The sequence below is a fragment of the Photobacterium aquae genome (assembly GCF_001029445.1).
Classification (GTDB): domain Bacteria; phylum Pseudomonadota; class Gammaproteobacteria; order Enterobacterales; family Vibrionaceae; genus Photobacterium; species Photobacterium aquae.
Genome location: NZ_LDOT01000011.1, coordinates 114,710 through 172,380 on the forward strand (window position 1 = coordinate 114,710; position 57,671 = coordinate 172,380).

The window sequence follows — 57,671 nt, forward strand, 5'->3', positions numbered from 1 at the left end:
CATGGTATTTGAAGTAGCGGGCGCAGCACCGGTAGCCGTCGCAGCGCCAGTAGCAGCACCTGCTCCAGCAGCAGCTCCGGTTGCAGCACCTGCGGCTCCAGCGGCAGCAGCCCCTGCTTCAACTGGTGACTTCCAGGAAAACAACGAATACGCACATGCGTCTCCTGTTGTTCGCCGTCTTGCTCGCGAGTTCGGCGTTAACCTGTCTAAGGTTAAGGGTACTGGCCGTAAGAACCGTATCCTGAAAGAAGACGTTCAGAACTTCGTTAAAGAAGCACTTAAGCGCCTTGAGTCTGGTGCTGCGGCATCTGGCAAAGGTGACGGTGCAGCTCTTGGCCTGCTACCTTGGCCAAAAGTGGACTTCAGCAAGTTCGGCGAAACTGAAGTTCAGCCACTGTCTCGTATCAAGAAGATCTCTGGTGCCAACCTACACCGTAACTGGGTAATGATCCCGCACGTTACTCAGTGGGACAACGCAGACATCACTGAGCTAGAAGCATTCCGCAAAGAGCAGAACGCGATCGAAGCGAAGAAAGACACCGGCATGAAGATCACTCCGCTAGTGTTCATCATGAAGGCTGTTGCCAAGTCTCTTGAAGCGTTCCCTGCGTTCAACTCTTCTCTATCAGAAGACGGTGAGAGCCTGATCCTGAAGAAATACGTAAACGTAGGTATCGCGGTTGATACGCCAAACGGCCTAGTTGTTCCTGTCTTCAAAGACGTGAACAAGAAAGGCATCTACGAGCTATCTGCTGAGCTGGCAGAAGTATCGAAGAAAGCCCGTGCTGGCAAGCTGACTGCTGCTGACATGCAGGGTGGCTGTTTCACTATCTCAAGCCTAGGTGGTATCGGCGGTACGGCGTTCACTCCAATCGTGAATGCTCCTGAAGTTGGTATCCTGGGTGTATCTAAGTCTGAAATGAAGCCTGTGTGGAACGGCAAAGAGTTCGCACCACGCCTGCAGCTTCCACTGTCTCTGTCATACGACCACCGTGTGATTGACGGTGCGGAAGGTGCACGCTTCATTACGTACCTGAACGAGTGTCTGTCTGATATTCGCCGTCTGGTACTTTAAGGTTTCCTTGCCCGCTTCCATGCCTACTCGGCATGGAAGTGTTGGGTAGCTCACAGGCTATGTCAATTTGCTTTTCAGTTTGTTAACACCTCTGTAAACTTGTTAGCCGGCTGATAGATAAAGTAGATGACGAGATACATCGCCTGTTAGGGATAAAAGACTTACAACGAGGTCATGATGAGTAAAGAAATTAAAGCCCAGGTAGTGGTGTTGGGTTCAGGCCCTGCTGGTTACTCGGCAGCATTCCGTTGTGCAGACTTGGGTCTGGACACTGTGCTGATCGAAAAATACAACACCCTAGGTGGTGTATGTCTAAACGTTGGCTGTATTCCTTCTAAAGCACTGCTTCACGTTGCGAAAGTTATCGAAGAAGCAAAAGCAATGGCCGAGCACGGCGTAGTATTCGGCGAGCCTCAGACAGACATCAACAAGATCCGTCTGTGGAAAGACAAAGTTATCACCCAGCTGACTGGCGGTCTTGGCGGTATGGCCAAGATGCGTAAAGTTAACGTGGTTAACGGTTACGGTAAATTCACCGGCCCTAATACTATCGTTGTGGAAGGTGCTGACGGCCAGACTACCGTAAACTTCGACAATGCGATCGTTGCTGCCGGTTCTCGTCCAATCGAGCTGCCGTTCATTCCGCACGAAGATCCACGTATTTGGGATTCAACGGACGCACTTGAGCTGCGTGAAGTTCCAGAGAAGCTGCTGGTTATGGGCGGCGGTATCATCGGCCTTGAAATGGGTACGGTATACCACTCACTGGGTTCTCAGATCGATGTGGTGGAAATGTTCGATCAGGTGATCCCTGCTGCTGATAAAGACATCATCAAGGTCTTCACCAAGCGTATCGAGAAGAAATTCAACCTGATGCTTGAAACCAAAGTTACTGCGGTTGAAGCGAAGGAAGACGGCATCTACGTATCGATGGAAGGCAAGAAAGCACCAGCCGAGCCAGTTCGTTACGATGCAGTGCTTGTGGCTATCGGCCGTGTACCAAACGGTAAGCTGATCGACGCAGAGAAAGCGGGCATCGAAGTTGACGAGCGCGGTTTCATCAACGTAGACAAGCAGATGCGTACTAACGTTGCCCACATCCATGCTATCGGTGATATCGTTGGTCAGCCAATGCTCGCTCACAAAGGCGTGCATGAAGGCCACGTAGCGGCAGAGGTTATCTCTGGCAAGAAGCACTACTTCGATCCTAAGGTTATCCCTTCAATCGCTTACACTGAGCCAGAAGTGGCATGGGTTGGTAAGACCGAGAAAGAAGCGAAGGCGGAAGGCATCAACTACGAAGTTGCGACTTTCCCTTGGGCTGCATCTGGCCGTGCAATCGCATCTGACTGTGCTGACGGTATGACGAAGATGATCTTCGACAAAGACACACACCGCGTGATCGGTGGTGCAATCGTTGGTACTAACGGTGGTGAGCTACTGGGTGAAATCGGTCTAGCGATCGAGATGGGCTGTGATGCAGAGGATATCGCTCTGACTATCCACGCCCACCCAACACTGCACGAATCAGTGGGTCTTGCCGCTGAAGTCTTCGAAGGTTCAATCACTGACCTGCCGAACGCAAAAGCGGTTAAGCGTAAGAAGTAATTCTTACCTTACGAAGATAATGAAAAAGCGCCCTCGGGCGCTTTTTTTGTGCCAGGTATTCAGCTTGGCTAGTATTGGGAGTCCTCCACGATTCTTTCCCCATAAATGCCATTTTGCGGTACGGGTTTGTAGCTTGAGTTGGCGCTGCGCATAATCCGCAAGCCTTCTGCGCCGGCCTGCCGCGCCGAGATAATGTCGCCGTCGGAATCCCCGTAGTACATCTTGATATTGTGATCCTTGATGTGTTTGGTTTTGGTGTACTCGGTTTTGCTCGAGCCGGCAAAAATCACCTTGTGCATGTTCTCTATACCGAAGGTGTCTTTGAGGTACTGAGTCGATATTTCGCATGCGGAAGGGGAGCGACCTGTAATGAAGTAAATATCGTCACCACGTTTTTGGTGCATGCTGATCAGCTTCTGGCCGATGGTCTTCGGTAGGCTGAATTTTTCCCATTCACAGTTCATTTTGTCCCAGAACTGTTGTTTCTTCAGATAGCTGTAACCGTTTGGAGAGTACTCTTGCTGGCCCCGGTAGAAGCCCGGCGAGCTGAAGAGTACCGTATCATCGATGTCAAAGCCGACGGCCATAGGGGGCTTGCCCTCTAGGCTATTCTCGATATCTTCCACTGAGACCCAATGGAGCTGGGCGGGCTCGCCCTGCTGCATGATTTCAATCGTACTGTAACCTTGTTCTGTTCCCGGCTCTTTGGGATCGGCAAAAGTGGATCCTGAGGCGAAAGCACAGGCAAGCAGAGAGGTGATGGCAATGGTGCTGAGTTTCATAGTGTGGGCTTCTAGGTTGCTCAAATTGAGCCGTCAAAATACCCCTCTGTGGTCAGCTAAAATCCGGGGGGGCTCACAAAATACCTGTAGGGTAGCATAATGTTATTTTGCGTTTTTTGGCTATTGCAGATTGAAAGAGGGTAGGGTAAAGCGAGGGGATATCGAGTGGCAGATCTCCCCTTTAGATAAAAGGGGAGATCGATGGGGAGATCCTAAGCTTTACAGCTTGAATGTCCCGACCATGCTATCAAGACGCTGGGACAGAGCGCGGAGGTTTTGGCTTGATTGTGCCAATTCACCCGCGGTATCCGTTGTGCGATGGGTGGTGTCATTAATCTCCTCGATGTTACCGTGGATATTATTGACGACCGTGGATTGTTCCTCGGTAGCCGTGGCAACCTGGGTATTCATGTCTGCAATCAGGGTGATGCGTTCGGCAATCGAGTCCAGAGCGGCAGAGGCTTCGTCTGCAGCCGAGACACCTTCCGCGCTTAGCTGGCGGCTTTGAACCATCGCGTTGACTGCATTGCCAGCCTCTTCCTGAAGGCGGTTGATCATCGACTGGATTTCATCCGTTGAATCGGCGGTGCGACTGGCTAGGCTGCGTACCTCGTCGGCCACCACTGCAAATCCGCGCCCTTGCTCGCCGGCGCGGGCAGCCTCGATGGCGGCATTGAGCGCAAGAAGGTTGGTTTGATCTGATATCCCCCGGATCACGTCAAGGATGCTGCCGATCGCCTGGGTATTGTTGGCCAGAGACTCGATAACTTCGCTGACTTGGATGACATCGCGTGACAGTTGGTTGATGGCATCGCGGGCCTGGCCGACAACGGCGTGGCCGGTTTGGGTCTCCGCCTCGGCATTTTGGGTTGCCTCGGCAGCTTGAGCGGCGTTGCAGGCAATTTCGTTGACCGTCGCCCCCATCTGGTTGATAGCGGTCACGACCTGAAGGGTACGGTCACGCTGGCTATGGCTGTTATCTAGGGTGAATTCCGCTTGCTGTGCAACGGCTTCGGCGGCCTCTCGCAGGCTGTTGCCTGTTTCGGCCACGTCACGGACAGAAGCATGGATTTTACTGATAAAGCTATTGAACCCGTTCGATAGTTGGGCAATCTCATCATTGCCGTCGACATCGATACGGTGGCGAAGGTCGCCTTCGCCTTCGCCGAGATCTTTGAATACATCAGCCAAGCGGGTGATAGGTCGAGTAATGTTGCTGCCTAGCCAGATAGCCAGCAGGGCGAACAAGGCGGCGATACCGGCTGTCCACAGCATGATCTGCTCGCGGGCGCTATCAAGGGCGGTAAAGGCCTCTTCCAATGGCACTTGAGCTACGACAAACCAGTCCATTGATGGGATATAGCTGCTTGCCAAGAGGAGTTTCTGGCCGTTGTGCTCGATTTGAGTAATGTTGATATTGTCCTTGATCAGCAATTTGCCGGCTTGCTGGCTGCCGTAGAGCCCCGAAAGCGATTGTTTATCGATAATGCTGTCATTACGGTGGAGCTTGATGTTGCCACTGGCATCGGTCAGATAGACGAAACCGGTCTGTTCGATTTTGAATTGGTTGATGAATGAAACCATTTCATCAAGGGATTTCGACAGTCCTGCCATTCCTTTGCCGTTGAGCTGCTGATAGTTGATAAACAGCTTTACGTCACCATTGCTTTCTTTGAATACGCTGAGCGAGCGTGCTTGCCCGCCTTGGGTAAACCCGAAGAACCAGCTGTCCTGTTGGCGGTTTAGGCGGCGTAGAAAGCCATTTTGGTTCCAGTAATCACCGGTAGTACGGTCTGCAACAGACGCATCAAACAAGCCGTATTGGTTTTTGATATCATTGAGTTGCTGGACGATTTTAGCTTCGTCTGCTTGGCTGCGACCATCATGGTAGAGGTCGGTGATAAAGCGGCTGGTGGCGAGTTGCTGAGCGGCTCCTTGTATGATGGAGACTTCTTTGTCGATATTGTTGCGGATTTGCATCAGTGTCGCAGGTAGCTCAGACTCCAGTAGGCGGGTTTCGACCACATGGCGGGCCTGCTTTTGGCTAATAATGCCAACGAGTAACGTTGAGGCAAGGACGGCAATGATGATAGCCAAGATCAGCTTCTGCTTGATGGTGAACTGGTTGAGCTTCATAGTCATTTACTTTTGGTGTTGTTTGAGCGAATAACTCGCTCGTGAGTTTTGTCGCCACTGTATGATTTTGAAAAGTTTGAGGCAACGCATAGCGTGTATGTATATCTGCAATATCGATTCATATCTTTAGTGATTTTCATCTTATTTTTTCTTGCGATAGGTGTATTTCCGGTAAAGGTCGAGGCCCATGAGATACAGCGACCGAAGATCGGGGTCGTATTGGGCGGCGGCGGGGCCAAGGGTGCAGCCCATGTCGGGGTGCTCAAGGCCCTTGAAGAGCTTCATATCCCTGTGGATTATATCGCCGGAACCAGCATGGGTGCCTATGTCGGCGGATTATATGCAACGGGGATGAGTGCCGACGAAATTGAATCGTTGCTGACGAGCGTGGACTGGGAGCGAGGCTATCAGGATCGGGTTGAGCGCAGCGATCGTCGGGTACGGGAAAAGCAGCAGGAGGATCGCTTCCAGATCAAAAGTGAAATCGGCTTTGATTGGTGGGAGCTCAAAGCGCCGCGGGGGATTGTCCAGGGGCAGACGATGGGCGAGATCCTACGGACAACATCGGGCAACTTGCCGGTATTCGATAGTTTCGATGACTTGGTGATTCCGTTTCGGGCGGTGGCGACAGATATTGAGACTCTCAAGCCCGTGGTGTTGGACCGTGGCGATTTAGCCGAGGCGATGCAGGCCAGCATGTCGATTCCGGGGCTGTTGCCGCCGATGAACCTGCAGGGGCGGCTGCTGGTTGATGGTGGGATCACCAACAATCTGCCGGTGGATGTCGTACGCGCCATGGGGGCCGATATTGTTATCGCGGTTGATATCAGCAACGACTTCAAATCGCGAGATGAGCTCAGCAACTATTTCGCGGTAATGGATCAGCTGACGGATTTCATGGTGCGTGACAATTCAAAGCGGCAGATCGCCTTGCTGAAGGGCGGTGACCTGTTGATCCGGCCTGCTATTCAGGGGATTAACACGGCCGATTTTGCCAAGATGCCGGAGGCCTTTGAACGGGGCTATCAAGCGACGATGTCAGAGGCGTTGACGCTTGCGCCGATGGGGCAGGCGGTATGGTTTCAAGATTATGTCGATCACAAGCAGTTGCGCCGACGTGACCTGAGTTACCTCGATCAGCTCCATATTGATGAATTGATATTGGTGAACAACAGCAGCTTTGCCGATTCGGTGCTGCTGGATCGGCTTCAGTTGGAAGCGGGCGATACTATCACCTCGGAGCAGCTGGCCGAGAGTGTGCGCAACCTCTATGCGTTGGATCGGTTCGAGCGGGTTGATTACCGAATAGAGGAAAACCCCGCGGGCAACAATGCCATTTTGTTGGATGTCAGGGAGAAAAGCTGGGGGCCGAATTTTATCGATTTGCGTTTTGCCCTTGAGGATGATTTCGAAAACAGTACCGATTACTCGATAGGGGTGGCTTTCAATGTTACCGGGTTGAACCAAGCAGGTGCAGAGTGGCGGAGTGAGCTGGAATACGGTACCGATAAGCGTATCGCCACCGAGCTGTACCTGCCGTTTATCAACGAACCGAATTTGTTCACCCTGTTTTCGGCCGAATACAAAATTGCGGACAAGAATATTATTTTTTCCGGCGATGAACCCTCGCTGGATGATATCGGCTTTTTTATTCCCGCGACCTACACCGACTATATCCTCGATAGCTCCGTAGGGTGGCAGCCCGAACTGTGGCAGGAGTTCAGACTTGGGGCTCGCTATATTTACGGTGATACCGAATATGTTGGGGTGCCCGGCGTTAGTGCGGGGAAGCGAGAAAGCAAGGCGGTCTATGTTAGCTACCAGCTCGATACCCTTGATGATTTTATGCTGCCCAAATGGGGAAACTCGGTGGATGTGTCGATGGCGTTGTCCGACGAGAACTATGATGACGGCAATGTTTCCAATCGTGATATGGCCTTTGAGCTCGATGTTAACTGGCGTGGTGCGTATACCTTTGGCAACCACACCTTCATGGGGAAGGCGGAGTATGGGCAGATTGACTATACCCTGTCGGCGTTGGTGGATCCCAAGGAGATAGGGGGGTTTCTAAACCTTTCCGGGATCCCTAAAAATGGCCTGACTGGCAACAATAAGCTCTTTGGGGCTGCGATATATCGCTACCACCTCGCCGAGCAGGATTTTGGTTTGTTCAAGTCATCGGTCTTTCTTGGGGGATCCGTGGAGTATGGCGGGGTATACAACGACCCAGAACTCGGGTTCAGTGACAGGCCCCTATATACGGCGGGCAGTGTTTTCACGGGCATTACCACCCCGTTGGGGCCCTTGATTGTGGCGTATGGTCAGACGGAGCAAAACAATAATTCGTTCTATCTGTTCTTTGGCGGTGCGCTGTAAATTTATTCAAAATCTGTGAATGTTGTAAAAAACGAGTGGATTTTAACTTTACGTTAAAACTGGTATGCTGAATAAACGGTTTTGGTCTCCCTAGGCTAATGTTGAGGCGTTTCCCGCCGGGTAACCGTTTAGTGTGTGGCAGGATAAGCCTCATTGCAGCATGTCGGGTGATCAATCACTTCCAAGGATGTTTGGCGTCTTGGCCAAACCTAGAATGAGGAATATGTCGTGCTTGAAGCCTACCGTAAACACGTCGAAGAACGTGCAGCTGAAGGAATTGTTCCAAAGCCTCTCGATGCCGAGCAGGCAGCTTCTCTGGTTGAGTTATTGAAGAACCCGCCAGCAGGAGAGGAATCCTTCTTGCTTGATCTGCTTGAAAATCGTATCCCGCCGGGGGTTGACGAAGCGGCGTATGTAAAAGCCGGCTTTTTGGCTGCACTGTCAACCGGCGAGGCGGTTTCGCCTATCGTTACTCCGGTCAAGGCGGCTGAGTTGCTGGGAACGATGCAAGGCGGTTACAACATCGAGCCGTTGATCTCCCTACTCGATGATGCCGAGTTGGCGCCGGTGGCGGTCAAGGCCCTGTCCCACACCTTGCTGATGTTCGATGCCTTCTATGATGTGGAGGAAAAGGCCAAGGCTGGCAATGCCTACGCCCAGGCTGTGCTGCAATCTTGGGCTGACGCCGAATGGTTCCTGTCTAAGCCTGAACTCGCCGAGAAAATCACCCTGACAGTGTTTAAGGTCACCGGTGAGACCAATACCGATGATCTTTCGCCAGCGCCTGATGCTTGGTCACGTCCGGATATCCCGTTGCATGCACTGGCGATGCTCAAGAACGTCCGTGATGGCATCGAGCCCGATCAGCCCGGCAGTATTGGCCCGATTAAGCAAATAGAGGCGCTCCAGCAAAAAGGCCACCAACTCGTGTACGTCGGCGATGTGGTCGGAACCGGTTCGTCGCGTAAATCGGCGACCAACTCGGTGCTGTGGTTTATGGGCGATGATATCCCCTGCGTGCCTAACAAGCGTGCGGGAGGCTATGTACTGGGCGGCAAAATTGCCCCGATATTCTTCAATACCATGGAAGATGCCGGTGCCTTGCCGATCGAAGTTGATGTTACCGCACTCAATATGGGTGATGTGATTGATGTCTACCCTTACAAGGGCGAGGTGCGTCGCCATGAATCAGACGAACTGGTATCGACTTTTGGTCTGAAGACCGATGTGCTGATTGACGAAGTGCGTGCTGGTGGCCGTATTCCATTGATCATCGGCCGTGGCCTGACTGATCGTGCGCGCCAGTCTTTGGGCCTGCCGTCTTCTGATGTGTTCCGCCGTCCGGTGGCCGTCGAGGACTCAGGCAAGGGCTATACGCTGGCCCAGAAGATGGTCGGTAAAGCCTGTGGTGTGGAAGGCATCCGCCCTGGTACCTATTGTGAGCCTAAGATGACCACGGTGGGCTCGCAGGATACCACCGGTCCGATGACCCGCGACGAATTGAAAGATTTAGCCTGTCTAGGTTTTTCTGCTGAGCTGACCATGCAGTCGTTCTGCCATACGTCGGCTTACCCAAAACCGATCGATGTGAATACGCACCATACGCTGCCTGATTTTATTATGAATCGAGGCGGGGTATCTTTGCGTCCGGGTGACGGTGTTATTCACTCATGGCTCAACCGCATGTTGCTGCCGGATACCGTCGGTACTGGCGGTGACTCCCATACTCGCTTCCCTCTGGGGATTTCTTTCCCTGCCGGTTCCGGCCTGGTGGCTTTTGCGGCGGCAACTGGGGTGATGCCTCTTGATATGCCCGAGTCGATTCTGGTGCGCTTTAAAGGCGAGATGCAAGAAGGGATCACCTTGCGCGATCTGGTTCATGCCATCCCTTACTACGCGATTCAGCAAGGGCTGTTGACGGTAGAGAAAGCCGGAAAGATCAACGAATTCTCTGGCCGCGTGTTGGAAATTGAAGGGGTTGAGCACTTAACGGTCGAGCAGGCGTTCGAACTGTCAGATGCCTCGGCAGAGCGAAGCGCTGCTGGCTGTACGGTGAAATTGTCGCAGGCATCGATAGCCGAGTACCTCGAATCGAACATCGTTATGCTTAAGTGGATGATAGCCGAGGGCTATGGTGACCGCCGTACCATTGAGCGTCGTATCAGTGCGATGGAAGCATGGCTTGCCAACCCTGAATTGATGACGGCAGACAGTGATGCGGAATACGCCCATGTGATCGAAATCGATCTGGCTGATATCAAAGAGCCCATTCTCTGTGCGCCGAACGATCCTGATGATGCCCGGTTGTTGTCCGAGGTCCAGGGTACCCAAATTGACGAGGTATTTATCGGTTCGTGTATGACCAATATTGGTCACTTCCGTGCAGCCGGCAAGTTGCTCGAGAAATTCGGCGGCCAGCTGGATACCCGTTTATGGGTGGCTCCACCGACCAAGATGGACAAGGATCAGCTAACCGAAGAAGGTTACTACGGCATTTTTGGCCGAGCTGGGGTACGGATTGAAACACCGGGATGTTCGCTCTGTATGGGTAACCAGGCTCGGGTGGCCGACAAGGCAACAGTGATGTCGACCTCGACCCGTAACTTCCCTAACCGTTTGGGGACTGGCGCGAACGTGTACTTGTCGTCGGCCGAACTGGCGGCGGTAGGGGCAATTCTCGGGCGGATCCCGACGCTCGAGGAGTACCTTGAATATGCTAAGCAGATCGATGCCACGGCGGCGGATACCTACCGTTACCTTAATTTCCACCGAATGGAGCAGTACACCAAGGTAGCCGATGAGGTGATTGTGCAGCAGCCTGCCTGATCCCCCAGATTTAGGGTTATTTGCCAAATAAAAACGCCTCCTCGGAGGCGTTTTCTTTTTTAGGCGGTTTGCAGGGCCGGTTTGGTTTTGCTGCGTTTGGCCAGCCAGTAGTGCGAGGCGCTGAGTCGGCCTCCACCTTGAATCAGTAAGGTGAGGTAGAGCATGGCATAGAGGAACATTGGCTCGGCGCTGGTCCAGCCTGTCGTGGTGCTGGTGGTATAGGTGGCCACTGTCATGGTAAGCAGCAGGATCAGGGCGAACAGGCGGGTTAGCATACCTGCCAAAATGGCCAGTGAAGCCATGATTTCGATGAGTATAACGATGACAAGGCTGGCGCTCGTGCCGATACCGAGCGGGTCGGCAAAGGTCGGGGCCAGATCACCGAACTGGAAAATTTTGCCGATGCCGTGGGCCAGCATCGCACCGCCGGTTGCCAGGCGTAGTAACAGAAGCAGGATATCATCGAGACGGTGGGCATTGTTGCGGCCCGAGAGAAAAGCGAGAAATCTATCCATAAGCCATATCCTTCTGAATGGGAAGAGTGGAGTGTGTTCCCATTAGACTACGGTTGTGGTTAGCCTGTGCTGAATATCGGCAATGGGAATACGGTTTTGTGATGGCGGTAACAGCGGTGGGGGCAGATGCAAAAGGCAGGTTGGGCACCTGCCTTTTTTGACTTGATGGGGACGGTAATTAGCGTCGGCCGACAGTGACCATGGCGGCGATATTGCGGGCGGTCATCTGGAGGTTGAAAGCGGCCTCGTCTAATGCTTCGGGCAACGTCATCGCGCGGGGCACGACACTGAAGACAGCATCGATACCGTGGTCGTAAACGGCATCGCAGTCGGCAGCCAGACAGCCGGCAATACCGATCACCGGCAAGTGGAATTTCTTCGCGGTACGGGCAACCCCAATCGGGGTCTTGCCGTGAATAGTCTGGCTATCAATACGGCCTTCACCGGTGATCACCAGATCGGCATCAGCAACGATATCGGTTAGGTTGACCGCATCCATCACGATCTCGATCCCCGGGCGCAGGCTGGCATTTAGCAGGCCAAGCAGGGCCGCGCCCATTCCACCAGCCGCACCGGCACCGGCCATCTCTTTCACATCGCGCCCGAGCTGGGCTTTGATGATCGCAGCATAGTGGGCGAGGTTGGCGTCAAGCTGCGCGACCATCTCCGGCGTTGCCCCTTTTTGCGGGCCGAACACCTGCGAGGCTCCTTTCGGGCCGCATAGCGGGTTGTCGACGTCGCAAGCCACTTCCAGTCTGACCGTGGCAAGGCGCGGGTCGAGCCCCGCCATATCGATGCTGGCAATCCGGCTTAGAGCCTCACCGCCGAAACCGACCACTTCGCCATTTGTATCAAGCAGGCGGATCCCAAGGGCTTGGGCCATACCGATCCCGCCGTCATTGGTTGCGCTGCCGCCGATCCCTACGATGATATGCTCGACCCCCTTGTCCAGTGCGGCCTTGATTAGCTCGCCGGTGCCGAAGGTGGTGGTCTTGAGCGGGTTGCGTTGCGCCGGGCTGACAAGGTGCAGGCCTGAGGCCGCGGCCATCTCGATCACCGCCGTACGACCGTCACCCAGCAGGCCGTAGAAGCCGTCAACCTGCTCGCCAAGCGGGCCGGTGACCGGGTGGTTGATAATCGTGCCACCGGTGGCATCCACCAGCGACTGGACGGTGCCCTCGCCGCCGTCGGCCATCGGGAGCTTGTGGTAGTCGGCATCGGGCAATACTTCGCGGAAGCCAGCTTCGATTGCCGTGGCAACTTCCATCGCCGTTAAACTTTCTTTGTATGAATCAGGAGCAATAACAATTTTCATGGCTGGGATTCCTTAAACGAACAGACCGAAAACACCGAAGATAAGGGTTGAAACAATGGCGATCATAAGGCCGACTGCTGACTCGTAAGGGATCAGCTTGAGGCGCTCTTGCATGTCCATGTGGACGGCACCGCCGGTGGCATGGAAGAAGCTGCCGTGCGGCATGTGGTCGAGCACCGTCGCACCGGCATGGATCATCGCCGCGCCGGCAAGAGCTGGTACACCCAACTCGAGAATCGTATGGCTGAAGACACTTGCAGCCACGGCCGTGCCAGCGGTTGTCGAGGCAGTGGCCAGTGACATCAGTGCACCGGAGATTGGTGCCAGCAGGTAAGACGGCAGGCCGGAGGCGGTCAGCACATCGATCAGGCCGCTCTTGAGGCCGGAGTTGGCAATGATGCCGGCAAGGGTACCTGTACCGAGCAGCATGACGGCAACCGGAGCCATGCGGGTTAGGCCGGAGACGGCAAAGTGGTTGCTGTCACGGAAGCGTCCCATTACGACGGCACCGATCAGGCCGCCAAGGGGCAGGGCGATCAGCGGGTCGACATTGAGTCCTGCGATTGGGCGCAGGGCCAGCAGGGCAATCGCGACCAGCGGGGCGACGATGGCGGCACCAAATGTCGGCAGGCGGCTGTGGTCTACGGTAACGACTTCGTGCTGCTGGACCTTGCTGCCGCGGTTGACCAGTTTCTTGGCGATGAAGTAGGCGAAGACCATACCGCATAGCCCAGGGATCACGCCTGCTGCCATCACGGAGGTCAGCGGGACGTTGAAGGCATCGGCTGCGGCAATGGCATTCGGGTTCGGCGACATCACGTTGCCCGCCTTGCCGCCGCCGACCATGGCCAGCAGGATCGCCATCTTGGAGAGGTCGGCACGATGGGCAATGGCCAGCGCGATAGGCGCGACGGTGATCACCGCCACATCGACGAATACGCCGACAGCGGTCAGGATCATGGTGGCGACGGCCAGTGCCAGCAGGGCACGGGTCTCGCCGACTTTCTTGACGATGGTTTCGGCAATGGTTGTCGCCGCGCCGGACTCAATCAGCACCCCGGCCAGAACGCCGGCAGCGAGGATACGCAGCACGGCTGTGACGATGCCCTGAGCGCCGCCGATCATCAGGTTGACGGTATCGGTCAGCGAGACGCCGCCGACAATACCGCCGACAAGGGCGCCAATGATCATGCCGTAGGCAGGCGGGACTTTTTTCAAAATGAGGCTAATGGCCACAATCAGGGCGGCAAGGGCGCCGAGGGTTGAGACTTCTACCATTGCTGTATTCCATGTCAGAGAAAGCGAGAATGCGTTGTTGCGCTGGACTTTACGCGGCAGGGCAGTTTTTAGCTTTAGGCGAGGTGACGAAAATGCATCACCTCAGACGTGTTTATTTGTGCGGATGCACAAATTGAGTTTTTTTGATCAGCCGCAGATGGCGAGGTAGAGACGTGTTTTATCACTTATGTTGTTGAAACTTAATAGGGTTTCTTGCTCTATTCGCTCAAGGCGATAGCGCAGGGTATTGCGGTGGATGTGGAGGGCTTCGCAGGTTTGAGCCAAATCACAATTCTGGGCAAAAAATACTTCAAGGGTCCGTAGCAGTGTTCCGCGGGGGTCATTGGCCCGGAGCAAATGCAGGGGCTGCATCAGCTGCTCGTAGCGCCAGCGGTCCTGTTTGAGGCTGCTAAGCAGGACCGGCAGGATGTGGTCTTGGTAGAACAGAACCGTCTCGCCGGAGCGATCCGACTCCAGGGTTGCTTGGGCTGTGAGGTAGGATCGTGATAGTCCCTGCAGGCCGGGAAAGTATTCGCCGAGTGCGATTCGGATCGTGAACTGGCTCTCCTTGGCGACCCGGCGCAGGAGCTTGTCGAGGCGCTTTCTCTCGACCTCTTTGGACCAACTGTCACCGCTCAGGGATATTGGCTTGAGGACCACGATTTCATTCATCGAGACCGAGGCGATCCCCACCAGGTTGTCGCGCTCTGGGTATTCGAGCAGATGGACCATGCGCTGGAGGTGTTCGAGCGAGAGGTTTTCCCCTGCCGATGGCAACACCTTGACGATGGCGGCAATGCGGGGCTGGGAGAGATCCAGTGCCAGTTTCTGGGCTATCGACAGCAGCTGGTTCTCGTTGAGCTCGCTGCCGCGGATCAGCTGGAGGACCAGTTCCTCGCGGTGGCGCTTGTTCCACTGGACTTGTGCCATCAGTGCTTCTTGCTCGACGATGAGTTCGGCGGTCATCTTCACCAGCTCACCGTAGTTGCGCACTTGTTCGGGCTCGCCGGAAATTCCCACCACACCGATGGCTTGGTCGCGGAACAGGATCGGCAGGTTGATGCCCGGTTTGACCCCTTTGAGCTGGAGGGCGGTGGCAGGATCGATCTCGACCACCCGGTTGTCGTTGAGGGCAAGGATCGCTCCCTCGTGGCGCTGGTTGAGGCGGGAAGGGTCGCCGGACCCGATAATCCTGCCGTATTCGTCCATGACATTGACCGAATGCCGGATGATCTTCATGGCCCGCTCGACGATTTGGCGGGCAATGGTGGCGTTGAGTTGCATTTCTGTGTCAGATCCTGAAAATGTGCGCACCGTGAGCGCATGCTGGGGCGTGGTCAAAGTGTATCACTCTCCGCACGCTTGTCATTGATGGCGTGTAAGGGGCCGCTATGGATTACGATTTTAAGAAGAACACATTAGATGGCAGTTATCATGCTGTCTTTTCAATGGGCCACGAGGTCTTGGGACGCTGGTTGGTGGAAGTGGCGGGTAAGGACTTTGCGCTGATGGATACGGTGATGTCCCAGCTTGGTGCACTCAAGAACAGCACTCAAGAATGGCGGATGGTGGGCGACGAGCTGACGCTTACCCTGCAGGACAATGAAGTGGTTGTTCAGGCTAACTATCTGTTTTCAGAAGATGATACCGAACTTGAAGACAACATGGATTTTTATGACGAGGAAGCCATCGCCGTCTGTGGGTTTGAGGATTTTGCTCAGGTGCTCGATGCCTGGCGGGCGTTTGTCACGCGTTTTTAATCGGCTTGGATAGGGGGATGCCCCATAAAGGCACGGAATGCCTGTTTATAGTGAAAAGGCCGCACCAATATGGTGCGGCCTTTTTTGTTGGTGGTATAGGGATATCATTAACCTAATGATAATTAAGAGAATAAAAAGTTGGCACGGTGCTTGTTTGTTAATTAATTGTGATTAAGAGGGAATGCAGTTTGTGAGGAGCAGCGAATGAAACTAATTAACGCAATTATCAAGCCATTCAAGTTAGACGATGTACGCGAAGCACTGGCCGATGTCGGGGTCGAGGGAATGACGGTGACCGAAGTGAAAGGCTTCGGCCGCCAGAAGGGCCATACCGAGCTGTACCGTGGGGCCGAGTATCAGGTTGATTTCCTACCCAAGGTGAAACTGGAGATCGCCACCCAGTCCGACAACCTCGATGCCATCATCGACGCGATTTCCAAAGCGGCCCAGACCGGCAAGATCGGCGATGGCAAGATATTCGTCTACGACCTTGACCATGCCGTGCGGATCCGTACTGGCGAAGTAGATATGGAAGCACTGTAAGTATTAGGAGACAGGGGACAAAGCTATGGAATTGACAACAACCGTTACAGAGTTGCGCTATGCACTCGACACCTTTTTCTTTTTGCTGTCAGGGGCACTGGTAATGTGGATGGCCGCGGGGTTCGCGATGCTTGAAGCCGGGCTGGTCCGCTCGAAAAACACCACAGAGATCCTGACCAAGAACATCTGTTTGTATGCCATTGCCTGTACCATGTACCTGATCGTGGGCTACAACATCATGTATGTCGATAACGGCGAGGGCGGATGGCTGCCTTCTATCGGGATGTTGATAGGTACCCAGGCTGAGGGGGCTGACCACTCGCTGGAGTCCGACTTCTTCTTCCAGGTGGTCTTTGTCGCGACGGCAATGTCGGTGGTATCCGGTGCCGTGGCAGAGCGCATGAAGCTGGCTTCATTCCTTATCTTCTCGGTGGTGCTGACCGCGTTTATCTATCCGGTGGAAGGGTATTGGACATGGGGCGGCGGCTTCCTTTCTGAAGCGGGCTTTAGCGACTTTGCCGGCTCGGGGATTGTGCATATGGCCGGTGCGGCGGCGGCGCTTGCAGGTGTTCTGATGCTGGGTGCCCGTAAGGGGAAATACGGCAAGAACGGTGAAATCTACCCAATCCCGGGCTCAAACATGCCATTGGCGACACTGGGTACTTTCATCCTGTGGTTTGGCTGGTTCGGCTTTAACGGCGGCTCGCAGCTGATGGTGTCTGACTTTGAGAACGCGACAGCTGTCGGTCAGATCTTCCTTAACACCAATGCGGCTGCTGCGGCAGGTGCGATTGCGGCGCTGGCTGTGTGCAAGACAACGTGGGGCAAGGCGGATCTGACGATGATCCTCAACGGTGCCTTGGCCGGCCTGGTTGCCATTACCGCCGACCCGCTGTCACCATCGCCATTGGCAGCTGTTGGTATCGGTGTGATTGCCGGTGCTCTGGTGGTCTTCAGTATTGTCGGCTTGGATAAAATTAAGATTGATGATCCGGTCGGTGCGATTTCAGTCCACGGTGTGTGCGGTATCTTCGGCCTGATGGTCGTGCCGTTTAGCAATGCAGATGCCACCTTTGGGGCCCAGTTGCTAGGGGCTGTGGTTATCTTCGGCTGGGTATTTGGTGCAAGTCTGGCGGTATGGGCGGTGCTGAAGTACACCGTAGGTATTCGCGTAACCGAAGAGGAAGAGCTGGCGGGCATGGACCTTCACGATTGCGGTATCGATGCCTACCCTGAGTTTGTTAGTGTGAAATAAGTAACATATATTTAAATCACATCTTTTGAAAAAAGCGTCCGCGAGGATGCTTTTTTTTTGTTTGTATTTGTTACAAGCCATTGCGTTATGAGTGGGCTACATTATAATCATTCGCTATTGAGAAACATTATCATTACATTTATCGTTACGTTAAGGGATCACCTATGAAGAAGCTGTTGGCGACTGCTATTTTGGCCGGATTGGCTGCCCCACAGGCTGCGATGGCTGCGGAAGAAGTGAATGTTTATTCTTACCGCCAGCCTTTCCTTGTTGAGCCGATGTTCAAGGAATTTACCGCGGAAACCGGTATCAAGGTTAATGTGAAGTTTGCCAAAAAAGGATTGGCTGAGAAGCTGGAGCAAGAAGGCAAGTACAGCCCGGCAGATGTGATCCTGACAACCGATATCAGCCGTTTGGTTGAACTGTCTGACAAGCAGTTGGTGCAGCCTGTCGATAGCAAGGTGATTGATAGCAATATTCCAGCTCAGTTCCGCGATAACGAGGACGAGTGGTTCGCCCTGACCCTGCGCAGTCGTAACGTGTATTCTTCCCGCGATCGTGTTGGCAAGTTGCCGGCCGATTTCGATTACAGCGATCTGGCCAAGCCCGAATGGAAAGGCAAGATCTGTACTCGTTCAGGCAAGCACCCATATAACATTTCGCTGGTGTCGTCGATGATTGCCCATTATGGCGAAGCCGAAACCAAAACATGGCTAGAAGGCGTGAAGGCCAATCTTGCGCGCAAGCCTCAGGGTAATGACCGTGCACAAGTCAAAGCCGTAAAGGAAGGCCTGTGTGATCTGGCCATCGGCAACAGCTACTACCTTGGCAAGATGGTCAATGACGACAAGCAGAAGTCTTGGGCGGAAGCGGTATACATCAACTTCCCGGGTCAGGAAAACTTCGGTACGCACGTTAACGTGAGTGGCATGGCGATGGCCAAATATGCTCCGAATAAAGATAACGCACAGAAATTGATGGAGTTCTTGACCGGCGAACAGGCGCAGCAAATGTACGCGGAGGTCAACTATGAGTACCCGGTAAAAGAAGGCGTGAAGCGTTCAGCGCTGGTGGCATCATGGGGTGACTTCAAAGCTGACGATCTGTCTTTGGATAAAGTGGCACAGTACCACAGCACCGCAATTAAGCTGCTGGATGAAGTAAAGTTTGATCTGTAGTTTGTTACAAAAAATGGGGCATAACGCCCCGTTTTTTGCTTAGAGCGACGTATTTTTTCCAATAAGCTGTGGTAGTTTCAGCGCCCCGCTGAAAGGCTGATCCTCCTGCCCGTGCAGGCCGGATATCGCAATGGCACTGCTTGATTGCAAAAGGTACTAAGTTGTAAGCAATGAAAGAAAAATATTATTTTTGGCAGGCCAGTAGTTGGGGATTATCCCTCCTGCTGGTTTTGCCTATTCTGGCTATCTTCCATAAGGCATCCGGCGAAACGGACGATGTCTTTACCCACTTGATGGCGACGGTGATGCCGACGTATGCCGGCAATACCGTATTGCTGGTGGTCGGGACTTTGGTGCTGTCATTGCTGTTTGGCTTGCCGTCAGCCTGGATCATGGCAATGTGCAAGATCCCTGGCGAGAAAGTATTACAGTGGGCCCTGGTGCTGCCGTTGGCGATGCCCGGCTATATCATTGGTTATATCTATACAGACTGGTTTGACTATGCCGGTCCTGTTCAGGTTGCCTTGCGTGATGTATTTGGCTGGCAGAGCATTCATGATTATTGGTTTCCGGATATCCGCTCGCTTGGCGGGGCCTGCATGGTACTGGCGTTAGTGCTTTATCCTTATGTTTACCTGCTGGCCCGGGCCGCGTTCATGGAGCAGAGTACCAGTCTGCTCCAGTCAGCCCGCCTGCTGCGCTGCTCACCGTGGGAGAGTTTCCGTCGTATCTCGCTGCCTCTTGCTAGGCCGTCAATCGCCGTTGCCCTGTCGCTGGTGGCCATGGAAACCCTAGGGGATTACGGTACTGTCAGCTATTTTGCCGTAAATACCATGACGACGGCCGTCTATGATACTTGGCTTGGCTATTCCAGCTTGACGGCGGCTGCCAAGATCTCCGCGCTTATGCTGTTGGCTATTTTCCTGCTGCTCAGTGCCGAGCGTTTCAGCCGCCGCCGCCAGAAGTTGTTCCAACAACAGTTTGAGCATGGCGATGATGTGCGCTACCTGCTGGCCGGCCCGAAGAAATGGTTTGCGGTGGCGTGGTGTTGGGTGCTGGTTTGCTTCGCTTTCCTGTTTCCGCTTTTCCAGCTGGGTTACTACGCGTTTCATTATTTTGCCGAGAGTTGGACCAGTGAGTTTCAGCTCTATAGCCTAAATAGCCTCAGAGTCGCGTTGGTTACGGCGGTGGTTTCTGTCGCATTGGCACTGGCGGTAAATTTTTATCGCCGTCTTGATGACCGACGGGCGACGGTGGTGCCGATTCGTATTTCGTCAATGGGTTACGCCGTGCCGGGTACGGTATTGGCAATCGGGGTGATGATCTCACTTGGCTGGGCCGATCACCTGCTCAATGATATCACGCTGGCTCTAGGGCTGGGCAGCCCTGGTCTGGTGTTCTCCGGGAGCATGTTTGCCCTTATCTTTGCCTTTGTTGTTCGGTTTGCTGCGGTGGCCATCGGCAGCGTAGAGAGCAGCCTTGCTAAAATCCCACCGTCGTTGGATATGGCCTCTAAAACAATGGGGTACGCCTCGTTTCAGATGCTGCGCAGGGTACACCTGCCGCTGATCCGCCGTGGTTGCCTGATTGCCGGGTTGCTGGTGTTCATTGAGTCGATGAAAGAGCTCAATGCCGCTTTACTATTGCGGCCGTTCAACTTCGAGACCCTGGCAACTTATGTTTTTAACTTTGCCTCTGACGAGCAGCTTGAGCTAGCAGCATTGCCTGCGATCCTGCTGGTCTTCGTCGGCCTGATCCCCTTGGTGATGGTTAACCGATCATTGGAGCAGAAACACTGATGAGCCATGCATTATCTATCAAGAACCTGACTTGTAAGTACAATGGTCAGGCGATACTGGAAAACTTGTCGCTGCCGGTCAGGGACAATGAGATCGTTTGTTTGCTCGGGGCGAGCGGCTGTGGCAAAACCACCTTGCTCAAGGCTATTGCCGGGCTGCTGCCGCTTGAAAGCGGCGATATTATGATCAACGAGCGGGTGATTGCCGACGCGCAGACTTGGCTCCCGCCGGAGCTGCGAAATATCGGGATGATCTTCCAAGATTATGCTTTGTTTCCGCATTTGACCGTGGCCGAGAATATTGCCTTCGGCCTGCGCGGCTGGGACAAGGAGCGAGTTGCGGCCAAAGTGGCCGAGATGCTGGTGCTGGTCCACCTTGAAGGGTTGGATGATCGCTACCCGCACCAGTTATCGGGCGGTCAGCAGCAACGGGTTGCGATAGCGCGGGCACTGGCCAGCGAGCCGGATCTGATTTTGCTCGACGAGCCGTTCTCGAACATCGATACCCAAGTTCGCCACGGTTTGATCAAGGAAATTCGCCGGATCTTCAAGGCGCAGGGGGTGACGGCCATTTTTGTCACCCATAGCCGCGAAGAGGCGTTTGCCTTCGCGGATCGAATGGCGGTGATGAACAACGGGGTGATTGAGCAATTTGGTACAGCCACCGAGCTTTATTACCGTCCGAGCAGCCGCTTTGTCGCTGAGTTCCTCGGGACTGGCTCATATCTTCCGGTGACCGTAGAGCGGGACCATATGCTGTCGACGCCGCTGGGGGCATTTGATATCCATGAAACTCCGGCCGCCACGGGAGAAGTGGAATGGCTGCTGCGCCCGCAGAACCTCAGGGTGATCCCCGATGCCGATGGAGAAGGCGAGATCATCGAACAGCTTTTCATGGGAGACAGCTGCCGTTATTCGGTCGCCTTCCAGCAACATACCTTACTGGTGCATTCGCATCAGATCCTGACGGTAGGCGAGAAGGTGAGGATAGAAGTCGAGCCCCATGAGCCGGTTGTTTTTGCCATTGCCAGTTAGGGCTCGCGGGTAGTGCCTGCGTTAAGGCCGAAGGGATAAAAGCAAAAGGCCGGCAATGAGCCGGCCTTTTTATTGGCGGTGATGCTAGGAAAGCAAGGTGCCGATAAGGGTATCGGCCTGAGCCTGCATCTCTTCTTTGTTCGGATTGATGTTGGTCTGCAAGTAGAGCACGTAGCAAAGCCCCTGGAATTGCCAAGCACGCTCTTGGCCAGAGAGGGCTCCCGATAGACCCGCGTTGTCAAACTGCTCGGTAATGTAAGTAAAGTGCTTCTTGTTCTTGTTGATGAAATGCGGCCAGATTTCATCACGTACCGAGGTACTCCACTCGAACCATACTTTGACCCAGTCTTTGTCTTCGATAACCTCGTCGATTAGGCGATAGCAGATTTGGGTCAGCTGCTCTTTGAAGCTGGTCTCGTTGTTGAGGTTTTCGGTAAGCATTAGCCTGAATTGCTCTTCAATTTCGTTAAGCACCTGTTCGACTAGGGCTTCACGCGTTGGAAAATAATTGAAGACGGTCGCGACAGAGACATTGGCCATTTCAGCAATATCAGCATGCCCGGCACGGCCGATACCACGTCGTGCGAAGACATCAATGGCAAAATCAAGCAGTTGTTCTTTGCGTTTTTCAGGCGACAGGCGAGTCCTTGTTTTCTTTAGGATCGTATCCATTGATCATTTCCCTAGCTCAGTAATTTTTTTGGTTATGTTTTGTCCATACCCGCCAACTTTACAGGAGCAGTCTACTGTATTCAATCGAGTTTTAAGCAATGTGTGTCATATAATTGACATGTTCGATTAAATAACTATTACTTGATAGGGATGTTAGAATAAGACTCCATTTACCGTTGGCCGACAGGCGGCTGGTGTAGTCGTTCTGGTGGAGAGAGAGATGAAGCACACAATCGAAGTAATGATTTCTGAGCAGGATGTTCAGGCGCGTATCAAAGAGCTAGGGAAGCAAATTACCGAGCATTACAATGGTTCGGAAAATCTGGTCATGGTTGGCCTGCTCCGTGGCTCGTTTGTTTTCATGGCAGACCTTGCCCGCGCCATAGATCTTCCGCACGAAGTCGATTTCATGACAGCATCCAGCTATGGCAATACGATGGCAAGCAGCCGTGATGTACGCATCCTGAAAGATCTGGATGACGACATCAAGGGCAAGGATGTGCTGTTGGTCGAAGACATTATCGACACAGGTAACACCCTTAACAAGGTGCGTGAAATCCTGTCTCTTCGTGAGCCGAATTCGATTCGAATCTGTACTTTGCTCGATAAGCCAGAGCGTCGTGAAGTTGAAGTGGATGTAGAGTGGGTTGGTTTTGAAATCCCAGACGAGTTCGTAGTGGGTGTCGGTATTGATTATGCTCAGAAATACCGTCACCTGCCATATATCGGCAAAGTAGTGCCTATTGAAGGCTAATAGCTCCGAGAAAAAAGCGACTGTATTACAGTCGCTTTTTGTTATCTGGGGTGGCAGCCGAGTGTCTTACTCTGCTTCTTTCGGAAGGATCTGCGCCATCGCGGCCTGATAGGCTACCTCAAGGCTCTCGCGGCTGGTTGCCGTAACGCCGAGATCGCTCAGTACCCCATCATTGATCCCGTAGATCCAGCCGTGAATTTTGATTTTTTGGCCTCGTTCCCAAGCATTTTGCATGATGGTGGAGTTGCCGAGGTTGTAGACCTGGCTCGCGACATTGATCTCGCAGAGCTTGTCATCCCATTGTTCGCGGGGAAGCTGGCCGAGATCAGAGCGGTGCTTCATGAACAGATCACGAATGTGTAGTAGCCAGTTGTTGATCAAGCCTAGCTGCGGGTTTTCAATAGCGGCCGTGACACCGCCGCAGCCGTAATGGCCGCAGATGATGATGTGGCGGACTTTGAGTACGTCAACGGCATACTGAACGACCGAGAGGCAATTTAAGTCTGTGTGGATCACCTGATTGGCGACGTTGCGGTGGACGAACAGTTCGCCGGAGTCGAGCCCGGTAAGACGTTCTGCCGGAACCCGGCTGTCGGCACAGCCGATCCAGAGGTATTCTGGGTGTTGGGCTTTGGCCAGGTGGGCGAAGAATTCCGGTTTTTCCTCTTTGATGTTTTCGGCCCAGGATTGGTTGTTTGCGAATAGCTGCTTGATATCTGCCATGATAATGCCTTTGTTTGATACAGTCTTATTCCTAGCTGGGAGAGTATCCGCTGCCAGGGCTGAACAATTTACATATTTATCCGTACTGGATCGCAGGGCGGATAGATATGCAAACCGGATTACTATACACAAGCTTGTCAGCTAGCAAATCGGATCTCTACCTGCCGACAAATCAATAACATTAAGATCGCATTTTATGAACGCATTGGAAATAAAAAACTTAAACAAAACCTACAAAGGCGGCGTGAATGCACTGAAAAGTGTGAGCCTTTGTGTTAAAGAAGGGGATTTTTTTGCGCTACTGGGGCCCAATGGTGCCGGGAAATCCACCACTATCGGGATTATCAGCTCGCTGGTGAATAAAACCTCGGGGGAGGTAAAGGTCTTTGGCTACGATCTTGATAGCCAGAAGGTGCTGGCCAAGCAGCAGCTCGGCTTGGTGCCGCAAGAGTTCAATTTCAACCAGTTTGAGACGGTTGAGCAGATCGTCGTGAACCAGGCGGGGTTCTATGGGGTCGAGAGGCCGCTGGCCAAGGAGCGCGCCAAGAAATACTTGTCTCAGCTGGATCTTTGGGAGAAGCGCAACGAGCGGGCCCGTAACTTGTCGGGGGGGATGAAGCGCCGTCTGATGATCGCCCGGGCCTTGATGCACGAACCCAAGTTGCTGATCCTCGATGAGCCTACTGCCGGGGTGGATATTGAGCTGCGTCGATCAATGTGGGAGTTCCTGCGTGAGATCAACCGCCAGGGGGTGACGATTATCCTGACGACTCACTATCTTGAAGAAGCCGAGATGCTGTGCCGCAACATCGGCATTATCAGTAAGGGCCAGCTGATCGAAAACACCTCGATGAAGAGCCTGCTGGGCAAGCTTGAAGTCGAGAGCTTTATCCTCGATATCAACCTCAACGGCAATACGCCGCGCCTTGAGGGGGTCAACTGGAAATTGCCCGACAACCACACGCTGGAGATCGACATCAACAAGGGCGAGAGCCTGAACCGGGTGTTTGTCCAGCTCAGCGAGCAGGGCATTGATGTGGTGTCGATGCGCAACAAGGCCAACCGGCTTGAGGAACTGTTTGTGACCTTAGTGGGCAACAGCAAGAAAACAGGAGGCGAGGCATGAACCGCTTGTATTGGATCGCGTTTAAGAGCCTGATCACCAAGGAAGTGAATCGTTTCGCCCGGATCTGGGTTCAGACAATGGTACCGCCAGCGATTACCATGACGCTCTATTTCATCATATTCGGTAGCCTGATCGGCAGCCGGATCGGTGAGATGGGTGGGTTTAGCTATATGGAATATATCGTACCCGGCCTTATTATGATGTCGGTGATCACCAACTCGTACTCCAATGTCGCATCATCATTTTTCAGTGCCAAGTTCCAGCACAATATCGAGGAGCTGCTGGTTGCCCCTGTGCCTAACCATATTATCATTGCCGGCTATGTCGGCGGCGGGGTGTTGCGTGGCCTTGGGGTTGGCTTGATTGTTTCGGTGGTGTCGCTGCTGTTCGTTGACTTGCAGATTGCCCATTTGGGGATAGTGGTCGCCACGGTGTTGATGACGTCGGTGGTCTTTTCGCTTGGCGGCCTGATCAATGCTATTTTTGCCCGGACATTCGATGATATCAGCATTATCCCGACTTTTGTCCTGACGCCGCTGACTTACTTGGGCGGGGTGTTTTACTCGCTCAGCCTGTTGCCGGAAGTGTGGCAGGCAGTTTCCAAGCTCAACCCGATTGTGTACATGGTCAATGCATTTCGCTATGGATTTCTCGGGGTATCCGATGTGGGGATCGGCACGTCGTTTGCGGTGCTAGGTCTGTTTACCGCGATCTTGTATGGGATCTGCTATACCCTGATCTCGCGTGGTATTGGCCTGCGTTCCTAGCGATAGCCTTGCCATACCGGTGGGCAGCTTGGTCATCAACAAAAAAATCCCGGCATTGGCCGGGATTTTTATGGGAGCTGGGAGTTGCGATTACTCTTCGCTGTTATTTGACGCTGGCGCCAGTTCGACAATCTGGTTATCGATCAGGCGAGCCTTGCCGAGAAATACCGACATAAGGATCACCGCTTGCTGGGTGCCCTCGTCGATAGGCTGCAGGTTGGCTGCATCACGGATGTAGATTTCGTCTGGCTGCAGGCCGGCGGCACGTAGCTGGTCGCTGGCATCGACGACAAGTTCAGCATAGTCGTTGCGGCCTCCGCGCATTTGGCTGCTGATCCAACGCATGGTTCGGGCCAGCACCGGTGCGCGCTGGCGCTCGTCAACGGTTAGATAGCCATTGCGCGAGCTCATCGCTAGACCGTCCATCTCTCGGACTGTCGGTACGCCGATAATCTCGATGTCCATCGCCATATCAGCCACCATCTGGCGGATCAATGCCAGCTGTTGGAAGTCTTTTTCGCCGAAACAGGCCACATCCGGCTGAACGATATTGAACAGCTTGGTTACCACGGTAGAGACGCCACGGAAGTGACTTGGGCGCAGGGCACCCTCTAGCATGGTGGATAGACCCGGGACGTCAACCGCTGTCTGGCGATCCAGCCCTGCCGGGTACATGACTTCCGGTGTCGGGGTGAAAACCAGATCAACACCTTCGGTGTTCAGTTTGGCGAGATCCTCATCCATGGTTCGTGGGTAGTTGTTGAGGTCATCGGCCTTGTCGAACTGCATCGGGTTGACAAAAATGCTGACTACAACCACATCAGCCTGCTCGCGAGCCTTGCGAACTAGGGTCAGGTGGCCTTCGTGCAGGTTGCCCATGGTCGGGACAAAGGCAATCCGGCGGCCTTCACGGCGCCAGGTGCGTACTTGTTCACGAATAGGGGCAATCTCGGCGAATGTTTGCATCTTTATTCCTTATTCAAAGGTATGTTCCGGGCCCGGGAATATCCCGGCCTCGACATCTTCTAAGTATTTGGTCACGGCAGCGCGCATCTCGCCGGTTTCCGCCAAGTAATTCTTGGAAAAACGCGGGATGTAGTTGGCTGAAATGCCGAACATGTCATGCATCACCAGAATTTGCCCGTCGGTCGCATTCCCTGCGCCGATACCGATAACCGGTACCTCGACGGCCTTGGTGATTCGTTCGGCCAAACTGGCCGGAACGCATTCCAGCAAAATGATTTGTGCGCCGGCATTTTTAAGCAGAATAGCATCTTTTACCATTTGCTCAGCGTGGTCGGAATCACGTCCTTGCACTTTATAGCCGCCAAAAATATTTACTGACTGAGGTGTCAGGCCCAAGTGGGCGCAGACGGGTACCGCGCGCTCGGTCAGTTTGGTGACGGTTTCCGCCAACCAGGCACCGCCTTCGAGCTTGACCATGTTGGCCCCGGCGCGCATCAGCACGGCGGCGTTCTCACAGGCTTGCTCTGGGGTGCTATAGCTCATAAATGGCATGTCGGCCATCAAGAGCGAATTTGGGCTACCGGCCCGTACACAACGGGTATGGTAGGCAATGTCATCAATGCTGACCGGCAGGGTATCGGGTTTCCCTTGCAGTACCATGCCGAGTGAGTCGCCAACGAGCATGACAGGCATGTCTTGCTGTTCGAAAAGTTGGGCAAAACTGGCATCGTAGGCAGTCACTGACGCGAACTTACGACCTTCTTTCTTCCATTTCATCAGGTCGTTGATGGTGATCTTTTTCATCTTTTCTCCCTTTAAGCGTTGAGCCTGTATTCAGACGTTCCAGACAGCCAAGCCGTTTCTGTCCACGCTGGCAAGCAGCGTTTTCAGCGGGGTGTTGTCCGGCAGCACCAGATCGGGTGCAATTTCTGCGAGTGGGTAGAGTACGAACTCGCGAATATTCATTCCATAATGCGGCACGGTCAGGCGGTCGCAGTGGTGTACCAGCGAGCCGTAGAGCACGATATCGAGGTCCAGGGTACGAGGCCCCCAGCGCTCGGCCTTGCGCACGCGGCCGTGCAGTTGCTCAATTGACTGGGTGCAGTCAAGCAACGCCAGCGGCGATAAGTCGGTATCGACCGCCACCACGGCATTGATATAGTCCGGCTGGTCCTGTGGGCCCATCGGGGTGCTGCTGTAGAGCGATGATACCGCCACGACCTCAAGATCCGGCTGGTCGCGAAGGGCCTTTATAGCACTGTTGGCCTGGGCGACGGGATCGCCCAGGTTACTGCCGATAGCGATATAGGCTCGGGTCATGATGATTTGGCCTGCGGCTTCTTGCGGCGGGCTGGACGGCGGCGGCGGCGTGATGTGGCCGACGAACCGTTGTTGTTAAAGTCAATCACCATTTTGTTGCGGTGGTTGCGGTCACCGTGCTGGAAGCTCTCCCACCATTGGGCCAGCTCGGCAACATCTTTGCCTTCGAATTTGCCTCGGATTTCGAGGAAGTCGAAGGCCGCTCGGAACTTCGGATGCTCCATCATCTTGAATGCGCGCTTGCCACTGCGGCGGCTAAAGCGCATTTGCTGCTGCCAAATGTCACGGACCGTATTGGTATGGCGGCGTGGGATGGCGATGCTCTTAACCTGTTCATCCAGTAGGTCATTGGCAGCTACCATGAACGCATCATAGTAAGACAGGCCGCTGGCAAACGAGATTTCCTCGGCTCGGATAGTCGCCGGATACCACAGCATAGCCGCAAACATGAACGCAGGGTTGATCCGCTTTCCTTCTGCAACGCGCTTGTCTGTTGCATCAAGGATGTGCTCAAGCATTTTTTCTGTCTGGCTGCTCTGATCTTCGGTGAAGTGGTCAGACAGCAGCGGGAACAGTTGCTGGAACAGGTTGTATTCGCGCAGTAGCTTGTAGGTGGCAAGGCCGTTGCCCGATTGCAGCAGCTTCAGGCTTTCTTCGAACAGACGGGCGGCCGGGATATCAAGCAGCAAGGTCGATAGACGCTTGATTGGCTCGGCGGTGCTGGCCTCGATCTCCATATCCAGCTTGGCGGCGAAGCGCACAGCGCGCAGCATTCGAACCGGGTCTTCGCGGTAGCGGGTTTCCGGATCGCCGATCAGGCGGATAATACGGTTCTCGAGGTCGTCTACGCCATTGACGTAGTCGGCAATCGAAAAGTCCTGAATGTTGTAATACAGGGCATTGATGGTGAAGTCGCGGCGTTCTGCGTCTTCTTCGATACTGCCGTAGACGTTGTCACGCAGCAGCATCCCTTCTTGGCTCTGGGCCGAGATATTGTTTTTCTTGTCCTGTGGACTAGGCTTGGCATCGGAGTGGTGGCCTCGGAAGGTCGCCACTTCGATGACATCACGGCCGAACAAGATATGGGCCAGGCGAAAACGGCGTCCGATCAGGCGACAGTTGCGAAACAGCTGCTTGATTTCTTCCGGTGTCGCATTGGTGGCGATATCGAAGTCTTTTGGTTGTTTGTCCAACAGGAGATCACGAACCCCTCCGCCGACCAAATAGGCGTCAAAACCTGCTTTGTTCAGGCGATAAAGGACCTTCAGCGCGTTTTCGCTGATATCTTTACGTGAAATGCCGTGCTCTTGGCGTTGATAGATTTGCAAGGCCTGTTCCCCGCTATCGAGATTACTACTATTTCGATTCAATATGTTACGGCAAAAGCTGGCGACTCGATTAAAGATAATACACCTCATGAATGTGATTCGGATTCAACAAACAGCCGCATATCATATATCACGGCGAGGATTTTGAGAATGCCGTACTGGGTTACAGCTCGGTTTCGAGGGTGATTGCGGTTGTTTTTGGCAACTTTTCCAGCTGCCAGTTTTCGCCGCCCCAGCGAAGAATCTCTGCTAGAGACGATGCCATCAGGTCATCATCCGGTCTCATCCCCAAAAATCGCATCGCAGCCAGCAGGGCCGGTTTGGGGTGCTGCTTGTCGATGGCCGGGGCATGGTTCTGCTTAGATAGCTTGTTGCCGTTTGTTGTTACCGCAAGGGGCAGGTGGACATAGCTGACCTCCTGCTGGCCTAGCTGGCGGTAAAGGCTGATCTGGCGGCCGGTTGGCTCGATCAGATCGGCACCGCGTACGACTTCTGTGACACCCTGTTCGATATCATCGAGCACGACCGCGAGGTTGTAGGCGAAGAGCCCGTCCCGGCGGCGGATGATGAAATCTTCTTCCGCTAAGGCTCGCGGGATGGCGATTTGGCCATGGAGCTGGTCTGTAAAAGCGGTGACCGGCTGGGTCATACGTAGTCGGATGGCACTGTCGGCAGCAGGCAACTGCTGGTCTCGGCAGGTGCCTGGATAGAAACCGCCAGCCTCTTTAATTTGCTTACGGCTACATCGGCAATAGTAGGCCTGGCCTTGGCTCAGCCATGTGTCGATTTGGCCTTGGTAGACCGGGTGGCGCTGGCTTTGGTAGATCACCGTGCCGTCCCAGTGCAGCCCGTAGGCCTCAAGTGTACGCAGGATGTCATCGGCGGCACCCGGCATTTCCCGAGGCGGGTCGAGGTCTTCCATGCGGACCAGCCACTGGCCCTGCTGGGAGCGGGCTTGCAGGTAGCTGCCGAGGGCGGCGACCAGCGAGCCGAAATGCAGCGGGCCCGACGGTGAGGGCGCAAAGCGTCCGATATAATCTGTCTTTGTAGTCATAAGCAAATCACTGAAATGAAAGAGGGAGCCAACGCTCCCTCTTCATAGAATGGTAGGTATACCCTAGGGTATTAACCTGCCATTTGTTTTTCTTTGATCTCTGCCAGTGTCTTGCAGTCAATACATAGTTCTGCAGTAGGGCGAGCTTCTAGGCGGCGGATACCGATTTCGATACCGCAAGAGTCACAGAAGCCGAAATCGTCATCTTCGATACGTTGAAGAGTCTTCTCGATTTTCTTGATTAGCTTGCGCTCGCGGTCGCGGTTGCGCAGTTCTAGGCTGAACTCTTCTTCCTGGGCTGCTCGGTCAACCGGATCAGGGAAGTTCGAAGCTTCATCCTGCATATGGTTGACAGTTCGGCCAACTTCTTCGCGTAATTGGTTACGCCAAGCGCCAAGAATTTTGCGAAAATGGTTAAGCTGCGCTTCACCCATATACTCTTCGCCGGCTTGTTCTTGGTATGGCTCAACCTCAGCAATAGCCAGGATGCCCAGCGATTTTTTTACTTTGCTCTCTGGCATATAGCATCTCCTAATATACCTGTATAACCGTCACTGGTTAATTTGGGGCGGTATCTATAGCAGAAAGGGTCTGGTGTGGCAATCGCTGCATATATTCAATTTTATACCAATGTGAAGAAACCATCACTTTGGTCGTGCTACTGGTTGAAATTTATGCGTCGCTCAAGATAGATATCATACTGTGTCAATACCGCTTTGTAACACAGGATTTCTACGCCGGCCTTTTCTGCTTCTTGGATTAATGAAAAATAGTCCGGGTCTATATGGTGGGCCACAGAAACATTTTCAATCCCTGAATGCAAAATTGCGAAAAAAAGTATGGCACGGTTTCCGCTTTGTGCCATGTCTATTAATTCCCTCAGGTGCTTTTGCCCCCGAGTGGTCACCGCGTCGGGGAAATAGCCCCGATCCTCTTCCAGCAACGTGACGCTTTTCACTTCAATATAGCAGTCAGGTTTCCCTTCTGCCTGCAGCAAGATATCTATCCTGCTGTTTTCTTTACCATACTTCACTTCTGTACGGAGGGAAGAATAGCCACTTAATTCTGTGACAGTATCGCGATTTATTGCTTCCGCGACTAACCGGTTTGCCTGCACGGTATTGACGCAAATAGTGTGTCCCTGTGCAGTTTCCGCCAGTTCCCAGCTGCAGGGGTATTTGCGCTTGGGGTTGTCGGACGTCGAGTACCAGACGGTGTTGCCCGGCTCGGCGCAGCCCGTCATAGCGCCGGTATTGGCGCAATGGATGGTGGTGACGGAGCCATCGGGCAATGTGACGTCGGCCAGAAAGCGTTTGTAGCGTTTGATCAGGGTTGCCTGTTGCAGCGGCGGGGAAAATTTCATCTTTCTTCCTTTAATTGGGGGCCAGCGGCCAGTCGGCGATGCAGGTATAACGAACACTGCCACCGTGAGGGGCTGGCTCGGAAATATACAGCCCGAACCGGCGAAAGTGAAACCGGAGCGGGAGCGTTGACACAGGGGGAGTTGGTTTGCCGGGAACGGATTTCGCGAGGGTGATATGTGGAAGGTAGGGGCGGTGTTCGGTGGGCAGGCCGCAGGCCGCGGTGGTATCTCGGAGCTGGCTGGCCAGATCCTGCAGGGCCGGGGGAGGCGATGAGGTGCCGAGCCAGAGGATACGGCTGCGTGCCCAGTAGCCTAGTTGATCGAGGCAAATATGGAATTGGGGGACTGGGGCTATCCGGGCGGCGGATCGCTCCAGGGACTGCCGCACTGCCGGTGCCACACTGCCGACAAAGGCCAAGGTGAGATGAAGGTTGTCGACGGGGACGGGACGGCAGTTTCGGGGGAGTCCCGATAGGGTTTGGCGGAGCTTCGGGTAATCCGCGCTGTTTTTGTCCGGCTCAAGAGCAAAGAACAGCCGCTGTTTTTTCTCTTTCATGGCAGTAAGGTACAATTGGGTTTGAATTGAATATGACACAAGGTGCTCCCATTGTCACAGCTGCCAATCGATGACGTTCTGCCGGATTTGCTGGCCCGCCTGCAAACGCATTCCCAACTGATCCTTAAGGCCCCGCCGGGGGCGGGTAAGTCAACCCGCCTGCCGCTGGTTTTGTTGCAGCAGGCTGCGCTTGAGGGGCGAATAGTTCTGCTTGAGCCCCGTCGGTTGGCGGCGCGCAATATTGCCCGTTATCTGGCGTCCCAGCTTGGGGAGAAGGTCGGGGAGACGATAGGCTTGCGGGTGAGGGGAGAGACAAGGGTCAGCACCCGCACCCGGCTCGAAATTGTGACGGAAGGCGTCATGACCCGGATGCTGCAGCAGGATCCCGAGCTTGAAGGGGTTTCGCTGCTGATCTTCGATGAATTCCACGAGCGCAGTATCCATGCCGATACGTCGTTGGCTCTGGCGCTGGAAGTGCAGGAGGCACTGCGTGACGATCTCCGGATCCTCGTCATGTCGGCCACTCTTGATGAGGAGGCACTGAGCGAGCTTCTGCCTGAGGCGGCTTACGTGGAGTCGCTGGGGCGTTGCTATCCGGTATCATTTCGTTATAAGACGTTGTCAGAACAGACCCATTGGCTGGAGCCTGCTAGCCGGGAGGTGATATCGCTATTGGGGCAGGAGCCGGGGGCGATGCTGGTATTTTTGCCCGGCGCAGGGGAAATACGGCGCATGGCGGAGCTGCTTGCCGATAAGGTCGGCGAGGAGGTGATAGTCGCTCCTTTATATGGCCAGCTTAGCGGCGGCGTCCAGCAGCAGGCGATCACCCCGGCCCCTAGCGGCCAGCGCAAGGTGGTGCTGGCGACCAATATTGCCGAGACCAGCCTGACGATTGAGGGGATCCGGTTGGTGGTTGACTGCGGGTATGAGCGTATTGCCAAGTGGGACCCGAAAACCGGGATCAGCCGGCTGGACGTGGTGAGGATTGCCCGTTCGTCTGCCGAGCAGCGTGCCGGCCGAGCCGGGCGACTGGAGCCGGGAGTCTGTCTGCGTCTATACAGCGAGGAGCAGTTGTCACGTCAGCCTGCCGTGCCGCAGCCCGAGATCCTGCGTGCGGATCTGACGTCGCTGGCGATGGAGCTTGCCCAGTGGGGCTGCCTCGATGCCCGCGATCTACGCTGGCTGGACACACCACCGTCTGTCACGTTGCAGCTGTCTCGACAGTTGCTGTTGATGCTCGGTGCGCTGGACGAACGTGGCCAGTTGACCGATAAAGGGCGGCAGATCCAACAGTTCGGTGCAGAACCGCGCCATGCGGCAATTCTGGCAGCGGGCCAGGCATTCGGTGGTGGTGCAATCGCCACTGCCGCGATGATGGTCGCCCTGCTCGAGGAGCCGCCGCGCGGGCAGGCCAGTCCCGATCTCCATTTCCAGTTGTCGCTGCTTGAGGATGGCCGCTTGGCCAAGGGCAAGCAGTATCTACAGCGTGCCGGCCAGCATCTGGCCAAAATGAATGCGAGCGAACAGCCCCTGCGACTCGACAGCCGCTGGTTGGCGCCTTTGTTGGCGGCGGGTTACCCTGACAGGATAGCGCTGTCGCGAGGTCTTGACGGGCGCTACCAGCTGGCCAATGGCCAAGGGGCGATGCTGATGCCCGATGAGCCGATGGCGGGTGAGTCGATGCTGGTGGTCGCGGATATTGTCAAAACTCGGCAGGGTGACAGCCGGATCTTCTCGGCGCTAGCGGCGGATCTGGATACGCTCCGAGAGGCATTGCCGGATATGTTCTGCGAGCGTGAATGGTTGGATTGGGATGACGGCAAGGGAAGGCTGGTGGCCGAGAAGCAGCTGTGCTGCGGCAAGCTGATCTTGGCTCGGGCTGCAATGGCCGAGCCGGATCCGGGCAAGGCCAGCGAGGCGCTGCTCAATGCGATAGCCCGCAAGGGGCTGGGCGTTCTGCCGTGGAATGAGGCGACAGAAAATCTTCTTGTCAGGGTGCGTTGTGCAGCCGAGTGGCTGCCAGAGCTGGGTTTGCCTGAGATGGATGAAGACAGCTTGCTGATGAACCTCAATGAGTGGCTGCTGCCTTATATGCAGGGGGTTAAAACCCTTAAAGCTATCGACAAAATTGACTTGCTTGCCGCACTCGAGGCTCGCCTCGGCTGGCATAATAAGCAGGCATTGGATGCGGCACTGCCAACCCATTACCAAGTGCCGACCGGCTCGCGCTATGCCATTCGCTACCAGCTGGGCCAGCACCCCGTACTGGCGGTAAAGCTGCAGGAAATGTTTGGAGAGCAGGCATCACCGATGATTGCTAACGGCAAGGTGGCGGTGGTGCTGGAGTTGCTGTCACCGGCCCAGCGGCCATTGCAAATAACCCGCGATCTGGCTGCGTTCTGGGCCGGATCATACCGAGAAGTGCAGAAAGAAATGAAGGGGCGCTATCCCAAGCACCCGTGGCCGGATGATCCGGCAACCCATGCACCGACCCGCAAAACCAAAAAGTATATGTAGAGTGCGATCATGATGATTGACGAACAGATAGCGGCGCACAAACGACTTGCGCCGCCCAAGGCGGCTCCCAAGGACGGGGCTAAGAAGACCCCGGCTCCGCGCAAAAGCCCGGCAGCCAAGAAACCTGCCGCGAAGAAAACGGCCAAGAAAAAAACACCCCGCAAGGCGGGATCTCGCAAGTCAGGCAAGGGAAAGTTTCCGCAGCTGCCCGGCTGGTTTAAAAGCCTGTGTGGGCTGGGTATCAAGCTGTCGATAGTGCTGCTGGCTGTACTGCTGGTGGTCGGGATTTACCTGGATAACATCGTACGAAGTAAGTTTGACGGTCAGCTGTGGAATTTACCGGCGGTTGTTTACGGGCGGGTACTCGATTTGGAGCCCGGGAAGGCCATTACCTTGTCTGAGGTGCGCCGTGAATTGGATTTGCTGCATTATCACAAGGTCCGGACACCGCAGCGCAACGGCGAGTACTCCTCCTCGAAAACCCGGATAGAGCTGATCCGCCGGCCGTTCGAATTTGACGATGGCCCCGAGGGGGCAAGGCATGTCATGTTGGTGTTCGATGGCCATGGCCTGCGCCGGATAGAAGAGGTGGGCAGCAAGCGTGAACTGGGCTATTTGCGCCTTGAGCCGAAAATGCTCGGGATGCTGGGGACCAAAGAGGGCGAGCAGCGGATCTTCATGCCTCGCGAGCAGTTCCCCGAGGTGTTGGTGGATGCCTTGCTGGTGACCGAAGACCGGGATTTCTACCATCATGGCGGGGTATCGCCTTGGGCAATTATCCGGGCGATGATGGTCAACCTGCAGGCGGGACGCACTGTGCAGGGCGGCAGTACCTTGACCCAGCAGTTGGCTAAGAACATCTTCCTGACCCGGGAGCGGACCTTGTGGCGGAAGATCAGCGAAGCCTATATCGCGATGATCATCGATTATCGCTACAGCAAGGATCGGATTCTCGAGGCCTACCTCAATGAGATCTACCTCGGCCAGAACGGCGGCAAGGAAGTGCACGGTTTTGCCCTTGGTGCCCGGCTTTATTTCGGCCGTCCGTTGCAGGAGCTGAGGATTGACCAGCAAGCCCTGCTGGTGGCGATGGCCAAGGGGCCGTCGTACTACAACCCGTGGCGAAATCCCGAGCGGGCCCGCGAGCGGCGCGACTTGATCCTGAGGCTGATGATGGACAACGGCACCCTAGATGGGGCGCAGTATGAGCAGGCGGCGTCGCGGCCATTGGATGTTCAGTCCCGGCCGATGATTGCCAGCAGCCAGCCGGCCTATTTCCAGCAGCTCCAGCGGGAGCTGAAGGCCAAGGTCGGGGATAACTTCACCCCCGGGGTAGGGTTGCGGGTATTTAGTACCCTCGATCCGCTCTCTCAAAATGATGCGGAGCAGGCGGTGCAAAAAATGCTGCCGCAATTGGCCAAGAAGGCCGGGGTGGATCTCGAAACGGCACTGGTTGCCGTCGACCGCCGGAGTGGCGAGATCCGGGCGATGATAGGCGGGAGCCGGCCGGGGTATGCCGGGTTCAACCGGGCTCTGGATGCCAGCAGGCAGATAGGTTCATTGGCCAAGCCTGCGGTATATTTGGCAGCACTGCGCCAGCCGGGGAGCTTCAGCTTGGCCACGACTATTGATGACAAGCCGATCAAAATAGGAGGGGGGCGAAACCAAATCTGGCAGCCTCGCAACTATGATCGTAAGTTCCGGGGCGAAGTGCCTCTTTATTACGCCCTTGCCAAATCCCTGAATGTGCCGACGGTAAATCTCGGGATGGCGGTAGGCTTGGGCAAGGTTATCGATACCTTGGTTGAGCTTGGGGTCGAGCGTAGCGAGATCCCTGAGCTGCCATCAATATTGCTAGGTTCGTTTACCCTGACGCCGCTGGAGGTATCGCAGATGTACCAATCGGTGGCGAGCGGTGGCCGCAGGGCTCCTCTGACCGCGCTGAGGGCGGTGGTTGAGCAGCAGGGCAAGGTGCTTTACCGATCGATGCCCAAGGCGTCGCAGGTTGTTCCTGAACAGGCAGCATGGCTGACGACCTACGGGATGAAAAATGTGGTATCGCAGGGAACGGCCCGCTATCTCCAGCCTCAGTTTGGTTGGGCGGCCCTGGCTGGCAAGACGGGTACCACGGACAATAACCGTGATAGCTGGTATGTCGGCATCGATGGCCGCGAGGTCGTTACGGTATGGATGGGGCGCGATGACAACCAGTCGGTTAACCTGACCGGATCGGCCGGTGCCTTGCGGTTGTACGGGGATTACCTGTCACGCCGACAACCAGAACCCCTGCGTTTGGCATGGCCGAGCAAATTGATAACGGCCAAGTACAACCGCTTGCCGAACGGCACCCTGACCCGAGACTGTGCCGGGGCATATTCGCTGCCGGTGTGGGACAAGAATGGAAAAGTTAAGGCTTACTGCGAAACCAGCCAGCCGGCAAGGTGGATTCAGGATATGTTCGGGCTATAGCGCCTGAATGTGGTTGTTTCATTCTTGCTGTTATCTCATACCCCGCCATTGGCGGGGTATTTTTTTGCGCTCGCCGGCACTCTTAGTCGTCAGGGTCAAAATAGAAGGAAATCCTGACGCGGGGGTTGAGGTATGTCGCGACGTGTTCCGGCAGTTTGTGCGGCGCGATGGCCTGCTCGATACGGATATCGCTCTCTTCCAGATCAATGATCGGTGCTTCGTTAGAGGGAACGCTCGGATCGTAGAGCAGGACATTGGGGTGGAGTAGGTTATCCGAATTGACGGACATCACTAACCCTAGCTGTTGGTTGGACAACTGGACAACGCTGCCCGGCGGGTAGACGCCCAGCAAGCGGATCAGCTGGCCGAGGTAGTCATTGTTGTATTGTTCCTTCTGGTACTTGAACAGATACGACAGTGCGCTGTATGGGATTTTGGCCTTTTTCGGATCCTGCGGGTGGCAAAGCCTGTCGTAGGCATCCACAACGGCGACAAGCTGCGCATAGGGGGAAATCTCCTCGGCCGTGAGCTGGTTCGGATAGCCGCTGCCGTCGATGAGCTCGTGGTGCTGGGCCAAAATCGGCTTGGCTTCTTCGGGGAAGGTGCTGCTGAGATTGGCAAAGTCGAGGCTGTATTTGGTATGGAGCTTGAAGTAGTTCTCTTCCGGCTCAGTCAGCGGCGTTGTCTTGCGGAGAATCGCACTGGGTATTTTTAGTTTGCCCATATCATGGAAAAGCGATCCGATGGCGATTGTTTTGATTTCTGCGGCGTCCAGTCCGCATGCCCGCGCGACCATCATCGACATAATGGTGACATTCAGCGAGTGGCAGTAAATATCTTCGTGCTTTTTGTTGTCGCTCATCAGGTGCAGCGCCACGCTGTCGGCGTCGAGCAGGGCGTCGACCATTTCTTCGACCAGCATCTCAGCTTCCTTGATGGCATTGAGCGGCCGGTTTTTCAGTTTGGTCATGATGGAGCGAAGCTGCGCCATTGAGCGGGTGAAGTTCTGCTCGCAGCGTTGATACTTGAGCTTGTAGTTTTTCAGCCGGGAGATCCTGGCTTGCTTTTCTTGCCACAGCATCTCGGCTTGTTTGGCGAGAAACTGGCTTTCTTGATCGCTGATCGCATCATCCTGGGTGTCTGGCGCTAAAGGCGTCGTTTCGCTTTTCTCTGGAATGAGGTAGACGAATTTTATCCCGAGATTCTTGATTAACCGGATCTGCTGCGGGTCTTTGATAAGAAAGTGATTACACAGGAAAGGGTGATCCGTCCATTGAAGGGGCAATTTGATGTACAGCCCCTGAGTTAACTGTTCAATAGAGAGTTTTACTGTGGCCATATGTCCAACTAGATTTATATTGCACATAAAAGAGTTACACCCGGTTATAAATCCGGGGTATTGGAGATTATACGAGATGTGTCTCTAGCGCTAAATTATTTTCACTTAGTGCTAGGCGGGAACACTTTTTTCATATGGATTGGGACTAAATTGACCCGTTTGTCTTGAGGGGAAAATTGATGCAAAAAAAAACCTCATCCGAGGATGAGGTTTCAAAGATGGTGCCGACTACCGGAATCGAACTGGTGACCTACTGATTACAAGTCAGTTGCTCTACCTACTGAGCTAAGTCGGCGTTTTATTCTTATTATTCAAGCCTTGCGGCTTAAACTAGAAAGTGGCTCCCCCTGCAAGACTTGAACTTGCGACATACGGATTAACAGTCCGCCGTTCTACCGACTGAACTAAGGGGGAATTGTCTTTTTATACTTGCTGTTTACACACCAAGTTGAAATATGGTGCCTCGAGGCGGAATCGAACCACCGACACGGGGATTTTCAATCCCCTGCTCTACCGACTGAGCTATCGAGGCAGAAGCAGTGATGGTTAAGTCTCTGCTTTGCTAAATAATGGTGCCGACTACCGGAATCGAACTGGTGACCTACTGATTACAAGTCAGTTGCTCTACCTACTGAGCTAAGTCGGCGCCTAATTTTGTTTACCGTTCCCGCCATAGGGCAGGGCAGTAGAATGTGGCTCCCCCTGCAAGACTTGAACTTGCGACATACGGATTAACAGTCCGCCGTTCTACCGACTGAACTAAGGGGGAATCAACTTTTTATACTCGCTGCTTACGCACCAAGTTGAAATATGGTGCCTCGAGGCGGAATCGAACCACCGACACGGGGATTTTCAATCCCCTGCTCTACCGACTGAGCTATCGAGGCAAAAGTCACACCGTAGTGTTAACTTCTGCAATACTGCTAACAGCAATATTTGCTAAATAATGGTGCCGACTACCGGAATCGAACTGGTGACCTACTGATTACAAGTCAGTTGCTCTACCTACTGAGCTAAGTCGGCGCCTAATTTTGTTTACCGTTCCCGCCATAAGGGCAGGGCAGTAGAAAGTGGCTCCCCCTGCAAGACTTGAACTTGCGACATACGGATTAACAGTCCGCCGTTCTACCGACTGAACTAAGGGGGAATTGTACTTCGTTGCTTGTCGTCTTCGACACCAAGCTAAAATATGGTGCCTCGAGGCGGAATCGAACCACCGACACGGGGATTTTCAATCCCCTGCTCTACCGACTGAGCTATCGAGGCAACGGGGCGCATTAAACTGGTTTTCGGACTTTTCGTCAATGGTTTTTTTGAACAAATATTTTGAGTTCTGATTTTTTGTTCTTTTTGGTGTGTTTTTGTGGTTTTTTTGGGCTAACGGTGTGTTCAGGTATTACCTAATGCTCTGGTTTCACGATCGAGTGCTCGGCTAAGAGCTGGACGTTTACTGATGAATTGACGGTACTTTTCTAATTTTTCAGGAAGTTTTTGATCAAATTTAGCTGCCCAGTTGAGCGTGTGGGCCAAGATGATATCGGCAACGGTCGGGAACTTGCCGAATAAATAGCCAGTTTCGCCCAGTCGGGATTCCGCGGTTTGCAGCGCGCGTTTAAATTCCCAGCTGGCCACCGAGAGCATTTCGGGGAGTCGAATGGCTTCCGGTAAGGCAAAGCGGTGTTTTCCCATCGACCAAAGCGGTTGTTCCAGCTCTGTGGTGGTAAAGCATACCCATTCATGGTGCTTGGCTGAGTCGGCCGTTCCTGGTTCTGGTAGCCAGTGTGGCCCGTAGCGCTCTGCCAGATAGAAGCAGATTGCCGCCGACTCGGTGATAACGATGCCGTCGTCATTGAGGCAGGGGACTTTGCCCTGTCGGTTAAGGGCGAGGTAGGGTGCTGAGCGGTGGGCGTTGTGGGAGAAGTCGACTAATTGGTATTGCCAATCAAGCCCAAGCTCTTCGAGTAGCCATGAGACACGCAGTGAGCGGGTGCGGGGGTAACCGTAAAGAGTGATCATTTGCCATCCTTGAAGGAGTACAGAGTCATGACTTTAAAGTTAGTCCAAAAAAAACACCCGTCAGGGTGGTTTTGGCAAGGTCTGCAACGGTGGCGTTATCGTTTTTTCCTCGGTCCACCAGCGGTAGGCTGGGGTATCGCCCTTGCTCCGGCACCAAGTGAAAAAAAACCGCAGCGGGGCTGCGGTTTAGCTTTTAGTGTGCCGGGTTCAACGTTGGCGAATCGTGAATTTGCTGATCCACGTATTGAGCTCATCAGCGAGTTGCGACAGGTTCGAGCTACTCTGCTGGCTCTGGGTGACGACCTCACTGAGCTGGCGGCCGCTATCGTCAATCATGTTGATACGTTCGGAGATATCATTGCTGACCTGAGTCTGCTCGGCCGCCGCCGAGGCAATGTGGTGGCTCATCTCGGTGATCGACTCCAGTGCCGAAACGATGTTTCCTAGCGCCGAGGAGGCCTGCTGAGACTGCTGGACGGTAGTTTGGCTCGTCTCTGCACAGATCCCCATGGTTTGGATTGCGTTCTGTGATGCCTGCTGGAGATTGGTGATCATCTGCTGGATCTCTTTGGTGCTGTTCTGGGTTCTCCCAGCGAGGTTTCTCACCTCGTCAGCAACCACGGCAAATCCACGCCCTTGCTCACCGGCACGGGCGGCTTCAATGGCGGCATTGAGGGCGAGCAGGTTGGTCTGTTCGGCAATGTCGCCAATCACGACCAGCACCTTGGCGATGTTGTTGACGTCGCTGTCCAGTGCCGATACCGCCTGGCTGGCGGCATTGAGCTCGTTGGCCAATCCCGCGACATTGCCAACAGTGGCATTGATCAGTGCCTGGGTATGCTGGCTTTGGTTGTCCGCATCCTTGGTGCTGATGGCGCTGTCATTGGCTGCGTCGGAGACATTGGCGTTGGAAGACGCCATCTCGGTCATTGCCGTGGCTATCATCTCGGTCGCCTGTTGCTGGGTTTCGCTGAACTCGGCAATTTGCCCCGAGCGGATGCGGGCGTCATCCAGTTCTTGGTGCAAGGAACGAATTGAGAGCTCGAGGTGCTGGATGAGGTTTGCCAGCGAGAAGCTCATCTGCTGAACGGCATAGTAGATACTGCCACGGGGGGCCGACTCGGCGAAGTGGGTATAAATCTGCCCGTCAGCCACGGCCTGCACCGCAATGCGGACATCTGTCGGTTCACCGCCAAGCAGGGCGAGCATACGTTTAATGGCCGTCAAAAGCAGGGTGATAATGCTGCCAGCGACAAACAGGCAGAGCAGCAATTGCCACTGTGCTGTAGACCAGAACCGTGCGTTGACTTCTTGTAAGCCGATACCGGTCCCCACGACCCAGCCCCAGTGCGGGGTTTTCTTGGCAATCGACAGCTTTTGCTCGACAGTGCCATCAGGCAATTTCTGGTGCCAGGTATATTCGATCAACTGGTCGCGGCTGCTGCCCAGTTTGCGCTGGATCAGGGCGCCGATACTGCCGCCATCGGCATCTTTGAAGTCGTTGAAGCTGGTGCCGTGCAACTGGGGATCAAGTGGGGCGGCAATGAAGGTCATGTCGGCGTCGACAACGTAGACATATTCATTGTCCTTGTAGAGGTTGTTGCGCAGCAGGCGTGTAGCCAAGGCCTTGGCCTCATCTTCCGTCAATGTCCCATCCTGGGCCATTTTCTCCACTTCGGTGAGAATACTGTAGGCACTGTTGAATAGCTCGGTTACCCGCGCTTTGTTGTCCAGATTGCTGGCCATACGCATTGTCCAGAGCCCTGTTGCGCTCATGGCAATCAGCGCCAGCAAGACAAGAGCAGCCAGTGCAAAGGCTTGGTGCTTGAGTTTCATGGTCGTAGCTATGCTGTAGAGTTGATTTAAGAGGCGCTACTTATAATGACTCGCTATTGTTTTGTAAACATATTCTGCATATCCACCGGTTGCTTATGGCGTAATAGACCTTTTTTCGCAGGGCCAATGCCACAGGGGTATTAACCAGGGTGTGGTGTAACTATCAATTCGGATGATTTTGACCTGCACAAATTATCTTTGCTTCATTATTGGAAAAGATTATCAAAATCAAATGCAAGTGATAATTGATATCATTATCGCATGTGTGTATGATGCGCCCGTTATTAGTAGATTTTTGCTTTGCCAGTTGTCAATTCGAAGTGTTGTAGTGGGTTGTGGTTAATGAACATTCGTCTCGTTGGGTTTGCTTTTTGTTGTAGTTTCTTGTCATTGATTGCCAATGGTGAGGATCTCACTGACGATGCGGGGCATGACCATTACCATTGGCTGCGCGATGACACACGGCAGTCCCTTCCTGTCTTGGCTTTTTTGCGCCGAGAGAATGCACATACCCATTCAGTGCTTTTACCCCAGCAGCCATTGGAGGCTGAACTGTTGCGCGAGTGGCAGGGGCGTATACCCACCCAGAGTTATAAGCCGTGGTCTTTGCGAGGCATATATAACTACCGTGTAGAGAACAGCGGGCACAGTTATCAGCTGCTACGGCAGGATGCAAAGACGTACGGGGTCAAGCCGATCATCGATCTCGGTCAGCGTGCTGCTGATTCTGCGTATTATCGGCTGGGCGGTTGGAGTAACAGTCCTGATCACAGATATATCGCTCTGGCCGAGGATCGCCGTGGGGATCGCAACTACCGGCTGACGGTTCTCGATACCCAGACCGGGAAAGTAAAACTATCAGGGGTCACCAACGCGGCCTCGGATATGGTATGGGGGACGGATAGCCGTAGCCTGTACTGGGTCGAGAATGAGCCGACGACGCTTCGTCCCTTCAGGGTGATGCGCTGGTCGCTTGATGATGGCCAGCAGCGGGAGGTATACCGTGAACCGTCAGCGTCTTGGCTGGTGTCTGTCTATCCCGCCACATCGGGAGAGAGCGCCTTTGTCCAGAGCAACAACCATGACTCGAGCGAGCAGCGTGTGTTGGATTTGGCCAGTGGTGAGATCGGCAACGAGCTGCGCCCCCGTCAGCAAGGTATCGAATATTATGGCGATATCCGTGACGGGTCGCTATACCTCAAGAGTAACGTGTCAGGTGAGATGGCGCTTTACCGGACGGCCCTGACTAACCCTCAGGCAATGTGGCAGCGAGTATGGCAACCGGAGCGCGGGCAGTACCTTAAAAGCTGGTATCTGTACCCGGGGAGTATCGTGCTGGAAGTGGCCGAGCAGCAGCTCAGCCAGCTGGTGGTTCTCGACGATCAGTTCAGGGTTCGTTATCAGCGCCAGATCACGCCAACGGGCGGGATCGCCTGGCTGTCCGGCAATAATAGCCAGTTTGGCCAGAGCGTTCGGATCCGAAGCATGTCCATGGCACAGCCTCCGCAATGGCTGGAGCTGGACCTGCAGGATTTATCGTTGACGATCATCGGCGGCGATAGCTATGACAATCTTGATCCTGCTAATTACCGCAGCGAGCAGTTGGTCGTCAAGCACCAAGGTGTCGCCGTGCCGGTATCGTTAGTTTATCGGCCAGATCGCCTGACCCCGCAATCCCCGGTTGTCCTGTATGGCTATGGGGCCTACGGTACACCGATGCGGCCTTATTTTATGCCTCAGATCATGAGCTTGCTTGATCGCGGGATGATCTATGCCATTGCCCATGTCCGGGGTGGGGGCTACCTCGGGCCTGATTGGCACCAGCAGGGGCGGGGTGTCAACAAGCCAAATACTTTTGCCGATTATATTGCCGTGGCCCAAGCGCTGAAGCATTACCGCAACGGCCGGCAACGTCCGCTGCTGGCGATGGGTGGCAGTGCCGGCGGAACGCTGGTCGCTGCGGCAATCAACCAGCAACCCTCGCTGTTCAAGGCGGCAGTCCTGCAGGTGCCGTTTGTCGATGTGATGGCGACGATGTCCGATCCCACTCTTCCTTTGACGTTGCAGGAATATGGCGAGTGGGGCGATCCCCGCCTGCCCGCCGAGCGTGCGGTTATCGCCGGGTACAGTCCTGTCGATAATATCCGTTCCCTGCCTTACCCGCCCATGTTGGTGACCGCCGGGCTGTATGATAGCCAGGTCCCTTATTGGGAGCCGGCCAAATGGGTCGCTAACGTTCGCGATGCCAGCACATCTGCGGGGCCATTTTTGCTGAGTACCAACATGGAGGGCGGCCATAGACCGGACCGCCGTCATGCCGAGCAGCAGCAGGCCCGTGAGTATGCCTTTTTGATCTGGCAAGCCACGTTGGCCGGTATTCATAACAGTACCTGATCCCCTTTACTGACTCTTTCTTGCCTGACTCTGGCCGTCTTTATGGTGCCGGAGGGGCGTCGTTTTGCCTATTTCCACCCATTCATCAATATAGATGCGGAGAACTATCATGCAGCTCAAGCCGATCCCATTGGCTTTCATGTCGATATTTGCGCTTTCCCCGAGCAGCCAGGCCGCCACCGACGTGACGGAATTTGCCCCGGTTATCGTGACAGCCAACAAGGTTGAACAGCCCTTGTCCAAGACCAATGGCTCGGTGGCTGTTGTGACCAGCGAGGAGCTTGAGCGAGAGGGGGCGACAGAGCTCTACGATGCGCTGAGTAACGAGCCGGGGGTGAGCGTCTCGGGTGGTGCGGGGCGTCCGCAGAATATTACGATCCGCGGGATGTCGGGTAACAGGATTGCGGTCGTCAAAGATGGCGTTCGGGTTGCCGATGGCTACGGGGCCAACGATATCAACGATGTCGCCGGGTTCAACAGCTTTGATCTTGGTGACATCAAGCAGATTGAAGTGGTCAAGGGGGCCGGATCGTCGCTCTACGGCTCCGGAGCGATTGGCGGGGTGGTCGTGCTGACCTCGAAGTCGCCGGAGGATTATCTGGGCAACGATGACAGCTATATGGGAGTAGAGGCTGGCTACTCGGGGATCAGCGACAAATACACCACGGCCCTGACAGCCGCCAGACGGCTGGGCAATACCGATCATCTGTTGCGCCTGAGCTACTGGCAAGGCAGCGAAACCAAGAACCATGCCGAGAACCTCTACCAGCGAGAGATTGACGGATTCAATGCCGCCCTGACAAGCGAGTGGTTCGTCAATGATGCCTGGCTGCTTAAAGGCAAGGGCGAGTACTACCGCCAGAATGCGACCCGAAAGGACGGTATCGCCCCGGTGCAGGGGGACGGTGGCGGCTGGCAGAGCAAAACCTTCCTCGAGGACAACGAGACCAGTACCTTGCTGGCCAAAGTCTCGGCCGAGTGGGCAGGACGGGGGATCTTGGCGGATCAGGCTGCATTGAGTGCCTACTACCGCCATACCGAGAATAATGGCGACAAGGATATCGCGATGCACCGGAAACAGGAGGGGCTCGAGTATCAGCGCCGCCAAATGGAGAGCCGCCAGTTCACCGATACCTTGTACGGGGCGTCGGCCGAGATGCTCAAGCAGGGGGAGACAGGGGGGCTGAGCCACCACGTTGCCTGGGGGATAGAGCTGGAGTGGCTCGAGCATCAGCGCCCGATCCAGAAAACCCTGATCGACTGGAACGGCAACCGCCCGAAAACTTACGCGCCGTTCGCGGCGGCGACGACCCAGCGGGCCGGTCTGTACCTCCATGACGTGATTGATTTCGGGGCGTGGAATATTACCCCGAGCCTGCGGTTTGACTACCAGCACTTGTCGCCGAGCCACAGTGCCAGGATTGGCAGCTACGACGTCAAAGAGTCGACCAGCAGCGAGCTGTCGCCGAGCCTGTCGGTTGGCTACCAGTGGACGGATACGTTCAATACCTACCTGAGCTACAACCACGGCTTCCGGGCCCCGTCCTACGACAAGGCATACGGGTACGTGCCGCACCTGTCGAGCGGGATTGCCAATTTCATCATCAAGCCGAACGCCGATCTCGAGGCCGAAACCAGCGACAACATCGAACTGGGCAGCAAGTACGACGATGGACGACTGTCTGTCTATGCGGCCGTGTTCTATTCCGTGTTCGACAACTTCATCAGCTACAAGACCACCGGCTGGAACGATGAGCTCAAGGCGTCGGAAGTTCAGTACCTGAACCTGGACGGGGTGAAGACCTATGGTGCCGAGCTCACGGCCGGTTATTGGCTGGCCAGCAGTGTGGAAGTGGTGACCAAGCTGGGGATTGTCGACGGCGAGGACGACCAAGGTGAGCCTATCCGCAATCTGACCCCGCTTGAGGGCAATACCCAGATCAACTACCACGGCGGGGTCGATGCCTTTGTCCGGGTCAATTATGCCGCGTCGATGGATCGGGTGCCGTCGTGTACCAACAGTATCGGGATGAAAGCCGAGTGCGCAACCACACCGGGCTGGATGAGTGTCGATATGGGGGCGGGCTATGACATTACCCCTGATTTCCGGGTCAATGTGGCAATCAACAACCTGTTCGACAGCGAATATACCCGTTACCAGGATGTGGCCGGGGTCAGCAAGGGCAACGTGCTGTATTCCACCGAGCCGGGCCGTTATTTCAATATCAATGCCAAGTACAGCTTCTAAGGGGGCGTGATGAAAACAAGTTTTGTCGCGGCTGCTATCGCCGCTTGCTTACCTGCCGTTAGCTTGGCGTCACCGGTCCACTTGGAGTATCCGTTGGAGACTCAGGTGATCAAGGCGGCTGATGATGCCCTGCGTCTGGTTCAGTCGCGCTATGGCGATACCGACAGCATGGTACTTACCGGTACGGTGTCCAGCCTGCTCGGGACTCATTACCACTTTGCCCAGGCCAACAGCAAGAGGGAGCCCTGCAAGGGGGCTCTGGTGGTCTCGACCGGCAGGGACGGCCAGCTCTATCGGGTGTTCAACACCCTTGTTGCCAACCCCGGGGCGTGTGACGCCAATCTCCCGCTGGCACCGCGCCCGCATACCTTGGTTGAGCCGCCCGAGGGGGAGGCTGTGACCGCATCGCTGACGGTGTTCGACCCCGATCCCCGCACCGCGACGGGGCGGGCGTTGGAAGACGGCCAGAGCAATGTCGACAATATCGTCGTGCCGGCAGAGGCCTACCGTACCGTCGATGATATCGAGGTGACTCGGGCTGGGGGGAAACTGTATCTGGCCAATAGCCGTGTTACGGCTGTGGATATTACCCATATGTTTGGGGAGGCCGTGTCTCCACGGCAGGGGATCGTGTCGGTTGACGAGGGGATGCCGTTCGCTTTTCGCCGTGAGCAGGCGGCGTTTCGCGATGTGAATGCGTTCTACCACCTTGACCAGTCGCTGCGGTACTTGGAGACCCTAGGTTTTGTCGGGGGCAAGGCCCTGTTTACTGCGCCGCTCAAGATTGATGCCCAGGGGGAGGCCGGCAACAACTCTACCTACCTGAGCGATATCGATGTGCTCTCGATGGGGACTGGCGGGGTGCCGGATAGCGAGGATGCCGATGTGGTGCTGCACGAGTTTGCCCATGCGATCACCGAGCGCCTGACGCCGGATTGGCAGGGCGGCGACACCGAGGCGATGGGCGAAGGATTCAGTGATTACTGGGCTGGGGCATACAGCTACTGGGTGCAGCGCGACCGGGCGGTGAAGTTCGAGCCGGACCTGTTCGGTAACTGGGATGGGATCACCGGGGCATTGAAATCGCGGCGCTCGCTCAATGATGCCGATGCCCGTTATTACCCCGAGTTTGATTATCGTGCCCATGTGTCGGTGATGGGCACGCTGAGCGACGAGCTGTGGTCTACGCCGCTGTTTCAGACTCTGAAGCAAGCCGTCGAGGTTTACGGCGAGGGTGCGTTTGATGAATTCAACCGGATTGTCCTGGAGGGGCAGGCCGGGATTGGTTATGGGGCCAAGATGCACGACGTGGCCCGTTCGACCGTTGATGCTGCGGCTCGGCTCTATCCGGATAAAGACTACGCCGGTTTGCTCGAAGCGCGTTTTAAAAACCACCAAATTCTGCGTGATGATGTGATGCTGGCTCAAAGCAGCAACCTGCTCCGCAGCCCTGACGGCAAGCGCGTGGTGTTGCCAGCGGCGCTGGTCAATACCAGCGGCCGTCAGCTTGTCGGTTACCGCTCTGATCTGTCACTTCCTGCTTTGGGCTGGAGCCGCACAGTGCGCCACGAGGGAGTGGCCGATGGCCATAGCCATTCATTGGGCGAGGCTCTGACGCTGCCGGTAACCTTGCAGTGCGGTGACGAGCTGGTCCTGGCAGCAGAAACAGCCGCCAGTCATTCGTCGGCCCTGCAACCGTTCGCTAGCCGCCAGCAGGTGAACTTTATCTATGGCGAGCCGCAACTGGCGATAGCGCCACAGGTGCTAGACCAAGCGCTGGCCGATGCACGCCCGGCCCCGCTTGGCGACAAGATTGTGCTGGGAGACAACCTCTATGCATTGAAAGTGGATGATGGAGCCGGGGTAGTGGGTAATGATTTTGCCATTTACCTTTCGTTGAGCCATGAGCGCCTGTCTGATCTCAAGGTAACCGTCCGTGCGCCGTCCGGGCGCAGTATCACCCTGATGGGCAACCAAGCACTACCGCTGGCAAGCCATGAGTACCTTTATACCATTGCAAACACCCCTGCTTTGGAACAATGGGCCGGCGAGCCGCTGGCCGGCAACTGGACCCTGGATATTACCGATCGTGTCGCTGGCAATGTTGGTGAAATCCACCGCTGGGGGATCGGGCCGGTCACCGGATACCAATGCGCAGCAGCCAGCGGAGACGGTGATAAGGGTACTGTCGCTCCCGCAGCGGGGGCGTCGGGGGGCAGCCTTGGTCTGACCGGTCTGCTGGCGAGCTTATTCCTTGCTGGTGTACGCCGAAGAATTAAACGATAACGACAGAGAGAGTCTTATGAAAATAACGCAATTAGCCTTATTGCCTGTTGCCATTACGTTGGCCCTGACCGGCTGTGGTGGATCTGGTGATGATAGCGGTAGTAACAGTGGCAGTCCGGTCGCACCGACGTACGAGGTGAGTGGAAACCTGTCAGCAACCAATGCCGCGATGCCATTTACGGTATGTGCAGATATTGACCGCAATTGGTCCTGTGATAGCAATGAGCCTAGCGTCCAGTCGGAGCACCCTGCATTTGTCTTGAAAAGTGCGGATATCAAGATCAAGACCTCACCGTTGCTGGTGGTCGCATCTTTGGCACACGGGGAGAAGAGCGCAACGGCAGGACGAGTGAGACTGGCCACACCGGCTGTGGGGGAAAGCCAAGCCAGCCAGATCAACGGCATAACGACGTTGGTGATGGGCGAGATGCTGCTGGGCAGCAACCAAGAGCAGGCAGTTGCCAGCGTTGCCGCAAACCTGTCGGCATTGGAGATACCCGTACCGGCCGACTTGCTGGCACAAAGTGACGATGCCGCCTTGGCTGACATCGATCGGGAGTTGGTAACCGTATTGGCAAACATGGCCAAACGCAGTGAGTCCTATGACACCTTGGTGGCGGGGACGACAAAAGGGCTGGCGATCTATGGGCAGTCGATCCTCGACGGGACGCTGAGTGAGCGGCACTACGATGAGCTGGCGTCTTTGGGGGCGATAGCCCAGAGAGGGCACAACGATACCGGTTTGACCAAATCGCTGAATTTGGCGACGGGGCAGATGACCGAGGATGCCGATCCGGGGGCACCGGGGCAAGATGCCAGCTATGGGCTGGATGTGACCGATGGTGGCTTCAAGTTCGTCAAGTTAGATGGCAATGGTCAGCCCTTGGCTGACGACAGTACGCAATGGCAATGCGTGAAAGACGAACGCACCGGGTTGGTCTGGGAGCATAAGGCGGACGACAGAGGCTCGTATCGCGACAAGCACCGTCAGTTTGCCTTTGAGACGGCCAGCCACAAGCCGCATCCTGCCGAGCTGGCGATGGCATCGTGCCAGAGTGACGGTCTCGGCGTGTGCTCGACTCAAGAGTACGTTGACAGGTTGAATGAGGCGCGTCTTTGCGGCAAGAGCAACTGGCGTCTGCCGACATTCAATGAGCAGTTCGATTTGCTCGATTTCGGGGAAACGGCAACAGATGCCAGCGGCAATACCTATGGCTTGGATGTGGCATATTTTGATGATCTGGTCACCGGGGCGGGGGAGCTGCCTTATGGGATGTACTGGTCATCCACCCAAATGCGCTCAGATCCCGCTTACACTACAGGCAAGCAGATCCCGCTGTTGTCACAAATGACCGTGATTGAGGATAGCACCATGTTGGGCGATATCTCTGCGGGGTATTCCGTTTGTGAAGCAAGCCAGAGCGAAGAATGTTACTCACCTACCGTTATCCAGGCCCGCATGGTTGCCCAATAAGGAATTGTACAATGATGAAGAAAACCTTGATTGCGCTGGTATGCGCCATGTCTGTCGCTGGAGAGGCCAGTGCCGTAATGCAGTCTTGTTATACGGATGTGCCGGGGAGCGCGGCTGATATCCGATTCAAGGACAACCAAAACGGTACGGTGACCGACTTGCAGACGAATCTGGTCTGGCGCCGTTGTTTGGTCGGGATGGCTTGGGATTCGCAAACCCAGCGCTGTACCGGTGAGCCGACGGGCTTCAAGTGGAAGTCGGCACTGTTCCATATAGAGCACAGCGAAAAAAGCGCGGGTTATGGCGGTATGCCTGGTTGGCGGATGCCCAATATCAAAGAGCTGGTCGGCCTGAGGGAGGTTGCCTGTATATCACCGGCGGTCAATATCAAGGCATTCCCGGGACTGATTAACAAAGAAGAAGATCAATGGGATGCCAAGCGGACAGTGTGGTCATCGACGGCCAACCCCGCCACCCAGCAGATTGCGACGTTTGGCTTGAATGACGGGCTGGTGACCCATTACGGGTTCCAAGATTACGAACTGGGAGTCTTGCTGGTCAGCGACGGGAAGTAGTGCTGAACATATTGAAAGGCCGCAGTGTTAACTGCGGTTTTTTTTGCCTTGTATACATAGCGGCCGGAGGGGAGGGAGTACCGCCTGACAGGTATAAAAAAAGCCTTGTCTTTCGACAAGGCTTTTCAAAGTGGCTCCCCCTGCAAGACTTGAACTTGCGACATACGGATTAACAGTCCGCCGTTCTACCGACTGAACTAAGGGGGAATTGTATGGTGCCTCGAGGCGGAATCGAACCACCGACACGGGGATTTTCAATCCCCTGCTCTACCGACTGAGCTATCGAGGCAAAAGTCACACCGAGGTGTTAACTTCTGCAATATTGCTAACAGCAATATTTGCTAAATAATGGTGCCGACTACCGGAATCGAACTGGTGACCTACTGATTACAAGTCAGTTGCTCTACCTACTGAGCTAAGTCGGCGCCTAATTTTGTCTACCGTTCCCGCCATAGGGCAGGGCAGTAGAATGTGGCTCCCCCTGCAAGACTTGAACTTGCGACATACGGATTAACAGTCCGCCGTTCTACCGACTGAACTAAGGGGGAATTGTATGGTGCCTCGAGGCGGAATCGAACCACCGACACGGGGATTTTCAATCCCCTGCTCTACCGACTGAGCTATCGAGGCAAAAGTTACACCGTGGTGTTAACTTCTGCAATACTGCTAACAGCAATATTTGCTAAATAATGGTGCCGACTACCGGAATCGAACTGGTGACCTACTGATTACAAGTCAGTTGCTCTACCTACTGAGCTAAGTCGGCGCCTAATTTTGTTTACCGTTCCCGCCATAAGGGCAGGGCAGTAGAAAGTGGCTCCCCCTGCAAGACTTGAACTTGCGACATACGGATTAACAGTCCGCCGTTCTACCGACTGAACTAAGGGGGAATTGTACTTTGTTGCTTGTCGTCTTCGACACCAAGCTAAAATATGGTGCCTCGAGGCGGAATCGAACCACCGACACGGGGATTTTCAATCCCCTGCTCTACCGACTGAGCTATCGAGGCAACGGAGCGCTATTAAACTGGTTTTCGCTCTTTTCGTCAACCACTTTTTTGAGATTTTTTGTTTATTTTGTCCGTTAGGTTGAATTTTGCGCTGCGTGCGTCAAAAAAGCCTATTTTGTTGTCAGTGCTAAAGTTTTCCCTGTTGAAATTCTTTTTGGAAAGCGGTGACTTTTTGCAGGTAGCGGCGAGCTTCTGCCTTCGGATGCTTGTTGGTCAGTGCCCAGTAAACCTGGTTGGGCTGGAGTCGGTTGAGATCATTCATGGCTCGCTTGCGATCTGCATTGAATGTCTTGAGTACGCCGCCAGTACCGCCGTTATAGGCCGAGATCATACTGTAGTGGAGCGATGTCGGATTGCTGACGTCCTTCAGGTAGCGATTGCGCAAGAGGTAGAAGTAGGCTGTGCCGATATCAATATTTCTAGCAGGATCAAAAAGATACTCAGGGCTGGGCTTGCCCGGCTTGTTCTTGACTAGCTTGAAGACATCGGCCCCGGCGGTATTCGGCACGACCTGCATTAGGCCGTAGGCATTGGCATGGCTAACGGCGTAGGGGTTGAAGCTGCTTTCGGTTTTGATGATGGCATAGATAAGATCTTCGGCAATCCCGTAGCGGCGCGCTGCGTCACGGACGATCGAGGCGTATTTGTAGCCACGTTTGTCCGCATGGTCGGCCACCATCGGAATTTCCACGTACCAGACCTTGTGGTAGCGCTCGTTGCGTGTGTGTACCTTGGCATTGACCAGATATTCGGCAAAGCGGTTTGCGCGCCAAGACCATTCGATCGGTTTGCCTTCTTGGTCGAGGATCTGGCCGTAGAGGAAGGGTTTGCCGTCAAGCTTGATGTCAGAATCTGAATACAGGTCGACGCCCGCTGGGTCCTCGGGGGTGAGCAGGGTGGTGGCGATGGCCTGGCGCAGGTGGGCTGTCGGCTCGGTTTTTGCTACGGTTTCGACGATAACGACCCCTCGTTCGAAATCGACATGGGCCCGGCTCTGGTAGCCATCGGTATATTTTACGTATTGGCGTTTGCTGGCGACCAGGGCATCGTCATCGCCCCAGTAACGCTTGACCTGACCGCTGAATGAGTTCATCAACTGGTCAAAGGCAACGGTATCTTTGGTGAACTGGCCGGGAAGCGGGGCCAAATTGTTGGCGAAACGGTTGGTGGTGGTGTAGTCGACCTGATAGACGTGTTCTTCGACAAACTCCCGGCTACAGCCGCTCAGAATAAGGGCGGCCAACAATATCGCTTTACGTTTCATAGTCCCCAGACAAAATAATGGCATCAGTTGCGCGTGCAAATGATGCCATTATCAATAGTTTTGGCGGGCGAGGCGAGAGAAACTACCGCCAGGCGCCGAAAATGTGATCGTGTTTATTGGCTTGGCGGGGTGTAGCCGTCAATCACCACGTCCTGCCCTTCGAACAGGAAATTAACCATTTCGGTCTCCAGAAGCTTGCGGTGCTCCGGATCCATCATGTTCAGTTTTTTCTCGTTGATCAGCATGGTTTGCTTGCCCTGCCACTCAGCCCACGCCTCTTTGGAGATGTTGTCAAAGATACGCTTGCCCAGCTCACCCGGGTAGAATTGGAAATCCAGGCCTTCGGCTTCTTTTTTCAGACGGGCACAAAATACGGTACGGCTCATGCGGCGTTCCTTCATTTGGTTGGCCCCGGGCTCGATTGGCGGCGCGGGGGATCAATGGATGTTCGTTCTCTTTATACCAAAGAGAGGTTTTGGCGTATAGCATCGGGTGCCGGGAGCTGCCTTACTCCTTTTCGCCCCGCAGGGTGTCGAGGAGCTGCTGGACCGGTGCGGCGAGGCCGATTTCCGCTGGCTGGTCGAGATCGTACCATTGGCCGGATTGGCTATCGTTGATTATCGTCGGCAGGGCCGCGAGGCGGATTTTGACCGGGACGATGTCCAAGTGGTAATGGCTGAAGGTATGGCGGAAGGCAATCATCTGCTCCGTGTCGGCCACCAGTGAGTCGCGTCCGCCCAGCCGTTGGTCGATCAGCTCGTCTAGCTCAGGATGATCCTGCTGCGGGAAGCACCACAGGCCGCCCCATATCCCGGCTGGCGGTCTTTTTTCCAGCCAGATTTTGCGCCCGTGCTGGAAGATGGCAAACCAGGCTTGTTTTTCCGGCAGGGTTTTCTTGGGTTTCTTGCCGGGGAAGTCAGCTTGGCGCCCCGTAGCACGAGCTTGGCAGCGTTCGCCGACCGGGCACAGGTCGCATTTGGGCTTGCTGCGGGTGCAGATCATCGCCCCCATGTCCATCATTGCCTGATTGTAGCGTTCGACGCCTTCTGATGGAGTATTCGCTTCTGCCAACGACCAGAGTTGGTTTTCGACCGGTTTTTTGCCCGGCCAGCCCTCGACGGCGAAGCAGCGGGCAAGGGTCCGCTTGACGTTGCCGTCCAGAATGGGATGGGGTTGCTTGAGCGATAGCGACAGGACGGCACCCGCCGTCGAGCGGCCGACTCCCGGCAGTGCCATGACTTCTTCCAAGGTCGTCGGGAACTGGCCGTTGTGGTGTTCGACGATGTACTGGGCTGCCTTGTGGAGGTTGCGAGCCCGGGCGTAGTAGCCCAGCCCGGTCCAGAGATGGAGGACTTCGTCTTGTTCGGCGGCCGCCAGATCGGCGACGCTTGGGAAGCGGGCGATGAAACGTTCGAAGTAAGGGATGACGGTGGCTACTTGGGTCTGCTGGAGCATGATCTCCGACAGCCAGACCTTGTAAGGGGTCTTTTGTTGTTGCCAAGGCAGGGTTTTACGGCCAAATTTGTCATACCAAGCTAAAATGGCATCAGAGAAGGTTTGGGTCACAGTATTGAGCTCACTTTACTGACAGCTATCGCGCTGCCTTGTTTTTGACTGTGATTGCACCATAAAGTCGGGGTTGCCGCAAACGATAGACTTGCACTTGTGCTGTTTCTTTGGATAATGCCGACGCTTAGTGTCTTTTCAAGGTTAGGTAATACGATGAGCAAAGTTACAAATACCTCGGGTGATGTCACCCTGTCTGAATTCACCGAAGACGGCAAACTGGTACGTAAGGTACGCAGCTTTGTTCGCCGTGAAGGCCGTCTGACCAAGGGCCAGGAAATGGCGCTTGAGAAAAACTGGTCAACAATGGGTATAGACTTTGCTCAGGAGATGCTTGACTGGGAAGCTGTTTATGGCCGTGAAGGTCCGGTAGTGCTTGAAATCGGCTTCGGTATGGGCGCATCATTTGTCGAAATGGCAAAAAATGCCCCTGAGAAAAACTTTATCGGTATCGAAGTACACAGTCCGGGTGTGGGTGCGTGTTTGATGGCGGCGGAAGAAGCTGGCCTGACCAACCTGCGCGTAATGTGCCACGATGCGGTGGAAGTGTTCGATTACATGATCCCTGACGGCAGTCTGGATACCGTTCAGCTGTTCTTCCCTGATCCGTGGCATAAGGCCCGTCACCACAAGCGCCGCATTGTCCAGCCTGCGTTTGCTGAGATGGTTCGCAAGAAGCTGAAGATTGGCGGTGTTTTCCACATGGCAACAGACTGGGAAAACTACGCAGAGCACATGGTTGAAGTGATGAACGCCGCACCGGGTTACCGCAATACGGCAACTGACGGTGACTACATCCCGCGTCCTGACGACCGCCCGCTGACCAAGTTTGAAGCTCGTGGCCACCGTTTGGGTCATGGCGTATGGGATATGAAGTTCGCGCGCACAGAATAAGCCGAACTTGTCCCCCGGGGGCACCCGTGCCGTTGTTATGACGGCAAGCAGTATTGAAAAGAAAGCCAACCTCAGGTTGGCTTTTTTAGCCTTGGAGAAAATGTAATGAAGCCTACAGAACAGTTGCTTAATGAAATTTTGGATGAAGTAAGGCCGCTTATCGGCAAAGGCAAGGTTGCCAACTACATCCCGGCTCTGGCTGAAGTCCCGGCAGACAAGCTGGGGATAGCGGTTTGTTACAATGACGGTGAGATCATCCAGGCTGGCGACAGCGAGGAAGGCTTCTCGATCCAGTCGATCTCCAAGGTGCTGGCCCTTACGCTGGCGATGACCCTGTACCAACCGGAAGAAATCTGGCGCCGGGTCGGCAAGGAGCCGTCAGGTCATGCCTTCAACTCGATGATCCAGCTTGAGCTGGAAAACGGGATTCCGCGAAACCCCTTCATCAATGCCGGTGCATTGGTGGTTTCCGACCTGCTGCACAGCCGTCTGTCAGCCCCGCAGTACCGGATGCTTGAATTGGTTCGCGGGCTGGCCCAGAACCCGCATATCGCCTATGACAAGGTGGTTGCGTCCTCCGAGATGCAGCACAGTGATCGCAACGCCTCGATCGCCTATCTGATGCGTTCGTTCGGCAATTTTGACAACGAAGTCATGCCTGTTTTGAGCAATTATTTCAGCTATTGTGCGCTGAAAATGAGTTGTGTTGATTTGGCTCGTACATTCAGTTACTTAGCGAATAAAGGGCTTCCTTTGGGCGCAAAAAAAACCATTGTCACCCAAACTCAATGTAAGCAAATGAATGCACTGCTTGCCACATGTGGCTTGTATGACGGTGCTGGCGAATTTGCCTACCGGGTCGGTATGCCGGGCAAGTCCGGTGTGGGCGGCGGGATTGTCGCTATCGTACCGGGCGAGATGGCCATTGCCGTATGGTCGCCGGAGCTTGACCCCTCGGGGAACTCTTTGGCTGGCACTGCGGCGTTGGAATTGCTCGCCGAGCGTATCGGCCGCTCAATATTCTAAAAGGGGGCGCAGACAGGCGTCCCCGGTGTTTAGGGGAAATGCCTATGTTGTCACCTGTTCGTCGATGTGTGCTCTCTTCTTTGGGTCTGTTGTCTGTTAGTCTGCTCTTTTCCGGCTCGCTGGCGGCGGCCGAACCTCGCCAGTGCGATCCGCAGTGGCACAATACCATGAGCCTTGATGACGGTAAGCTCGAGCTGGGCCTGGGCGGTGAGACCTTCAGTGTCCGCTCCGACGGCCGGCTCTATTTCGGGGTTCACCCGGTTAAGCTCAACGAGCAGCAGATGGAGGTACTGGCGAACTACCACCAGATGATGCTCGATGACCTGCCGTACACCCTGTCCCATAACCAGCATATCGATGATGAGTTCTGCCAGCGGGTGGCCGCCCGCCAGATCAAAGAAAATGAAATCCAGTCGTTGATCCCAGCGCTTAAGCGCTGGCAGAGCGTGACGTTGGACTGACCGGATACCCCAACCAAATTGGGGGCCGTGTTTGGCTCTATTTGTTGATGGGTACAAGCATAAAAAAAGCGAACGGGTTATGCCGTTCGCTTTTTTGTTGCATGCGCGTTATTCGTCGTCTTCGACAAAGGCGGCAAGCAAGTCGTTGAGGAACAACTTGCCTCGTTCGGTGATCTGCCAGCTGTCAC

46 protein-coding genes and 17 tRNA genes (2 of these 63 running past the window's edge) are annotated in these 57,671 nt (G+C 54.8%); 23 read left to right on the forward strand and 40 right to left on the reverse strand.

The features are described 5' to 3' along the window. On the forward strand, nt 1-1,075 hold the 3' portion of the coding sequence (gene aceF, locus ABT56_RS09320) for a pyruvate dehydrogenase complex dihydrolipoyllysine-residue acetyltransferase (RefSeq protein WP_047878611.1). It extends 812 nt beyond the left edge of the window; only the last 1,075 of its 1,887 coding nucleotides appear in the window; its start codon lies beyond the left edge, outside the window; the stop codon is at nt 1,073-1,075. A gap of 177 nt (nt 1,076-1,252) precedes the next feature. After that, nucleotides 1,253-2,683: a dihydrolipoyl dehydrogenase gene (lpdA, locus tag ABT56_RS09325; protein WP_047878612.1), complete on the forward strand. Its 1,431-nt coding sequence runs from the start codon at nt 1,253-1,255 to the stop codon at nt 2,681-2,683. 68 nt (nt 2,684-2,751) lie between these two features. On the opposite strand, the gene aphA is transcribed toward lpdA, so the two are convergent. Beyond that, entirely contained in the window at nt 2,752-3,465 is a 714-nt protein-coding gene (gene aphA, locus ABT56_RS09330) for an acid phosphatase AphA (protein WP_047878613.1), read from the reverse strand. A gap of 219 nt (nt 3,466-3,684) precedes the next feature. Next, nucleotides 3,685-5,601: a methyl-accepting chemotaxis protein gene (locus ABT56_RS09335; RefSeq protein WP_047878614.1), complete on the reverse strand. Its 1,917-nt coding sequence runs from the start codon at nt 5,599-5,601 to the stop codon at nt 3,685-3,687. 129 nt (nt 5,602-5,730) lie between these two features. On the opposite strand from ABT56_RS09335, the gene ABT56_RS09340 reads away from it, so the two are divergent. Continuing rightward, nucleotides 5,731-7,977 carry a patatin-like phospholipase family protein gene (locus tag ABT56_RS09340; RefSeq protein WP_240478286.1) on the forward strand — a complete coding sequence of 749 codons (2,247 nt, stop codon included), beginning with the start codon at nt 5,731-5,733 and terminating at the stop codon, nt 7,975-7,977. Between the two features lie 228 nt (nt 7,978-8,205). After that, the gene (gene acnB / locus ABT56_RS09345; protein WP_047878615.1) at nt 8,206-10,803 is read left to right on the forward strand and encodes a bifunctional aconitate hydratase 2/2-methylisocitrate dehydratase; all 2,598 of its coding nucleotides are present in this window, start codon (nt 8,206-8,208) and stop codon (nt 10,801-10,803) included. A 59-nt stretch (nt 10,804-10,862) separates the two neighbouring features. Here the strand turns inward: acnB and ABT56_RS09350 are convergent, their stop codons facing one another. The 4 genes from ABT56_RS09350 to ABT56_RS09365 all read right to left on the reverse strand — a co-directional run bounded on the left by ABT56_RS09350 (nt 10,863) and on the right by ABT56_RS09365 (nt 15,195). After that, entirely contained in the window at nt 10,863-11,318 is a 456-nt protein-coding gene (locus tag ABT56_RS09350) for a DoxX family protein (protein ID WP_053062428.1), read from the reverse strand. Between the two features lie 178 nt (nt 11,319-11,496). Further along, entirely contained in the window at nt 11,497-12,633 is a 1,137-nt protein-coding gene (locus tag ABT56_RS09355) for a glycerate kinase (RefSeq protein WP_047878616.1), read from the reverse strand. 12 nt (nt 12,634-12,645) lie between these two features. Next, on the reverse strand, nt 12,646-13,911 hold the full coding sequence (locus ABT56_RS09360) for a GntP family permease (RefSeq protein WP_047878617.1): 1,266 nt from the start codon (nt 13,909-13,911) through the stop codon (nt 12,646-12,648). A 147-nt stretch (nt 13,912-14,058) separates the two neighbouring features. Then, nucleotides 14,059-15,195, reverse strand: coding sequence for a sugar diacid recognition domain-containing protein (locus tag ABT56_RS09365; RefSeq protein WP_047878618.1), 1,137 nt, complete (start codon nt 15,193-15,195; stop codon nt 14,059-14,061). 107 nt (nt 15,196-15,302) lie between these two features. Between ABT56_RS09365 and ABT56_RS09370 the strand changes: the two genes are divergently transcribed. From ABT56_RS09370 to ABT56_RS09395, 6 genes are all read left to right on the forward strand, one after another. Beyond that, nucleotides 15,303-15,671: a YacL family protein gene (locus tag ABT56_RS09370; RefSeq protein WP_047878619.1), complete on the forward strand. Its 369-nt coding sequence runs from the start codon at nt 15,303-15,305 to the stop codon at nt 15,669-15,671. Between the two features lie 204 nt (nt 15,672-15,875). Further along, the gene (glnK, locus tag ABT56_RS09375) at nt 15,876-16,214 is read left to right on the forward strand and encodes a P-II family nitrogen regulator (protein ID WP_047878620.1); all 339 of its coding nucleotides are present in this window, start codon (nt 15,876-15,878) and stop codon (nt 16,212-16,214) included. A 25-nt stretch (nt 16,215-16,239) separates the two neighbouring features. Further along, the gene (locus ABT56_RS09380; RefSeq protein WP_047878621.1) at nt 16,240-17,469 is read left to right on the forward strand and encodes an ammonium transporter; all 1,230 of its coding nucleotides are present in this window, start codon (nt 16,240-16,242) and stop codon (nt 17,467-17,469) included. Between the two features lie 164 nt (nt 17,470-17,633). Further along, nucleotides 17,634-18,647, forward strand: coding sequence for a Fe(3+) ABC transporter substrate-binding protein (locus ABT56_RS09385; RefSeq protein ID WP_047878622.1), 1,014 nt, complete (start codon nt 17,634-17,636; stop codon nt 18,645-18,647). 170 nt (nt 18,648-18,817) lie between these two features. Further along, entirely contained in the window at nt 18,818-20,446 is a 1,629-nt protein-coding gene (locus ABT56_RS09390) for an ABC transporter permease (RefSeq protein WP_047878623.1), read from the forward strand. Then, on the forward strand, nt 20,446-21,480 hold the full coding sequence (locus ABT56_RS09395) for an ABC transporter ATP-binding protein (RefSeq protein ID WP_047878624.1): 1,035 nt from the start codon (nt 20,446-20,448) through the stop codon (nt 21,478-21,480). Before ABT56_RS09390 ends, ABT56_RS09395 begins: the two co-directional genes overlap by 1 nt. A gap of 84 nt (nt 21,481-21,564) precedes the next feature. On the opposite strand, the gene ABT56_RS09400 is transcribed toward ABT56_RS09395, so the two are convergent. After that, nucleotides 21,565-22,152: a TetR/AcrR family transcriptional regulator gene (locus ABT56_RS09400; protein ID WP_047878625.1), complete on the reverse strand. Its 588-nt coding sequence runs from the start codon at nt 22,150-22,152 to the stop codon at nt 21,565-21,567. A gap of 220 nt (nt 22,153-22,372) precedes the next feature. Between ABT56_RS09400 and hpt the strand changes: the two genes are divergently transcribed. Next, the gene (gene hpt / locus ABT56_RS09405; protein WP_047878626.1) at nt 22,373-22,906 is read left to right on the forward strand and encodes a hypoxanthine phosphoribosyltransferase; all 534 of its coding nucleotides are present in this window, start codon (nt 22,373-22,375) and stop codon (nt 22,904-22,906) included. A gap of 66 nt (nt 22,907-22,972) precedes the next feature. Here the strand turns inward: hpt and can are convergent, their stop codons facing one another. After that, nucleotides 22,973-23,629: a carbonate dehydratase gene (gene can, locus ABT56_RS09410; RefSeq protein ID WP_047878627.1), complete on the reverse strand. Its 657-nt coding sequence runs from the start codon at nt 23,627-23,629 to the stop codon at nt 22,973-22,975. A gap of 196 nt (nt 23,630-23,825) precedes the next feature. On the opposite strand from can, the gene ABT56_RS09415 reads away from it, so the two are divergent. Together ABT56_RS09415 and ABT56_RS09420 are read left to right on the forward strand one after the other, a co-directional pair. Further along, nucleotides 23,826-24,755, forward strand: a complete 930-nt coding sequence (locus ABT56_RS09415) for an ABC transporter ATP-binding protein (protein WP_047878628.1) — start codon at nt 23,826-23,828, stop codon at nt 24,753-24,755. Next, nucleotides 24,752-25,522, forward strand: coding sequence for an ABC transporter permease (locus ABT56_RS09420; RefSeq protein ID WP_047878629.1), 771 nt, complete (start codon nt 24,752-24,754; stop codon nt 25,520-25,522). The genes ABT56_RS09415 and ABT56_RS09420 overlap by 4 nt, the downstream gene beginning before the upstream one ends. 90 nt (nt 25,523-25,612) lie before the next feature. On the opposite strand, the gene panC is transcribed toward ABT56_RS09420, so the two are convergent. The 8 genes from panC to thpR all read right to left on the reverse strand — a co-directional run bounded on the left by panC (nt 25,613) and on the right by thpR (nt 32,148). Further along, nucleotides 25,613-26,488: a pantoate--beta-alanine ligase gene (gene panC / locus ABT56_RS09425; protein WP_047878630.1), complete on the reverse strand. Its 876-nt coding sequence runs from the start codon at nt 26,486-26,488 to the stop codon at nt 25,613-25,615. Between the two features lie 9 nt (nt 26,489-26,497). Further along, nucleotides 26,498-27,292, reverse strand: coding sequence for a 3-methyl-2-oxobutanoate hydroxymethyltransferase (gene panB / locus ABT56_RS09430; RefSeq protein WP_047878631.1), 795 nt, complete (start codon nt 27,290-27,292; stop codon nt 26,498-26,500). Between the two features lie 30 nt (nt 27,293-27,322). Beyond that, nucleotides 27,323-27,808, reverse strand: coding sequence for a 2-amino-4-hydroxy-6-hydroxymethyldihydropteridine diphosphokinase (folK, locus tag ABT56_RS09435; protein ID WP_047878632.1), 486 nt, complete (start codon nt 27,806-27,808; stop codon nt 27,323-27,325). Further along, the gene (gene pcnB / locus ABT56_RS09440) at nt 27,805-29,178 is read right to left on the reverse strand and encodes a polynucleotide adenylyltransferase PcnB (RefSeq protein WP_047878633.1); all 1,374 of its coding nucleotides are present in this window, start codon (nt 29,176-29,178) and stop codon (nt 27,805-27,807) included. Before pcnB ends, folK begins: the two co-directional genes overlap by 4 nt. A gap of 121 nt (nt 29,179-29,299) precedes the next feature. Beyond that, a complete protein-coding gene (gene gluQRS, locus ABT56_RS09445) occupies nt 29,300-30,190 on the reverse strand; it encodes a tRNA glutamyl-Q(34) synthetase GluQRS (protein ID WP_047878634.1) in 891 nt (296 codons plus the stop codon). Nucleotides 30,191-30,261: 71 nt separating this feature from the next. Further along, the gene (gene dksA / locus ABT56_RS09450; RefSeq protein WP_047878635.1) at nt 30,262-30,711 is read right to left on the reverse strand and encodes an RNA polymerase-binding protein DksA; all 450 of its coding nucleotides are present in this window, start codon (nt 30,709-30,711) and stop codon (nt 30,262-30,264) included. 137 nt (nt 30,712-30,848) lie between these two features. Then, the gene (sfsA, locus tag ABT56_RS09455; protein ID WP_047878636.1) at nt 30,849-31,553 is read right to left on the reverse strand and encodes a DNA/RNA nuclease SfsA; all 705 of its coding nucleotides are present in this window, start codon (nt 31,551-31,553) and stop codon (nt 30,849-30,851) included. Nucleotides 31,554-31,563: 10 nt separating this feature from the next. Then, nucleotides 31,564-32,148, reverse strand: coding sequence for an RNA 2',3'-cyclic phosphodiesterase (gene thpR / locus ABT56_RS09460; protein WP_053062429.1), 585 nt, complete (start codon nt 32,146-32,148; stop codon nt 31,564-31,566). Nucleotides 32,149-32,160: 12 nt separating this feature from the next. Between thpR and hrpB the strand changes: the two genes are divergently transcribed. Next, nucleotides 32,161-34,626 (forward strand): ATP-dependent helicase HrpB, encoded by a 2,466-nt coding sequence (gene hrpB / locus ABT56_RS09465; protein WP_047878637.1) that lies wholly within the window; start codon nt 32,161-32,163, stop codon nt 34,624-34,626. Nucleotides 34,627-34,635: 9 nt separating this feature from the next. Next, nucleotides 34,636-37,095 carry a penicillin-binding protein 1B gene (gene mrcB, locus ABT56_RS09470; RefSeq protein ID WP_240478287.1) on the forward strand — a complete coding sequence of 820 codons (2,460 nt, stop codon included), beginning with the start codon at nt 34,636-34,638 and terminating at the stop codon, nt 37,093-37,095. Nucleotides 37,096-37,177: 82 nt separating this feature from the next. Here mrcB and ABT56_RS09475 read toward each other — a convergent pair whose 3' ends face one another. The 12 genes from ABT56_RS09475 to ABT56_RS09530 form a co-directional block, all read right to left on the reverse strand. Continuing rightward, nucleotides 37,178-38,434 carry a cyclic di-GMP phosphodiesterase gene (locus ABT56_RS09475; protein WP_047878638.1) on the reverse strand — a complete coding sequence of 419 codons (1,257 nt, stop codon included), beginning with the start codon at nt 38,432-38,434 and terminating at the stop codon, nt 37,178-37,180. A gap of 219 nt (nt 38,435-38,653) precedes the next feature. Further along, nucleotides 38,654-38,729: transfer RNA gene (locus tag ABT56_RS09480), tRNA-Thr, on the reverse strand. Nucleotides 38,730-38,772: 43 nt separating this feature from the next. Continuing rightward, nucleotides 38,773-38,848 (reverse strand) — tRNA-Asn (locus tag ABT56_RS09485). A gap of 42 nt (nt 38,849-38,890) precedes the next feature. Then, nucleotides 38,891-38,966, reverse strand: a tRNA-Phe gene (locus ABT56_RS09490). Nucleotides 38,967-39,004: 38 nt separating this feature from the next. Beyond that, nucleotides 39,005-39,080: transfer RNA gene (locus ABT56_RS09495), tRNA-Thr, on the reverse strand. A 47-nt stretch (nt 39,081-39,127) separates the two neighbouring features. Continuing rightward, a tRNA-Asn gene (locus tag ABT56_RS09500) sits at nt 39,128-39,203 on the reverse strand. 42 nt (nt 39,204-39,245) lie between these two features. Then, a tRNA-Phe gene (locus tag ABT56_RS09505) sits at nt 39,246-39,321 on the reverse strand. A gap of 60 nt (nt 39,322-39,381) precedes the next feature. Beyond that, a tRNA-Thr gene (locus ABT56_RS09510) sits at nt 39,382-39,457 on the reverse strand. Between the two features lie 48 nt (nt 39,458-39,505). Beyond that, nucleotides 39,506-39,581, reverse strand: a tRNA-Asn gene (locus ABT56_RS09515). A 43-nt stretch (nt 39,582-39,624) separates the two neighbouring features. Further along, a tRNA-Phe gene (locus ABT56_RS09520) sits at nt 39,625-39,700 on the reverse strand. 123 nt (nt 39,701-39,823) lie between these two features. Continuing rightward, a complete protein-coding gene (locus ABT56_RS09525) occupies nt 39,824-40,450 on the reverse strand; it encodes a glutathione S-transferase family protein (RefSeq protein WP_047878639.1) in 627 nt (208 codons plus the stop codon). 207 nt (nt 40,451-40,657) lie between these two features. After that, nucleotides 40,658-42,286 carry a methyl-accepting chemotaxis protein gene (locus ABT56_RS09530; protein ID WP_047878640.1) on the reverse strand — a complete coding sequence of 543 codons (1,629 nt, stop codon included), beginning with the start codon at nt 42,284-42,286 and terminating at the stop codon, nt 40,658-40,660. Nucleotides 42,287-42,628: 342 nt separating this feature from the next. On the opposite strand from ABT56_RS09530, the gene ABT56_RS09535 reads away from it, so the two are divergent. The 5 genes from ABT56_RS09535 to ABT56_RS09555 all read left to right on the forward strand — a co-directional run bounded on the left by ABT56_RS09535 (nt 42,629) and on the right by ABT56_RS09555 (nt 51,263). After that, the gene (locus tag ABT56_RS09535) at nt 42,629-44,680 is read left to right on the forward strand and encodes a prolyl oligopeptidase family serine peptidase (protein ID WP_053062430.1); all 2,052 of its coding nucleotides are present in this window, start codon (nt 42,629-42,631) and stop codon (nt 44,678-44,680) included. A 109-nt stretch (nt 44,681-44,789) separates the two neighbouring features. Further along, nucleotides 44,790-46,928, forward strand: coding sequence for a TonB-dependent hemoglobin/transferrin/lactoferrin family receptor (locus ABT56_RS09540; RefSeq protein ID WP_047878641.1), 2,139 nt, complete (start codon nt 44,790-44,792; stop codon nt 46,926-46,928). Between the two features lie 9 nt (nt 46,929-46,937). Next, a complete protein-coding gene (locus ABT56_RS09545) occupies nt 46,938-49,214 on the forward strand; it encodes a proprotein convertase P-domain-containing protein (protein WP_047878642.1) in 2,277 nt (758 codons plus the stop codon). Nucleotides 49,215-49,230: 16 nt separating this feature from the next. Beyond that, entirely contained in the window at nt 49,231-50,688 is a 1,458-nt protein-coding gene (locus ABT56_RS09550) for an Lcl C-terminal domain-containing protein (RefSeq protein ID WP_047878643.1), read from the forward strand. An 11-nt stretch (nt 50,689-50,699) separates the two neighbouring features. Then, nucleotides 50,700-51,263, forward strand: a complete 564-nt coding sequence (locus tag ABT56_RS09555; protein ID WP_053062431.1) for an Lcl C-terminal domain-containing protein — start codon at nt 50,700-50,702, stop codon at nt 51,261-51,263. Nucleotides 51,264-51,394: 131 nt separating this feature from the next. On the opposite strand, the gene ABT56_RS09560 is transcribed toward ABT56_RS09555, so the two are convergent. From ABT56_RS09560 to mutY, 11 genes are all read right to left on the reverse strand, one after another. Then, nucleotides 51,395-51,470 (reverse strand) — tRNA-Asn (locus tag ABT56_RS09560). 6 nt (nt 51,471-51,476) lie between these two features. Further along, nucleotides 51,477-51,552: transfer RNA gene (locus tag ABT56_RS09565), tRNA-Phe, on the reverse strand. A 60-nt stretch (nt 51,553-51,612) separates the two neighbouring features. Next, nucleotides 51,613-51,688, reverse strand: a tRNA-Thr gene (locus tag ABT56_RS09570). A gap of 47 nt (nt 51,689-51,735) precedes the next feature. Further along, nucleotides 51,736-51,811, reverse strand: a tRNA-Asn gene (locus ABT56_RS09575). A 6-nt stretch (nt 51,812-51,817) separates the two neighbouring features. Beyond that, nucleotides 51,818-51,893, reverse strand: a tRNA-Phe gene (locus tag ABT56_RS09580). A gap of 60 nt (nt 51,894-51,953) precedes the next feature. Next, nucleotides 51,954-52,029: transfer RNA gene (locus ABT56_RS09585), tRNA-Thr, on the reverse strand. A 48-nt stretch (nt 52,030-52,077) separates the two neighbouring features. After that, nucleotides 52,078-52,153 (reverse strand) — tRNA-Asn (locus tag ABT56_RS09590). A gap of 43 nt (nt 52,154-52,196) precedes the next feature. Next, nucleotides 52,197-52,272, reverse strand: a tRNA-Phe gene (locus ABT56_RS09595). A gap of 127 nt (nt 52,273-52,399) precedes the next feature. Then, a complete protein-coding gene (mltC, locus tag ABT56_RS09600; protein WP_047878644.1) occupies nt 52,400-53,536 on the reverse strand; it encodes a membrane-bound lytic murein transglycosylase MltC in 1,137 nt (378 codons plus the stop codon). Nucleotides 53,537-53,649: 113 nt separating this feature from the next. Beyond that, entirely contained in the window at nt 53,650-53,922 is a 273-nt protein-coding gene (locus tag ABT56_RS09605) for an oxidative damage protection protein (RefSeq protein WP_047878645.1), read from the reverse strand. A gap of 121 nt (nt 53,923-54,043) precedes the next feature. After that, nucleotides 54,044-55,102 (reverse strand): A/G-specific adenine glycosylase, encoded by a 1,059-nt coding sequence (gene mutY / locus ABT56_RS09610; RefSeq protein ID WP_047878646.1) that lies wholly within the window; start codon nt 55,100-55,102, stop codon nt 54,044-54,046. A 156-nt stretch (nt 55,103-55,258) separates the two neighbouring features. Between mutY and trmB the strand changes: the two genes are divergently transcribed. The 3 genes from trmB (at nt 55,259) to ABT56_RS09625 (ending at nt 57,483) form a co-directional block, all read left to right on the forward strand. Further along, the gene (trmB, locus tag ABT56_RS09615; protein ID WP_047878647.1) at nt 55,259-55,996 is read left to right on the forward strand and encodes a tRNA (guanosine(46)-N7)-methyltransferase TrmB; all 738 of its coding nucleotides are present in this window, start codon (nt 55,259-55,261) and stop codon (nt 55,994-55,996) included. A gap of 105 nt (nt 55,997-56,101) precedes the next feature. Beyond that, the gene (gene glsB / locus ABT56_RS09620; protein WP_047878648.1) at nt 56,102-57,022 is read left to right on the forward strand and encodes a glutaminase B; all 921 of its coding nucleotides are present in this window, start codon (nt 56,102-56,104) and stop codon (nt 57,020-57,022) included. A gap of 44 nt (nt 57,023-57,066) precedes the next feature. Next, nucleotides 57,067-57,483: a hypothetical protein gene (locus tag ABT56_RS09625; protein ID WP_053062432.1), complete on the forward strand. Its 417-nt coding sequence runs from the start codon at nt 57,067-57,069 to the stop codon at nt 57,481-57,483. A gap of 108 nt (nt 57,484-57,591) precedes the next feature. Here the strand turns inward: ABT56_RS09625 and hemW are convergent, their stop codons facing one another. Further along, a protein-coding gene (gene hemW / locus ABT56_RS09630) for a radical SAM family heme chaperone HemW (protein WP_047878649.1) crosses the window boundary here: on the reverse strand, nt 57,592-57,671 show its 3' end. 1,081 nt of this gene lie beyond the right edge of the window; 80 of the gene's 1,161 nt are visible here — the last part of the coding sequence; its start codon lies beyond the right edge, outside the window; it ends in the stop codon at nt 57,592-57,594.

Bases quoted from the DNA above. Each gene is read 5' to 3' on its own strand.
- lpdA (WP_047878612.1), top strand. From the start codon at position 1,253: ATGAGTAAAGAAATTAAAGCCCAGGTAGTGGTGTTGGGTTCAGGCCCT.
- aphA (WP_047878613.1), bottom strand. From the start codon at position 3,465: ATGAAACTCAGCACCATTGCCATCACCTCTCTGCTTGCCTGTGCTTTC.
- ABT56_RS09335 (WP_047878614.1), bottom strand. From the start codon at position 5,601: ATGAAGCTCAACCAGTTCACCATCAAGCAGAAGCTGATCTTGGCTATC.
- ABT56_RS09350 (WP_053062428.1), bottom strand. From the start codon at position 11,318: ATGGATAGATTTCTCGCTTTTCTCTCGGGCCGCAACAATGCCCACCGT.
- ABT56_RS09355 (WP_047878616.1), bottom strand. From the start codon at position 12,633: ATGAAAATTGTTATTGCTCCTGATTCATACAAAGAAAGTTTAACGGCG.
- ABT56_RS09360 (WP_047878617.1), bottom strand. From the start codon at position 13,911: ATGGTAGAAGTCTCAACCCTCGGCGCCCTTGCCGCCCTGATTGTGGCC.
- ABT56_RS09365 (WP_047878618.1), bottom strand. From the start codon at position 15,195: ATGCAACTCAACGCCACCATTGCCCGCCAAATCGTCGAGCGGGCCATG.
- ABT56_RS09370 (WP_047878619.1), top strand. From the start codon at position 15,303: ATGGATTACGATTTTAAGAAGAACACATTAGATGGCAGTTATCATGCT.
- glnK (WP_047878620.1), top strand. From the start codon at position 15,876: ATGAAACTAATTAACGCAATTATCAAGCCATTCAAGTTAGACGATGTA.
- ABT56_RS09380 (WP_047878621.1), top strand. From the start codon at position 16,240: ATGGAATTGACAACAACCGTTACAGAGTTGCGCTATGCACTCGACACC.
- ABT56_RS09385 (WP_047878622.1), top strand. From the start codon at position 17,634: ATGAAGAAGCTGTTGGCGACTGCTATTTTGGCCGGATTGGCTGCCCCA.
- ABT56_RS09390 (WP_047878623.1), top strand. From the start codon at position 18,818: ATGAAAGAAAAATATTATTTTTGGCAGGCCAGTAGTTGGGGATTATCC.
- ABT56_RS09395 (WP_047878624.1), top strand. From the start codon at position 20,446: ATGAGCCATGCATTATCTATCAAGAACCTGACTTGTAAGTACAATGGT.
- ABT56_RS09400 (WP_047878625.1), bottom strand. From the start codon at position 22,152: ATGGATACGATCCTAAAGAAAACAAGGACTCGCCTGTCGCCTGAAAAA.
- hpt (WP_047878626.1), top strand. From the start codon at position 22,373: ATGAAGCACACAATCGAAGTAATGATTTCTGAGCAGGATGTTCAGGCG.
- can (WP_047878627.1), bottom strand. From the start codon at position 23,629: ATGGCAGATATCAAGCAGCTATTCGCAAACAACCAATCCTGGGCCGAA.
- ABT56_RS09415 (WP_047878628.1), top strand. From the start codon at position 23,826: ATGAACGCATTGGAAATAAAAAACTTAAACAAAACCTACAAAGGCGGC.
- ABT56_RS09420 (WP_047878629.1), top strand. From the start codon at position 24,752: ATGAACCGCTTGTATTGGATCGCGTTTAAGAGCCTGATCACCAAGGAA.
- panC (WP_047878630.1), bottom strand. From the start codon at position 26,488: ATGCAAACATTCGCCGAGATTGCCCCTATTCGTGAACAAGTACGCACC.
- panB (WP_047878631.1), bottom strand. From the start codon at position 27,292: ATGAAAAAGATCACCATCAACGACCTGATGAAATGGAAGAAAGAAGGT.
- folK (WP_047878632.1), bottom strand. From the start codon at position 27,808: ATGACCCGAGCCTATATCGCTATCGGCAGTAACCTGGGCGATCCCGTC.
- gluQRS (WP_047878634.1), bottom strand. From the start codon at position 30,190: ATGACTACAAAGACAGATTATATCGGACGCTTTGCGCCCTCACCGTCG.
- dksA (WP_047878635.1), bottom strand. From the start codon at position 30,711: ATGCCAGAGAGCAAAGTAAAAAAATCGCTGGGCATCCTGGCTATTGCT.
- sfsA (WP_047878636.1), bottom strand. From the start codon at position 31,553: ATGAAATTTTCCCCGCCGCTGCAACAGGCAACCCTGATCAAACGCTAC.
- mrcB (WP_240478287.1), top strand. From the start codon at position 34,636: ATGATGATTGACGAACAGATAGCGGCGCACAAACGACTTGCGCCGCCC.
- ABT56_RS09475 (WP_047878638.1), bottom strand. From the start codon at position 38,434: ATGGCCACAGTAAAACTCTCTATTGAACAGTTAACTCAGGGGCTGTAC.
- ABT56_RS09525 (WP_047878639.1), bottom strand. From the start codon at position 40,450: ATGATCACTCTTTACGGTTACCCCCGCACCCGCTCACTGCGTGTCTCA.
- ABT56_RS09530 (WP_047878640.1), bottom strand. From the start codon at position 42,286: ATGAAACTCAAGCACCAAGCCTTTGCACTGGCTGCTCTTGTCTTGCTG.
- ABT56_RS09535 (WP_053062430.1), top strand. From the start codon at position 42,629: ATGAACATTCGTCTCGTTGGGTTTGCTTTTTGTTGTAGTTTCTTGTCA.
- ABT56_RS09540 (WP_047878641.1), top strand. From the start codon at position 44,790: ATGCAGCTCAAGCCGATCCCATTGGCTTTCATGTCGATATTTGCGCTT.
- ABT56_RS09545 (WP_047878642.1), top strand. From the start codon at position 46,938: ATGAAAACAAGTTTTGTCGCGGCTGCTATCGCCGCTTGCTTACCTGCC.
- ABT56_RS09550 (WP_047878643.1), top strand. From the start codon at position 49,231: ATGAAAATAACGCAATTAGCCTTATTGCCTGTTGCCATTACGTTGGCC.
- ABT56_RS09555 (WP_053062431.1), top strand. From the start codon at position 50,700: ATGATGAAGAAAACCTTGATTGCGCTGGTATGCGCCATGTCTGTCGCT.
- mltC (WP_047878644.1), bottom strand. From the start codon at position 53,536: ATGAAACGTAAAGCGATATTGTTGGCCGCCCTTATTCTGAGCGGCTGT.
- ABT56_RS09605 (WP_047878645.1), bottom strand. From the start codon at position 53,922: ATGAGCCGTACCGTATTTTGTGCCCGTCTGAAAAAAGAAGCCGAAGGC.
- trmB (WP_047878647.1), top strand. From the start codon at position 55,259: ATGAGCAAAGTTACAAATACCTCGGGTGATGTCACCCTGTCTGAATTC.
- glsB (WP_047878648.1), top strand. From the start codon at position 56,102: ATGAAGCCTACAGAACAGTTGCTTAATGAAATTTTGGATGAAGTAAGG.
- ABT56_RS09625 (WP_053062432.1), top strand. From the start codon at position 57,067: ATGTTGTCACCTGTTCGTCGATGTGTGCTCTCTTCTTTGGGTCTGTTG.